At 66.2% G+C, this 57,671-nt stretch carries 44 protein-coding genes and 3 tRNA genes (2 of these 47 only partly in view); 21 read left to right on the forward strand and 26 right to left on the reverse strand.

The genetic code is table 11. From position 1 onward, the window contains the following. Positions 1–1,709: the beginning of a phosphoribosylformylglycinamidine synthase gene (gene purL / locus BMY06_RS16385; RefSeq protein ID WP_074984174.1), read on the reverse strand. It extends 2,377 nt beyond the left edge of the window; the window shows 1,709 of its 4,086 coding nt (coding positions 1–1,709); the start codon lies at positions 1,707–1,709; its stop codon lies off the left edge, out of view. Positions 1,710–2,270: 561 nt separating this feature from the next. On the opposite strand from purL, the gene BMY06_RS16390 reads away from it, so the two are divergent. The 3 genes from BMY06_RS16390 (at position 2,271) to pgi (ending at position 7,423) form a co-directional block, all read left to right on the forward strand. Beyond that, positions 2,271–3,566 (forward strand): FAD-dependent oxidoreductase, encoded by a 1,296-nt coding sequence (locus BMY06_RS16390; protein ID WP_065065544.1) that lies wholly within the window; start codon positions 2,271–2,273, stop codon positions 3,564–3,566. 199 nt (positions 3,567–3,765) lie between these two features. Next, complete coding sequence (locus BMY06_RS16395; RefSeq protein ID WP_074984175.1) at positions 3,766–5,418, forward strand: bifunctional ADP-dependent NAD(P)H-hydrate dehydratase/NAD(P)H-hydrate epimerase; 1,653 nt, start codon at positions 3,766–3,768, stop codon at positions 5,416–5,418. Positions 5,419–5,803: 385 nt separating this feature from the next. Beyond that, the gene (pgi, locus tag BMY06_RS16400; RefSeq protein WP_074984177.1) at positions 5,804–7,423 is read left to right on the forward strand and encodes a glucose-6-phosphate isomerase; all 1,620 of its coding nucleotides are present in this window, start codon (positions 5,804–5,806) and stop codon (positions 7,421–7,423) included. 81 nt (positions 7,424–7,504) lie between these two features. Here the strand turns inward: pgi and BMY06_RS16405 are convergent, their stop codons facing one another. Continuing rightward, entirely contained in the window at positions 7,505–8,236 is a 732-nt protein-coding gene (locus BMY06_RS16405) for an ABC transporter ATP-binding protein (protein ID WP_065065546.1), read from the reverse strand. Between the two features lie 105 nt (positions 8,237–8,341). Between BMY06_RS16405 and BMY06_RS16410 the strand changes: the two genes are divergently transcribed. Together BMY06_RS16410 and BMY06_RS16415 are read left to right on the forward strand one after the other, a co-directional pair. After that, positions 8,342–9,010 (forward strand): arylesterase, encoded by a 669-nt coding sequence (locus tag BMY06_RS16410; protein ID WP_110329039.1) that lies wholly within the window; start codon positions 8,342–8,344, stop codon positions 9,008–9,010. A gap of 115 nt (positions 9,011–9,125) precedes the next feature. Beyond that, complete coding sequence (locus BMY06_RS16415; RefSeq protein ID WP_065065547.1) at positions 9,126–9,473, forward strand: hypothetical protein; 348 nt, start codon at positions 9,126–9,128, stop codon at positions 9,471–9,473. Between the two features lie 120 nt (positions 9,474–9,593). On the opposite strand, the gene BMY06_RS16420 is transcribed toward BMY06_RS16415, so the two are convergent. From BMY06_RS16420 to tig, 8 genes are all read right to left on the reverse strand, one after another. After that, positions 9,594–11,543, reverse strand: a complete 1,950-nt coding sequence (locus BMY06_RS16420; protein ID WP_074984179.1) for a SurA N-terminal domain-containing protein — start codon at positions 11,541–11,543, stop codon at positions 9,594–9,596. Positions 11,544–11,645: 102 nt separating this feature from the next. Further along, positions 11,646–11,722 (reverse strand) — tRNA-Asp (locus tag BMY06_RS16425). Between the two features lie 117 nt (positions 11,723–11,839). After that, positions 11,840–11,915, reverse strand: a tRNA-Val gene (locus tag BMY06_RS16430). An 89-nt stretch (positions 11,916–12,004) separates the two neighbouring features. Continuing rightward, on the reverse strand, positions 12,005–12,277 hold the full coding sequence (locus BMY06_RS16435) for an HU family DNA-binding protein (protein ID WP_065065549.1): 273 nt from the start codon (positions 12,275–12,277) through the stop codon (positions 12,005–12,007). Positions 12,278–12,660: 383 nt separating this feature from the next. Next, positions 12,661–15,084, reverse strand: coding sequence for an endopeptidase La (gene lon / locus BMY06_RS16440; protein ID WP_065065550.1), 2,424 nt, complete (start codon positions 15,082–15,084; stop codon positions 12,661–12,663). Positions 15,085–15,275: 191 nt separating this feature from the next. Continuing rightward, complete coding sequence (gene clpX, locus BMY06_RS16445) at positions 15,276–16,547, reverse strand: ATP-dependent Clp protease ATP-binding subunit ClpX (protein WP_065065551.1); 1,272 nt, start codon at positions 16,545–16,547, stop codon at positions 15,276–15,278. A gap of 253 nt (positions 16,548–16,800) precedes the next feature. After that, complete coding sequence (gene clpP, locus BMY06_RS16450) at positions 16,801–17,454, reverse strand: ATP-dependent Clp endopeptidase proteolytic subunit ClpP (RefSeq protein ID WP_065065552.1); 654 nt, start codon at positions 17,452–17,454, stop codon at positions 16,801–16,803. Between the two features lie 154 nt (positions 17,455–17,608). Beyond that, positions 17,609–18,955, reverse strand: coding sequence for a trigger factor (tig, locus tag BMY06_RS16455; RefSeq protein ID WP_065065553.1), 1,347 nt, complete (start codon positions 18,953–18,955; stop codon positions 17,609–17,611). A 689-nt stretch (positions 18,956–19,644) separates the two neighbouring features. Here tig and BMY06_RS16460 point away from each other — a divergent pair. Further along, positions 19,645–20,799 (forward strand): glycerate kinase, encoded by a 1,155-nt coding sequence (locus BMY06_RS16460; protein ID WP_074984181.1) that lies wholly within the window; start codon positions 19,645–19,647, stop codon positions 20,797–20,799. A 282-nt stretch (positions 20,800–21,081) separates the two neighbouring features. Beyond that, positions 21,082–21,528, forward strand: coding sequence for a MarR family winged helix-turn-helix transcriptional regulator (locus BMY06_RS16465; protein ID WP_065065555.1), 447 nt, complete (start codon positions 21,082–21,084; stop codon positions 21,526–21,528). A gap of 128 nt (positions 21,529–21,656) precedes the next feature. On the opposite strand, the gene BMY06_RS16470 is transcribed toward BMY06_RS16465, so the two are convergent. Next, positions 21,657–21,743 (reverse strand) — tRNA-Leu (locus BMY06_RS16470). Positions 21,744–22,106: 363 nt separating this feature from the next. Here BMY06_RS16470 and BMY06_RS16475 point away from each other — a divergent pair. Next, positions 22,107–22,949 carry a squalene/phytoene synthase family protein gene (locus BMY06_RS16475; protein ID WP_065065556.1) on the forward strand — a complete coding sequence of 281 codons (843 nt, stop codon included), beginning with the start codon at positions 22,107–22,109 and terminating at the stop codon, positions 22,947–22,949. Between the two features lie 49 nt (positions 22,950–22,998). Here the strand turns inward: BMY06_RS16475 and BMY06_RS16480 are convergent, their stop codons facing one another. The 3 genes from BMY06_RS16480 to BMY06_RS16490 all read right to left on the reverse strand — a co-directional run bounded on the left by BMY06_RS16480 (position 22,999) and on the right by BMY06_RS16490 (position 26,698). Then, positions 22,999–24,228: a DUF1501 domain-containing protein gene (locus BMY06_RS16480; protein WP_074984182.1), complete on the reverse strand. Its 1,230-nt coding sequence runs from the start codon at positions 24,226–24,228 to the stop codon at positions 22,999–23,001. A gap of 111 nt (positions 24,229–24,339) precedes the next feature. Beyond that, positions 24,340–25,758: a DUF1800 domain-containing protein gene (locus tag BMY06_RS16485; protein WP_074984330.1), complete on the reverse strand. Its 1,419-nt coding sequence runs from the start codon at positions 25,756–25,758 to the stop codon at positions 24,340–24,342. A 652-nt stretch (positions 25,759–26,410) separates the two neighbouring features. After that, on the reverse strand, positions 26,411–26,698 hold the full coding sequence (locus BMY06_RS16490; RefSeq protein WP_231957791.1) for a hypothetical protein: 288 nt from the start codon (positions 26,696–26,698) through the stop codon (positions 26,411–26,413). Positions 26,699–26,961: 263 nt separating this feature from the next. Between BMY06_RS16490 and ompR the strand changes: the two genes are divergently transcribed. From ompR to BMY06_RS16505, 3 genes are all read left to right on the forward strand, one after another. Further along, a complete protein-coding gene (ompR, locus tag BMY06_RS16495) occupies positions 26,962–27,696 on the forward strand; it encodes an osmolarity response regulator transcription factor OmpR (protein ID WP_027814652.1) in 735 nt (244 codons plus the stop codon). A 55-nt stretch (positions 27,697–27,751) separates the two neighbouring features. Beyond that, positions 27,752–29,101: an ATP-binding protein gene (locus BMY06_RS16500; protein WP_065065559.1), complete on the forward strand. Its 1,350-nt coding sequence runs from the start codon at positions 27,752–27,754 to the stop codon at positions 29,099–29,101. Between the two features lie 194 nt (positions 29,102–29,295). After that, positions 29,296–29,844 (forward strand): peroxiredoxin, encoded by a 549-nt coding sequence (locus tag BMY06_RS16505; RefSeq protein ID WP_065065560.1) that lies wholly within the window; start codon positions 29,296–29,298, stop codon positions 29,842–29,844. A gap of 41 nt (positions 29,845–29,885) precedes the next feature. Here BMY06_RS16505 and BMY06_RS16510 read toward each other — a convergent pair whose 3' ends face one another. The 3 genes from BMY06_RS16510 to ispD all read right to left on the reverse strand — a co-directional run bounded on the left by BMY06_RS16510 (position 29,886) and on the right by ispD (position 32,509). Next, on the reverse strand, positions 29,886–31,025 hold the full coding sequence (locus tag BMY06_RS16510; RefSeq protein WP_074984184.1) for an acyltransferase family protein: 1,140 nt from the start codon (positions 31,023–31,025) through the stop codon (positions 29,886–29,888). 230 nt (positions 31,026–31,255) lie between these two features. Beyond that, on the reverse strand, positions 31,256–31,744 hold the full coding sequence (gene ispF, locus BMY06_RS16515) for a 2-C-methyl-D-erythritol 2,4-cyclodiphosphate synthase (protein ID WP_065065562.1): 489 nt from the start codon (positions 31,742–31,744) through the stop codon (positions 31,256–31,258). A gap of 33 nt (positions 31,745–31,777) precedes the next feature. Next, positions 31,778–32,509 (reverse strand): 2-C-methyl-D-erythritol 4-phosphate cytidylyltransferase, encoded by a 732-nt coding sequence (gene ispD, locus BMY06_RS16520; RefSeq protein WP_074984185.1) that lies wholly within the window; start codon positions 32,507–32,509, stop codon positions 31,778–31,780. Between the two features lie 319 nt (positions 32,510–32,828). On the opposite strand from ispD, the gene mfd reads away from it, so the two are divergent. From mfd to mscL, 4 genes are all read left to right on the forward strand, one after another. Continuing rightward, on the forward strand, positions 32,829–36,299 hold the full coding sequence (gene mfd, locus BMY06_RS16525) for a transcription-repair coupling factor (RefSeq protein WP_065065564.1): 3,471 nt from the start codon (positions 32,829–32,831) through the stop codon (positions 36,297–36,299). 216 nt (positions 36,300–36,515) lie between these two features. After that, on the forward strand, positions 36,516–37,760 hold the full coding sequence (gene argE / locus BMY06_RS16530; protein ID WP_065065565.1) for an acetylornithine deacetylase: 1,245 nt from the start codon (positions 36,516–36,518) through the stop codon (positions 37,758–37,760). A gap of 70 nt (positions 37,761–37,830) precedes the next feature. Further along, on the forward strand, positions 37,831–38,841 hold the full coding sequence (locus BMY06_RS16535; RefSeq protein ID WP_074984187.1) for a threonine/serine dehydratase family protein: 1,011 nt from the start codon (positions 37,831–37,833) through the stop codon (positions 38,839–38,841). Positions 38,842–39,026: 185 nt separating this feature from the next. After that, the gene (mscL, locus tag BMY06_RS16540) at positions 39,027–39,473 is read left to right on the forward strand and encodes a large conductance mechanosensitive channel protein MscL (RefSeq protein ID WP_065065567.1); all 447 of its coding nucleotides are present in this window, start codon (positions 39,027–39,029) and stop codon (positions 39,471–39,473) included. A 60-nt stretch (positions 39,474–39,533) separates the two neighbouring features. On the opposite strand, the gene BMY06_RS16545 is transcribed toward mscL, so the two are convergent. The 3 genes from BMY06_RS16545 to BMY06_RS16555 all read right to left on the reverse strand — a co-directional run bounded on the left by BMY06_RS16545 (position 39,534) and on the right by BMY06_RS16555 (position 44,087). Then, positions 39,534–41,525 carry a hybrid sensor histidine kinase/response regulator gene (locus tag BMY06_RS16545; protein WP_065065568.1) on the reverse strand — a complete coding sequence of 664 codons (1,992 nt, stop codon included), beginning with the start codon at positions 41,523–41,525 and terminating at the stop codon, positions 39,534–39,536. A 51-nt stretch (positions 41,526–41,576) separates the two neighbouring features. Then, positions 41,577–42,047, reverse strand: coding sequence for a response regulator (locus tag BMY06_RS16550; protein WP_173816768.1), 471 nt, complete (start codon positions 42,045–42,047; stop codon positions 41,577–41,579). Positions 42,048–42,404: 357 nt separating this feature from the next. Continuing rightward, positions 42,405–44,087, reverse strand: a complete 1,683-nt coding sequence (locus BMY06_RS16555; RefSeq protein ID WP_074984188.1) for a sensor histidine kinase — start codon at positions 44,085–44,087, stop codon at positions 42,405–42,407. A gap of 329 nt (positions 44,088–44,416) precedes the next feature. Between BMY06_RS16555 and BMY06_RS16560 the strand changes: the two genes are divergently transcribed. Beyond that, positions 44,417–44,917 (forward strand): hypothetical protein, encoded by a 501-nt coding sequence (locus BMY06_RS16560; protein ID WP_065065570.1) that lies wholly within the window; start codon positions 44,417–44,419, stop codon positions 44,915–44,917. An 85-nt stretch (positions 44,918–45,002) separates the two neighbouring features. On the opposite strand, the gene BMY06_RS16565 is transcribed toward BMY06_RS16560, so the two are convergent. Beyond that, a complete protein-coding gene (locus BMY06_RS16565; RefSeq protein WP_074984190.1) occupies positions 45,003–47,510 on the reverse strand; it encodes an AsmA family protein in 2,508 nt (835 codons plus the stop codon). Positions 47,511–47,687: 177 nt separating this feature from the next. On the opposite strand from BMY06_RS16565, the gene BMY06_RS16570 reads away from it, so the two are divergent. After that, complete coding sequence (locus BMY06_RS16570) at positions 47,688–48,449, forward strand: ABC transporter ATP-binding protein (RefSeq protein ID WP_231957793.1); 762 nt, start codon at positions 47,688–47,690, stop codon at positions 48,447–48,449. Beyond that, positions 48,446–49,279: an ABC transporter permease gene (locus tag BMY06_RS16575; protein WP_074984192.1), complete on the forward strand. Its 834-nt coding sequence runs from the start codon at positions 48,446–48,448 to the stop codon at positions 49,277–49,279. Before BMY06_RS16570 ends, BMY06_RS16575 begins: the two co-directional genes overlap by 4 nt. Before the next feature lie 70 nt (positions 49,280–49,349). Here BMY06_RS16575 and BMY06_RS16580 read toward each other — a convergent pair whose 3' ends face one another. Further along, positions 49,350–49,904, reverse strand: coding sequence for a DUF6013 family protein (locus BMY06_RS16580; protein WP_065065574.1), 555 nt, complete (start codon positions 49,902–49,904; stop codon positions 49,350–49,352). A gap of 246 nt (positions 49,905–50,150) precedes the next feature. Further along, a complete protein-coding gene (locus BMY06_RS16585; protein ID WP_065065575.1) occupies positions 50,151–51,167 on the reverse strand; it encodes a zinc-binding alcohol dehydrogenase family protein in 1,017 nt (338 codons plus the stop codon). Positions 51,168–51,328: 161 nt separating this feature from the next. Here BMY06_RS16585 and BMY06_RS16590 point away from each other — a divergent pair, with 161 nt between their 5' ends. Next, positions 51,329–52,312 carry a LysR family transcriptional regulator gene (locus BMY06_RS16590; RefSeq protein ID WP_074984193.1) on the forward strand — a complete coding sequence of 328 codons (984 nt, stop codon included), beginning with the start codon at positions 51,329–51,331 and terminating at the stop codon, positions 52,310–52,312. A 65-nt stretch (positions 52,313–52,377) separates the two neighbouring features. Here the strand turns inward: BMY06_RS16590 and ligD are convergent, their stop codons facing one another. Continuing rightward, positions 52,378–53,463, reverse strand: a complete 1,086-nt coding sequence (ligD, locus tag BMY06_RS16595; RefSeq protein ID WP_074984195.1) for a non-homologous end-joining DNA ligase — start codon at positions 53,461–53,463, stop codon at positions 52,378–52,380. Positions 53,464–53,828: 365 nt separating this feature from the next. Between ligD and serB the strand changes: the two genes are divergently transcribed. Then, positions 53,829–54,668, forward strand: coding sequence for a phosphoserine phosphatase SerB (serB, locus tag BMY06_RS16600; RefSeq protein ID WP_065065593.1), 840 nt, complete (start codon positions 53,829–53,831; stop codon positions 54,666–54,668). Positions 54,669–54,806: 138 nt separating this feature from the next. Here the strand turns inward: serB and BMY06_RS16605 are convergent, their stop codons facing one another. Both BMY06_RS16605 and BMY06_RS16610 read right to left on the reverse strand, forming a co-directional pair. Continuing rightward, positions 54,807–55,991, reverse strand: a complete 1,185-nt coding sequence (locus tag BMY06_RS16605) for a cystathionine beta-lyase (RefSeq protein WP_065065578.1) — start codon at positions 55,989–55,991, stop codon at positions 54,807–54,809. A 125-nt stretch (positions 55,992–56,116) separates the two neighbouring features. Further along, positions 56,117–57,301: a tyrosine-type recombinase/integrase gene (locus tag BMY06_RS16610; protein ID WP_080180162.1), complete on the reverse strand. Its 1,185-nt coding sequence runs from the start codon at positions 57,299–57,301 to the stop codon at positions 56,117–56,119. Positions 57,302–57,465: 164 nt separating this feature from the next. On the opposite strand from BMY06_RS16610, the gene BMY06_RS16615 reads away from it, so the two are divergent. Further along, positions 57,466–57,671, forward strand: the 5' end (the start) of a protein-coding gene (locus BMY06_RS16615; RefSeq protein WP_074984196.1) for a DNA-binding protein. It continues 835 nt past the right edge of the window; only the first 206 of its 1,041 coding nucleotides appear in the window; its start codon is at positions 57,466–57,468; its stop codon lies beyond the right edge, outside the window.

The following is a 57,671-nucleotide window of genomic DNA, read 5'->3' on the forward strand; positions in this document are numbered from 1 at the left end:
GATTCTTCGAGCTGAACCTTGCGCAGTTCGAAGCGCGCGCCTTTATCCGCGCCGTCGACGAGTTCCGGGAACGCGTTCGACAGACCGCCCGCGCCCACGTCGTGAATGCTCAGGATCGGATTGTGTTCGCCGAGCTGCCAGCAGGAGTTGATGACTTCCTGCGCGCGACGCTCGATTTCCGGGTTGCCGCGCTGGACCGAGTCGAAGTCGAGTTCGGCGGTGTTCGTGCCGGTCGCCATCGAGCTGGCCGCGCCGCCGCCCATGCCGATGCGCATGCCGGGGCCGCCGATCTGGATCAGCAGCGAGCCCGCGGGCAGATCGTGCTTGTGCGTGTGCTGGTCGCTGATGTTGCCGATGCCGCCCGCGATCATGATCGGCTTGTGATAGCCGCGCACGGTGCCCGCGACGTTCTGCTCGTAGACGCGGAAGTAGCCGCCGAGGTTCGGACGGCCGAATTCGTTGTTGAACGCGGCGCCGCCGAGCGGGCCGTCGATCATGATCTGCAGCGGCGAGGCGATGCGGTCCGGGCGGCCGTAAACCCCATCGGCGCCCTGCGCGTCGGCCGGATTGCGGTGCGTGAGCGGCGTGGCGGCGTCGCGGGCGTTTTCCCACGTTTCGCGCGCCTCGGGCAGATCGAGGTTCGAGACCGTGAAGCCCGTGAGGCCGGCCTTCGGACGCGCGCCGCGGCCCGTTGCGCCTTCATCGCGGATTTCGCCGCCTGAGCCCGTGGCCGCGCCGGCGAACGGCGAGATCGCGGTCGGGTGGTTGTGCGTCTCCACCTTCATCAGCGTGTGCGTGAGTTCGGTGTGGCGACCGTACTGCTCGCCCGGCGCGCCGTCCGCGCCGGTCTTGCGCGGGAACCAGCGCTCGGCCACCGCGCCTTCCATGATCGACGAGTTGTCCGAGTACGCGACGATCGTGCCTTGCGGGCTGATCTTCTCGGTGTTGCGGATCATCGCGAACAGCGACAGATCCTGCTCCTGGCCGTCGATCGTCCAGCTTGCGTTGAAGATCTTGTGGCGGCAGTGCTCGCTGTTGGCCTGCGCGAACATCATCAGTTCGACGTCGGTCGGGTTGCGGCCCAGCTTCGTGAAGTTCTCGACGAGGTAGTCGATTTCGTCGTCGGCGAGCGCGAGGCCCAGTTCGCCGTTCGCCGTTTCCAGCGCCTTGCGGCCGTGGCCGAGCACGTCGACGGTCTGCATCGGGCGCGCCGGCAGTTCGTCGAACAGATGCAGCGCCTGGTCGCGCGAGGCCGCGACATTCTCGGTCATGCGGTCGTGCAGCGCCGCAGCGACGGCCGCGTGCGCTTCGTCCGACAGCGTTTTCTTACCGCCGAGCAGGCCGCTCTTGAGGATCACCGTGTACTCGACGGCGCGCTCGATGCGGCGCACGTGTTCGAGGCCGCAGTGATGCGCGATGTCGGTGGCCTTGCTCGCCCACGGCGACACCGTGCCGAAACGCGGCACCACGAGGAACGTCACCGTGCTGCCGCGCTCCTGCGGGGCCGCGAACGGCTCGCCGTAGTGCATCAGCGCTTCGATCTTCGCGCTGTCGTCAGCGGAAAGCGGCGTGGCCGAGTTGACGAAATGCAGGAACTGGCCGCGCACGCCGACGATGTTGGCATCGATACGCTGAAGCGTCTCGAGCAGGCGGGTCTGACGGAAGTCGGAGAGGGCCGAAGCACCGGGGAAACACGAGAAGTGGGCCATGGACTGGGGCGTTGCGTCGAGGTTACGTCGCGCCTGGCCTCGCACGGGTGCGTCGCGGGGGGGCGATGCGTCGCGCGCAGGCGACGACGTCGGGCCGACGTCGGGCGATGAAAGGAGACCGCGATTATAACCCGGAAGACCCCGTCCGATCGCCCCCGAGGCCGATCCGCACGCATCCCGAGGCGCACGCCCGTGCGCGTTTTCGCGATGTCGCCGCGGCAGACGGTGACGCGGCGTCCGGCACAGCCGCTTTTTTCGCGATACGGGACGGCGCAGCGGCAGCCGGCGGCCCGGCACGAACGGCGGGTGAATGGCAATAAAACGGGGCCGCCTGAGCAGTCGCCCTGCCCGTGCCCACGCGCGTTGCGGCCCGCAATCGATGCGCGCGCCACCTTGCGCCGGGCGGGTCAAGCGACGCACGCGCATGGCGAGACGGGCGATTTCGCTGCTATGATTGCGCGTTTCACCGATCGGCGCGCAGCTTGCGCGCCGCATGCCACACCCTCTTCGGCACGGCGCCCTCGTTCGACGGCACGCCGCCTGCCAGCAGATCGAATCGTCATGGATGTCATCGTCATTGGCGGCGGAATCGCCGGCGTCGCCACCGCCTACCAGCTGCGCGCGGCGGGCCATCGCGTCTGCGTGGTCGAGCGCCACGCCACCGTTGCGCAAGGCGCGACCTACGGTCATAGCGGCATCGTGCTGCCGACCCCGCTCGACGTCTGGTTCGGCCCCACCTTCCTGCGCAACGGCCGGCAGTCCTCGGGCGGCGTGATCTGCAAGACCGGTTTCACCGGTCAGGCGCGCGCCTTCGTCAAACGCCTCGCCACGCTGCACGGCTCCGAAGCCTTCGAGACGCGCTACGCGCTCCTGCGTCCGCTGATCGAATCGGCGCAAAGCGTGCTGGAAGACGCCGAAGGCCGCTTCCAGCTCGAGTACGAACAGCGCGAAGGCCTGCTCTATCTCGTGCGCGGCAGCGATGAATGGTCGCTCACGCAGCCCGCGCTCGAACTGCTGCGCCGTTTCGAGACGCCGCATCACGTGCTCACGCCGCACGAGTGCGTGGCCGCCGAACACACCATTCCCGCCGATCCGCCGTTCGCGGGCGCCGTGCGCTTCGACCAGGGCCGGGTGGCGAACTGCCCGCTCTTCGTCAAGCAGCTCAAACAGGTGCTCGATACGCTCGGCGGCGTGCAGTTCCAGACCGGCCGCGAAGTGAGCGCGGTGCGCATCGAGAGCCAGCGCGCGGCCGTCGAGCTCGCGCCGCGTCCCGACGACGCCTCGCGCACGCGCGAAGTCGAAGTGATTTCCGCCGATGCCGTGGTCGTCGCAGCCGGCGCGCAGACCGTGAATCTGCTCGCGCCGCTGGGCATCAAGCTGCCGGTTTATCCGCTGCGCATGCACACGCTGAATTCGCCGGTCGCGCACGAGGAATGCGTGCCGCATTCGACGCTGATCGACGCCGCGCGGCGCATCGCCATCACACGCATGAACCATCGCCTGCGCATTTCGGGCGGCGCGGTGCTCCAGCACGCCAAGCAGCTCGACGAGCCGCTGCCCGAATCGCTCACCGAGGAAGCGCTCGCGCTGCTCGGCGAAGCTTCGCGCGACTGGGCGCCGGGCGCCGCGCGCATTTCCGCCGCGCTCGCGTGGGAAGGCATGAAGCTGCTGTCGGCCGACGGCCTGCCGCTGGTGGGCAGCGTGGGCAACCCGCGCCTTTACGTCAACGCGGCGCATGGCCCGGCGGGCTGGGCGCTCGCGCTCGGCTCCGCGCGCCTGATCGCTCAGCAGATCTCCAACACGCGCCCCGACCTGCCCGCCGAGACGATCGAGGCGCTCTGGCCTGGGCGTAGCTAGGCGTCAGCTGGTCAGCATGATCGACGCTTTGTCGACATTCCGGGCGCGTCCGACTCAGGGCGCGTCTGACTTCCCTCCTGCTTGATCTTCCACGCGACGAACGCCAGCGCGCACGCCAAGGTCTGACGGCTCGGGTATCGTTGCGGTATCGATGCCTTCACCGCACGCGCCGCCGGCCCCTCCGGCGACGCTCGCCACCATGACCGACGCCACGCCCGCCGCTTCTTCAGCCGCTCCTTCAGCCGCTTCCACCGCCACGCTCCTCAATCCGCACGACCGCGCCGTGCCGCTCCTGACCGTCGCGCAACTGCGCGTGAGCGAGACCGCCGCGCAGTCCGCCGTGCCCGCACACACGCTGATGGCACGCGCGGGCGCCGCGGCGGCCCACTTCCTGCTCGAACAGATCGCCCACGCGCCCGCGCCGCTCGGTGCGCAGCCCGTGTGGATCGTCGCGGGACCCGGCAACAACGGCGGCGATGCGCTCGTCGTCGCGGCGCAGCTCAAGCGCGCGGGTATCACGGTCGAAGTCTGCATGCCCGTGGAAGTGAAGCCCGACGACGCACGCTGGGCGCTGGGCGTCGCGCGCGACGCCGGCGTGAAGATCGTCGATGCGCCGCCCGCGTCGTTCGACGCCTGGGGCTGGCTCGTCGACGGCATGTTCGGCATTGGGCTCGCGCGCGCGCTCGACGGCGTCTTCGCCGATCTCGCCGCACGGCTCACGGCGCGCGCCCGGCAACGCGGGCACGTGCTCGCGCTCGACGTGCCGAGCGGTCTCGACAGCGACACCGGCAACGTAGTCGGCGGCGGCCCAGCCGTGCGCGCGACCCACACCGTGACGTTCATCGCCGCGAAGCCCGGGCTCTATACCGGCGCGGGGCGCGACTACGCGGGCGCGGTCAGCGTGGCGCCGATCGGGCTGGCCGACGGTATCGACTTCAGCAACGACACGGCGCCCCAAGCGCCTACGCCCGCCGACGCGCCGGCGCGCCTCAACGCCCCCGCGCTATTCGCCGATGCCCTGCCCGCGCGCGACAACGCCACGCACAAAGGCACCTTCGGCACGCTCGCGGTGATCGGCGGCGACACCGGCATGTGCGGCGCGCCGATCCTCGCCGCGCGCGCGGCCCTGCTCACGGGCGCGGGCAAGGTCCACGCGGGCTTTCTCGGTAACGACGCCCCGCCCTACGACGCACCGCATCCCGAGCTGATGCTGCACGCGGCGGCCAAGCTCTCGCTCGACGCGATGGACGCCGTCGCGGCCGGTTGCGGCATGGGCGGCAGCGCATCGGCGCGGCAGCTCGTCGATCAGATCCTGCGTCTGAACGTGCCGGTGCTGCTCGACGCCGACGCACTCAATCTCGTCGCCCGCGACGAAGCGCTCGCGGCGCGCGTCACCGAACGCGCGCAGGTCGGCGATGCGCCTTGCGTGCTCACCCCGCATCCGCTCGAAGCGGCGCGTCTGCTCGCCGTCGACACGGCCACGGTGCAGCGTGACCGCCTCGCTGCGGCGCGCGCGCTCGCGCAGCGTTTCGCGGCCGTGGCGGTGCTCAAGGGCAGCGGCACGGTGATCGCCGCGCCCGACGGCCGCGTGGCCGTCAACCCGACCGGCAACGCGGGCCTCGCGAGCGGCGGCACCGGCGACGTGCTCGGCGGCCTGATCGGCGCGCTGCTCGCGCAACGTCTGCCACCGTTCGAAGCGGCGCTCGCGGGCGTCTATCTGCACGGTCTCGCCGCCGACACGCTGGTCGAGCAAGGCGACGGTCCCGCCGGGCTCACGGCAGGCGAACTCGCGCCGATGGTGCGCAAGCTGTTGAACCGCCGCTTCTATTCGCGCAATCTCGCATCGGCTTGAACGGCGATGGGTTCTATCGGGCGCCTGGGTCGCGCCTCGGTCGAGCCTCGGTCACTGTCGGGCGCTTCGATCCAAACGCCGTTTTCTCCGCCAGACACGCAACGAAAATCGCCAACCGCCCGTTCAACCACGCGTCGAAAGATGGCTGCAAGCTTCGCGCACGCGTTCACGGCGCGCGTAGCCGTCCCAAGCGGCACGCCGTTTGCTAACCTCAGCCGTCGATCGCCATAGCGCCACGCAGCTTTGCTCGGCCCGCTATACTGATCCTCCGCGCGTTCCGCTTCCACAGAAGCCGCGCGCCTCCCCGCAGTGCGTGATGCGCGCGTCGGCCCGACCGGTCGATGCCGCCCGCCGCCTTCCATTCGTTTTTCCTCGCTCGACGAACATGACGAATCCGCTCCCCGCCTGGTCCGCGCTACAGACGCACTACGAACAGATCCGCAACGACAAGCTGCGCGACTGGTTCGCGCCCGCCAACGATCCCGCGCCGACCCGCGCCGAACGCTTCACGTATTCGGGCGGCGGTCTCGCCGCCGACTTCTCGAAGAACCGCATCACCGACGCCACGTTGAAGCTGCTCGTGCAGCTCGCGCACGAAGCCGGCGTCGAGCAGCGCCGCGACGCGATGTTCGCGGGCGAGATCGTCAACCCGACCGAAGGCCGCGCCGCCCTGCACACCGCGCTGCGCGCCACCGAGCCGAACGCGCCGTTCCACGCGCAGATCGTCGCCGAGAAAGCGAAGATGGCGAAGTTCGCCGACGCCGTGCGCAGCGGCGCCTGGACCGGCTACACCGGCAAGCGCATCCGCCATATCGTGAACATCGGCATCGGCGGCTCGGATCTCGGGCCGAAGATGGTCGTGCATGCGCTCCAGCATCTCGAATCGCCGGAGATCAGCTCGCACTTCGTCTCGAACGTCGACGGCGCCGATCTGTGGCGCACGATCGAACACATCGATCCGGAAGAGACGCTCGCGATCATCGTCTCGAAGACCTTCACGACGCTCGAAACCATGACCAACGCGCGCTCGATGCGCGACTGGTTCGTCAAGCACGGCTGCCCGGAAAGCGCGCTCGCGAAGCATTTCGTCGGCGTCTCCGCGAATCCGGCCGAAGTCGTGAAGTTCGGCATCGCCGAGGAAAACGTCTTCGAAATGTGGGACTGGGTTGGCGGCCGCTACTCGCTGTGGTCGGCGGTCGGGCTCTCGATCATGATCGCGATCGGGCCGCAACAGTTCGACGAACTGCTCGCCGGCGCGCACGATATGGACGAGCATTTCCGCACCGCGCCGCTCGACAAGAACCTGCCCGTGCTGCTCGGCATGATCGGCGTCTGGTATCGCAACTTCTTTGGTTCGCAGAGCTATCTCGTCGCTCCGTACTCCGAAGCATTGCACTACCTGCCGTCGTATCTGCAGCAGCTCGAAATGGAGAGCAACGGCAAGCAGGCGCGTCTGGACGGCCAGTTCGTCGATTACGCGACCTCGGCCATCACGTGGGGCGAGCCGGGAACGAACGGCCAGCACGCGTTCTTCCAGATGCTGCATCAGGGCACGACGATCGTGCCGATCGACTTTATCGCCGTGCTCACGCCCGAGCATCCGCTCGCCGATCATCATCCGAAACTGCTAGCGAACTGCTTCGCGCAGAGCGAGGCGCTGATGCTCGGCCGCACCGAGGAAGAAGCGCGCAAGATCGCCGGTCCGGACAAGCCCGAACTCGTGCCGCACATCATGTTCCCCGGCAATCGCCCGACCACGACGCTGCTCGTCGACGCGCTCACGGCGCGCTCGCTCGGCGCGCTGATCGCGCTCTACGAGCACAAGGTGCTGGTGCAGGCCTCGGTGTGGGACATCAATCCGTTCGACCAGTGGGGCGTGGAACTCGGCAAGATTCTCGGCAAGGTGGTCGAGGCCGACCTCACCGCATCGACCGGCGACGTGAAGGCGCACGATTCGTCGACGTCGGCGCTGATCGCGAAGGCGCGTGCCGCGCTGAAGCGCTAACAGGCGTTAGCGCTGGCTGCACAGGTTGAGTTGATGTCAGGAAAAAGGCGTGCACGGTGCAAACCGGCACGCCTTTTCGTTTCAGCGCCCGGCTTCGACGCGGCTCGCTGCGTGCGCGGCCTGCGCGCCGTCGATCACGCGATGCCCGGCCTCGATCGTGACGATCGCATCGCAGCGCTTCGCCAGCTCGATGTCGTGCGTGACGAGCACGAGCGTCGCGCCATTCGCACGGTTCAGTTCGAACATCAGGTCGATGACGGCGTGGCCCGTGGCGGCGTCGAGGCTGCCGGTGGGTTCGTCGGCGAACAGCACGGCCGGATGCGTGACGAACGCGCGCGCCAGCGCCACGCGCTGCTGCTCGCCGCCCGACAGCAGCTTCGGATAATGCGAGGTGCGCTGACCGAGGCCCACGCGTTCGAGCAAGGTCCGCGCACGCGCGAAGGCTTCGCGCGTGCTCAGACCGCCCTGCAGCTCAAGCGGCAGCGCGACGTTTTCGAGCGCGGTGAGATGCGGCATCAATTGAAACGACTGAAACACGAAACCGACCGAGCCGTTGCGCAGCGCCGCGCGCTGATCTTCCGCCATGCCGGTAAGCTCATGTCCTAGCAGACGAACCGAGCCCGCGCTCGCGCTGTCCAACCCGGCCAGCAAGCCGAGCAAGGTGGACTTGCCCGAACCCGAGGCGCCGACGATCGCCACGCTGCCGCCCGCGTGCACCGTGAGGTCGATGCCGTCGAGGATCGTGAGTTCGCCGGTTGCGTCGGTGACGCGTTTGCACAGGCCCCGTACTTCGATGACTGGATCGCTATTCATTCGCACATGATGAAGCCAAGATTAGCTGTCAAAACAAAGCGCGGCGCGCCGCGCGCCGCCCGCACCCTGCTTCCCGCGCCCGGCGCCTGCGCCGTGGCGCTGGCTGTGTCGTTCGGCGTTGCGCTGGGCACGGTCGCGCTGCCTGGCGGCGTGCGCGACGCCCATGCGGCCACCGTGCCTGCCGCACCTGCGACCCAACCCACGACGGCCAAACCCGTGATCGCCGTGCTCGGCGACAGCCTGTCCGCCGAATACGGGTTACCGCGCGACACCGGCTGGGTCGCGCTGCTGCGTCAACGCATCGCGACCGAGCGAATCGATTATAGCGTCGCGAATGCCAGCATCAGCGGCGACACGACCAGCGGCGGCCTCGCCCGTCTGCCGCTCGTGCTCCAACGCATGAAGCCGGCGATCGTGGTGATCGAACTCGGCGCCAACGACGCGCTGCGCGGTGTGCCGCTCGCCACCACCGAGAGCAATCTGCGCGCCATCATTGCCGCAGTGCGCAAGGCCAACGCGAAGCCCGTGCTGGTGGGCATGTTCGTGCCACCGAATTACGGTCCCGACTACACTCAGAAATTCCATGGTCTCTATGGCCAGCTTTCGAAGGAGCTGAAGGTGCCGCTGGTGCCGTTTCTGCTCGCCGGACTCGCCGACAAACCCGAGCTGTTCCAGTCCGACCAGCTGCATCCGACCCAGCAGGCACAGCCTTTGCTCCTCGACAACGTGTGGCCGACGCTCAAGCCGCTGCTCGGCGGCGGCGCGCAGCGCTGACGTGCGCTGCGCGCCGCGTCTTTGCGGCATGCGCGTCGCGTACCGGGTCACATCTTTGCGCCAGACGAGCGACGCTCGTCTACATTCCGAATGACCCTGACTGGAGGGATAAAACGTGAAATATTTACCTCTTATTGTCGTAACGGCAGCCCTTGCTGCCTGCGCCAATCAGCCGGTGCCGAGCGGCTCGCAATCGGTTGGCACCAGCCAGCAACCGCCTCAGGCCGTCGCGCAGTGCATCGCGCAAAAGTGGGCCAACAAATCGCAGCAGCAGGTCGTCTCGCAGAGCGTGCTCGCGAACGACCAGGCGATCGACGTCTACGTGCCGGGCCAGCAGCCGCCTAACGGTGCCGCGGCGACGGTGCGTCCGGCGTGGAACGCCAACGCCAAGACCTGGGTGGGATTCCGTGCCGGCGGCGGTGCGGGCGGCGACGCCACGGGCGATATCAGCGCCTGCCTCTAACGGGCAGCGCACGCGGCGCGGCGCTTCACGCCTCGCGCCACGTAAGCAGCAAAGAAAAAGCCCCGCGAATTTCGCGGGGCTTTTTTTGTGTCTCGGCGCCTGGAAACGGCGCTGGCGAACTTACTGGCCGTCGCCGTCGCCGTCGCTCTGCTGGCTCGACGAACCGAGCGTGCCGTAGAGCTTGACCTTCGAACGGTCGCGCAGCGCGTCGAGGTAAGCCTGAGTCTGCGACTGGCCGGCCACCTGCGCCAGTTGCTGCTGCGCTGCGGCAAGACGGTTGCCGTCGGCGGCCGCGCCGTTCGTCACGCTGTTCACGCGATAGATCGCGTAGCCCTGGTCGCCGAGATCGACGCCCACGTAGGCGGGCAGTTTCTGCGCATCGGCCTTGAACACCGCCGACAGCGCGGCGGGCGGCAGCCCTTGTGCGTCGTTGCGCGACACCTTGAGCGCCGACGAGAAACCATCGGTCGACTTCGACTTCTGCAGGTCCGCGAGCTTCGCCTCGCCTTGCTTGCGCGCCATGTCGGCGGCCAGTTGCGCAACCACCTTCTGGCGCACGGCGTCTTTGACCGCGGCGAATGCCGGGACGGCAGCCGCCTTGAAGTCGGTCACGCGCGCCGAGATCAGCGTGTTGTTGCCCACGTCGACCGCCTGCGTGTTGTTGTGCTGGCTGACCGAGTCGGTCGCGAACACCGCGTCGAGGAACTTCTTGTTGTTCAGCGGGCTGTCCGGCGGCAGCGTGGCGTTCGGCTGCGGCGTAACCGTGGCGGCCTGGATCGTCAGCTTGTACTTGTCAGCGGCCGGCTGGAGGCTCTTCGACTTTTCGTACACCATCGACGTAAAGCCGTCGCTCGCATCGGCCAGCAGCTTGGCGGCCTGTTGCGCCTTCACTTCGGTCGCGATCTGCGCCTTCACGTCGTCGAACGGCTTCGTAACCGACGGCTTGATGTCCGTGACCTTGACGATGTGATAGCCGAAGTCCGACTGGATCACGTCGCTGATTTCGTCTTTCTTGAGCTTGAAGACCGCGTCGTCGAACGCCTGGCCGCCCGCGATCATGCCCGGGCCGAAGTAGCCGAGGTCGCCGCCCTTCGAGGCCGAACCCGGATCCTGGGAATCCTTCTGCGCGAGCTGCGCGAACTGGTCCGGATGCGCCTTCACTTCGGCGAGGATCTGGTCGGCCTTCTGCTTCGCCGCGGCGCGGTCAGCCGCGCTCGCGTCCTTCGCCACCGTGATCAGGATGTGGCTCGCGCGCACTTCTTCCTGAGTCTTGTAGCGGGCGATGTTGTCGTCGTAATACTTCTTGAGGTCGGCGTCGCTCGGGTTGACCGAAGCCGCGACCGTAGCCGCCGACAGCACCAGATACTGGATCTGCGCCGTCGCCGGCGTGGCGAAGTCGTTCTTGTGCGCGTCGTAATACGCCTGCAGTTGCGCGTCGGTCGGCTGGACCTTCGCGGCGAAATCGCCGGCGCGGAACGCGAGACCTTGCACGTCGCGCTGCTGCTCCGACAGTTCGGTCAGTTGTTGCGCGAGCGACTTCGGCGTGAACGCGCTGTTGATCAGCGAAGCGGGAATCTGCTGCAGCGCCATGCTGTAGCGCACGCGCTCGTCGTACTGCTCGGGCGTCATGCCCTGCATGGCGAGCAGTTGCTTGTACTTGTCGAGATCGATCGAGCCGTCGGGGTTCTTCAGCGACGAGATGATCGGGTCGGCGAGCAGCGTGCGGCGCACGGCGTCGTCGGAAGCGGTGAGATGCAGACGCTGGACTTCGTCCTGCAGCACGCGTTGCTGGATCAGGCCGTCGAGAATGTCTTTGCGATGCTGCGGCGTATCGAAAGCGCTCGCGTCGAATTGCGCACCCATGACCTGGCGCGCCTGGTCGAGTTGCTGACGCGACGCGTTGTCGAATTCGACGCGCGTGATCTTGTGACCGTTGACGCTCGCGACATTCGCGCTTTCGTCAAAAAAGCCGCGGAAACCTTGAATACCGACGAAGCCGAGCCCTGGCAGGATCACCAGGAGCAGCATGAACATCATCAGCCGTTTGTGATTGCGGAAAAAGTCGAGCATGCGTGACCAAGCGTTGGAGAGCGCCAAAAAACAGAACGCCCGATATTACAACAGCGGCCAACAAAAAAGGCGAACCGGAGTTCGCCTTCTTGCTGAGATGTCTGGCGGAGCGGACGGGACTCGAACCCGCGACCCCCGGCGTGACAGGCCGGTATTCTAACCAACTGAACTACCGCTCCATGCGGTTTGCTGCGTGCGCTGCGTCGCTAGCGATGTTTTCGCGCATTCAGTCTGCTTTAGCCTGCGTTCAGGCTGATGCACGACTGCGCGGCTCGACCGAGGTTCATCTGAAGCTGTGGTGGGTGCTGAGAGGCTCGAACTCCCGACCTACGCCTTGTAAGGGCGCCGCTCTACCAACTGAGCTAAGCACCCAGCTTCATGCTGATGACCGCCGAAAACCTGCTGAAAACTGCTGCGGCACTGCGACTTCTGCTGCGCTGCCTCATCAAGCAGCGAGCCCGCTAGTTTAGCGCATCTTTGAGCGCTTTGCCAGGCCTGAATTTCGGGACTTTGGCTGCCTTGATCTTGATAGCGTCGCCGGTGCGCGGATTGCGACCCGTGCGCGCCGTGCGCTTGCTGACCGCGAACGTGCCAAAGCCGACCAGCGTGACCGACCCGCCCTTCTTCAGCGTTCCCTTGACGCCGCCGATCACGGCGTCGAGTGCGCGCCCTGCCGCCGCTTTCGAGATGTCCGCTTGCTGCGCGATATGGTCGATCAATTCCGTCTTGTTCATTCCAGCCCCCGAGAATGTGTTGGGCAATCGTGATGGCACGCGCCATGAGACACGCCGGCGCGGCGCCGGGAAGGACATCAACTTATTGGCAAAACGACTTCGGTCTGCGCCGAAGCCCGCTCATTTAACGAGGCCGAAAGACCCGTGTCAAGCTGGGTTCCGCCCGATTTCTCCCGCGTGCATTCGATCTCGCGCGGCCATGTGAAAGCAACTTCCAAACGCCTTTCGACCTTGAAGACGCCAAGTTGGCACGCCGCGCGCACAAGCGGTTGCAAGCCCAACGATCTTCGCGGCGCGCGCAATAAAAAACCCGCGGACGAGGCCGCGGGTTCTTCGAGGGTGCTACGAAATGACGCTAGTTGAACAGCGCCAAGTGTTTCAGCTTAGTGCTTCACCACTTCGCTTGCCGCGTCTTTCGACTCGGCCACGGGCGTCTTGGCCTCTTCGGTCTTGGCCTCTTCTTCCGGCAGTGCCTGCGGCACACGTTCGAGCGCCAGTTCGAGCACCTTGTCGATCCAGCGGACCGGCACGATTTCAATGGCGTTCTTCACGTTGTCCGGGATCTCCGAGAGATCCTTGACGTTCTCTTCCGGAATCAGCACGAGCTTGATGCCGCCGCGATGCGCCGCAAGCAGCTTCTCCTTCAGCCCGCCGATCGGCAGCACTTCGCCGCGCAGCGTGATCTCGCCCGTCATCGCAACGTCGGCGCGCACCGGAATGCCCGTGAGCACGGACACCAGCGCGGTCGTCATCGCGATACCGGCGGACGGACCGTCCTTCGGCGTCGCGCCTTCCGGCACGTGGATGTGGATGTCCTGCTTCTCGAACGCTTCGTCCTTGATGCCAAGACGACGCGAACGCGAGCGCACCACCGAGCGTGCCGCTTCGACCGATTCCTTCATGACGTCGCCGAGCGAACCCGTGCGGATCACGTTGCCCTTGCCGGGCATGACCGCCGCTTCGATCGTCAGCAGGTCGCCGCCCACTTCCGTCCATGCGAGGCCCGTGACCTGACCGATCTGGTTTTCCTTCGCGGCCAGACCGAAGTCGTACTTGCGCACGCCGAGGAAGGTGTCCAGATTCGCGCTGTCCACCGTGACGGCCTTGTCGGCCTTCTTCAGCAGCAGCATCTTCACGACCTTGCGGCAGATCTTCGACACTTCGCGCTCGAGCGAACGCACGCCCGCTTCACGCGTGTAGTAGCGAATGATGTCGCGGATCGCACCTTCGGTCACGTCGATCTCGCCCGGCTTCAGCCCGTTGTTCTTCTTCTGCTTCGGCAGGAGATAACGCTGGGCGATGCTGACCTTCTCGTCTTCCGTGTAACCCGAAAGGCGGATGACTTCCATCCGGTCGAGCAGCGGCGGCGGAATGTTGAGCGAGTTCGACGTTGCCACGAACATCACATCGGAGAGATCGAAATCGACTTCGATGTAGTGGTCGGCGAACGTGTGGTTCTGTTCCGGATCGAGCACTTCGAGCAGCGCCGACGACGGATCGCCGCGGAAATCCATACCCATCTTGTCGACTTCGTCGAGCAGGAAGAGCGGATTGCGCACGCCGACCTTGGTCAGGCTCTGCAGGATCTTGCCCGGCATCGAGCCGATGTACGTACGACGATGGCCGCGAATTTCGGCTTCGTCACGCACACCGCCGAGCGCCATGCGAACGAACTTGCGGTTCGTTGCACGCGCAATCGACTGCCCGAGCGAGGTCTTGCCGACGCCCGGAGGCCCGACGAGGCACAGGATCGGCGCCTTGACCTTGTCCACGCGCTGCTGGACCGCGAGATACTCGAGAATGCGTTCCTTCACCTTCTCGAGACCGTAATGGTCTTCGTCGAGCACCGATTCGGCGTTCGTCAGGTCGTTGTTGACCTTGCTCTTCTTGCGCCACGGCAGGCCGATCAGCGTGTCGATGTAATTGCGCACGACGGTGGCTTCCGCCGACATCGGCGACATCAGCTTGAGCTTCTTCAGCTCGGCGTCGGCCTTCTTCTTGGCTTCCTTCGGCATGCGCGCGGCGGTGATGCGCTTCTCGAGTTCCTCGAGATCCGCGCCTTCTTCGCCTTCGCCCAGTTCCTTCTGGATGGCCTTGACCTGCTCGTTCAGGTAGTACTCGCGCTGGCTCTTTTCCATCTGGCGCTTGACGCGGCCACGGATGCGCTTCTCGACCTGGAGGATGTCGATTTCGGCTTCGAGCTGGGCGAGCAGATGCTCGAGACGTTCCACGACCGGGAACATTTCGAGGATGTGCTGCTTCTGGTCGAGCTTGAGCGGCAGATGCGCGGCGATGGTGTCCGCAAGACGACCGGCCTCGTCGATACCCGACAGCGACGTCAGGATCTCAGGCGGGATCTTCTTGTTGAGCTTCACGTACTGATCGAACTGCGAGACGATCGCACGGCGCAGCGCTTCGGTTTCGGCGCCGTCCGCGTGGTCGGGCTCGAGCGGCATGACCTCGCACGAAAACTGCGTTTCCTGCTCTTCGATCGAGAGCGTTTTCGCGCGCTGCAGGCCTTCCACGAGCACCTTCACGGTGCCGTCGGGCAGCTTGAGCATTTGCAGGATGTTCGCGATACATCCCACTTCGTACATGTCCTTTTCGGTCGGCTCATCCTTGGCGGCAGTTTTCTGGGCGACGAGCATGATGTGCTTGCCGCCTTCCATTGCCGCCTCGAGGGCCTTGATCGACTTCGGCCGGCCCACGAAAAGGGGAATCACCATATGCGGGAAGACTACGACGTCTCGCAGCGGGAGCAGCGGGAGCGTGGTGCGTTCCGGCGGGAGGAGTTGGGTTCCTGACATTTCATTTCCCCATGAGTGGAATCAATTCGTTCGGTAAGTGAGGCCTGAAAAGTCGATTACAAGCCTCTCGCGTGTGGGAAAAGTTCAGTGACTCCAAAAAAGTGCGCCATCGACCACAAGTGAAACGAAAAAGCCGTTCATCCCATTGTATGAACGGCTTTTTCCAGGAACTCTTTAGCCGATCACCACCATCAGTTCGACCCTGAAACCTTCGGAGCGTCTTCGTAGATCAAAAGCGGCTTGCCGTCGCCATCGATCACGTTGTCGTCGATGATCACCTTGCTCACGCCCTTCATGGTCGGCAGCTCGTACATGACGTCGAGCAATGCCTGTTCCAGGATCGAGCGCAAGCCCCGCGCCCCGGTCTTGCGGCGGATCGCCTTGCGGGCGACGGCCTGCAGCGCAGCCGGGCGAATCTCCAGTTCCACGCGCTCCATGTTGAAGAGCTTGTGATACTGCTTGACGAGCGCGTTCTTCGGCTCGACGAGGATCTTCATGAGCGCCGCTTCGTCGAGCTTGCCGAGCGTGGCGACCACCGGCAGACGGCCGATCAGTTCGGGAATCAGGCCGAACTTGATCAGATCTTCCGGTTCCGTCTCGCGCAGCACTTCGCCCGCGTCGCGTTCCTGCTTGCTCTTCACGCTCGCGCCGAAACCGATGCCGGTTTTCTCGGTGCGGTCCGTGATGACTTTTTCCAGACCGTCGAACGCGCCGCCGCAGATGAACAGGATGTTGGTCGTGTCGACCTGGATGAAGTCCTGATTCGGGTGCTTGCGGCCGCCCTGCGGGGGCACCGACGCCATCGTGCCTTCGATGAGCTTGAGCAGCGCCTGCTGCACCCCCTCGCCCGACACGTCGCGCGTGATCGACGGGTTGTCCGACTTGCGGCTGATCTTGTCGATTTCGTCGATGTAGACGATGCCGCGCTGGGCCTTGTCGACCTCGTAATTGCAGTTCTGCAGCAGCTTCTGGATGATGTTCTCGACGTCTTCGCCCACGTAACCGGCTTCGGTCAGCGTGGTGGCGTCGGCGATCACGAACGGCACGTTCAGAAGGCGCGCGAGCGTCTGCGCGAGCAGCGTCTTGCCCGAGCCCGTGGGGCCGATCAGCAGAATGTTGCTCTTCGAGAGTTCGACTTCGTCTTTCTTGTCGAGATGTTTGAGACGCTTGTAGTGGTTGTACACCGCCACCGCAAGGATCTTCTTCGCGCGTTCCTGCCCGATCACGTACTGGTCGAGGATGTCGCGGATTTCCTGCGGGCTCGGCAGGTCCGAGCGCGACAGCGCCGCGTCGACGCCCGCACCGGCGGCCTCGTCGCGAATGATCTCGTTGCACAGGTCGATACATTCATCGCAGATGAACACCGACGGGCCAGCGATCAGTTTCTTGACCTCGTGCTGGCTTTTGCCGCAAAACGAGCAATACAACAGCTTTTCGCTGTTAGAACCTTTTTTGTCCGCCATGGATAGATGAGCCTCCGGACACTCTGTTACATGATACGCCGTTTCCCCCGGCGCGCCGGGGGACGCGTGAACCGCTTGCTGTGACGGCGTTGGGGCCGCAGGCCGCGAAGCGCGTTTGCCGATTATTTCACAGGCTCCGGGCGGCTGTGCCTATCCCCTTTTTCACGGGGGTGGCACGCCGCCCGGGCGCCCGATTTGCACCATTCAGGCGCCTGAACCGGCGCCCGCGAGGGGCGCCGAAACGCGTTCCGGATCAGGGACGCTTGTGCAGGACCTGATCGACCAGACCATAGGCTTGCGCGTCGTCGCCGGACATGAAGTTGTCGCGGTCGGTGTCGCGCGCGATGCGCTCGACCGGCTGACCCGTATGGTGCGCGAGCAACTGGTTCAGGCGCTCCTTCAGGTACAGGATTTCCCGCGCCTGGATTTCGATGTCCGATGCCTGGCCGCGCGCGCCGCCGAGCGGCTGGTGAATCATCACGCGCGAGTTCGGCAGCGCGAAGCGCTTGCCCTTCTCGCCGGCTGCCAGCAGGAACGCGCCCATGCTGGCCGCGAGGCCCATGCAAAGGGTCGAAACGTTCGGCTTGATGAACTGCATCGTGTCGTAGATCGCCATGCCGGCCGACACCGAACCGCCCGGGCTGTTGATGTACAGGCTGATGTCCTTGTCCGGATTTTCGCTTTCGAGAAACAGCAGCTGGGCGACCACGAGATTGGCCGTCTGGTCGTTCACTTCACCGACCAGGAACACCACGCGCTCCTTCAGCAGACGCGAGTAGATGTCGTACGAACGCTCGCCGCGGCCGCTCGTCTCCACGACGATCGGCACGAGCCCGAGCGCCTGCGGATCGAAATCCCGCGAAGCCTGGGAGGTCAGCGTGTCCAGCGATTGAGCGCGAAAAGTCATGCGGTGCATCCTTGTCTGGAAGAGAGTTATTCTGGTATGGCGACGGACCCCGCATAAATCAACCACACGGACAGCATGGCTAAATTCAGCGGATACAAAAACGGCGTGCTGGCCGTCGGTCGCTCCGACAGCCGGCACGCCGTGGCGGGCAGACTTAAGCCTGCGCCGTCGCGCTTGCCAGTTCTTCGAAGCTGACTTGCTTGTCCGTTACCTTGGCCTTGCCGAGCACGAAGTCCACGACGTTCGATTCAACGACGTAGGCTTCCATTTCGGCCAGACGCTGCTGGTTCGAATAATACCAGCGCACGACTTCCTTCGGGTCTTCGTAGCTTTTCGCGAATTCGTCGACTTCAGCGCGGATCTGTTCCGGCTTTGCTTCGAGACCGTTGGCCTTCACCAGCTCGGCCAGCACGAGGCCCAGCTTGACGCGACGCTCGGCTTGTTCCTTGAACATTTCGGCCGGGATCGGTGCGTCCTTGGCGTTCGGCACGCCGCGTTGCGCGAGGTCGGCACGCGCCATTTCGACGAGGCGTTCCTGGTCCTGTTCGATCAGTGCGTTCGGCACGTCGAGTTCGGCGATCTTCAGCAGCGCGTCCATCACCTGGTTCTTGACGATCGACTGCGTGCGACGCTTCGCTTCACGCTCGAGGTTGTCCTTGATTTCAGCGCGCATCTTCACGAGGTCGCCGTCGGCGATGCCGAGCGACTTGGCGAATTCGCCGTCGATTTCCGGCAGGTGCGGCCACTCGATCTGCTGCATCGTGATCGTGAACTTCGCGGTCTTGCCGGCGACTTCCTTGCCGTGATAGTCCTCGGGGAACGCGAGGTCGAATTCACGCGACTCGCCGTTCTTCAGGCCGATGGCGGCCTTTTCGAATTCCGGCAGCATGCGGCCTTCGCCGAGCACGAACGCGAAACCTTCCGCGCTGCCGCCCGGGAATGCGACGTCGTCGATCTTGCCGACGAAGTCGACCGTCACGCGATCGCCTTCCTTGGCTGCGGTGTCGGCGCCGCCGTCACCGTGCTCGCCGGCTTCGCCGCGTGCGTGGAAGTGCACGCGCTGCTTGCGCAGGATGTCGAGCGTGCGGTCGATTTCCGCGTCGCTGATGGTCGTGGTCGTGCGCTCGATTTCGGCCGTGCCGACGTCGCCGAGCTTGACTTCCGGGTAGACCTCGAAGGTCGCGTCGAATGCGTAGTCGCCTTCAGCGGCGTCCGCCTTCGGGGCGAAGCTCGGCTGGCCGGCGACGCGCAGGTTTTCCGCGCGGCTGATGTCGAAGAATTCCTTGCCGACCTTGTCGCTCAGAACTTCGGCTTCCACCTGGCCCGAGTACTGCTGCGTGACCATCTTCAGCGGCACCTTGCCCGGGCGGAAACCCGGCATGCGCACGTTCTTTGCCAGTTGGCGGATGCGCGAATCGACTTCTTTCTGCACGGCGTCCTTCGGCAGGGAAATCGTCACGCGGCGTTCGAGCTTGCCGAGGTTTTCAACAGCGTTAGCCATGGCTTCAATCGTCCTAAAATTGTTCGAGCGTATCAGTAATCTTTGCTGCCGCAGTTCGATGGGAAAGCCCGCATCGCCTGCGTCTCGCTAGTGCCTCGTCGGCGCCGCCTGCCGGCTTCGATCGCGACCATTCGGTCGCGCCCAAGGCCGGCGGGCGCATCCCATGGCGCCTCTCGCCGCAGACCGCCGCGCTGGCCGCGCACCACGCAACGGCGTGGAACGGGCGCTTCGCGGACGCTGCCGGCTGGGCGGCGCCCTTTCCGGAAGCCGCGAGACCCGGCCCGGCCGACATCGGCCGGTGAAGGCCGAAACGGACGGCTTGCCGTGCGGTTCCGTCAAAAGAGCCAAGTATTTTAGCAAACTATTTCCCCACTCAAATGGAATTGCCGTTCGGGACGCCAAAACGGCGCCTTTCCATGTGAATTTGGTGGGTTTTCAGGCCCGAATCGCCCTTCGGCCTTCGCTCGGGTGCCGACTTCGTCGCGTCCGCATCGACTCGTTGATGCGACGCCGGAGCGCCACGCTCCGCGGCGCTTTCGTACTGTAAGCACGTTAGCGGCACGGCCTTGCGCGATGCACGCTATCGCAGCGCGCTTATCCAGCGCCCGGCCCCGCGCTGTTAAGCTAGTGCTCGCGCCGGACGCCCCGCCGGATGCAGCCGCCATCCCAACTCTTTCCGTCGAGGCACCATGTCCAACCCGTCGTTCGAGGCACCCGTCGTCGTCATTGCTCCCGATTCATTCAAAGGCTCGCTGAGCGCGGACGGGGTCGCCGCCGCCATCGCCGAAGGCATTCGCCGCGCGCGCGCCGACGCCGAAATCCGCATCTGCCCGATGGCCGACGGCGGCGAAGGCACGCTCGATGCCATGCTCAGCGTGGGCGGCGAACGCCGCATCCTCAATGTGGAAGGCGCCGCGCTCGCGCGCCGCGACGCCACGGTCGGCCTGCTGCACGACGGCAGCGCGATCGTCGAAACCGCCGAGATCGTCGGCATCACCGACCCCGTCGGCATGGGTGTGCCGGTCGCCGCGCGCAGCACGCGCGGCATGGGCGAAGCGATCCGCGCGCTACTCGACGAAGGCGTGCGGCGCTTCTACGTGGCGCTCGGCGGCAGCAGCACCAACGACGGCGGCGCGGGTCTGCTCGCGGGCCTCGGCCTGCAACTCTTCGATGCGGCGGACAATGCGCTCGCGCCCACGCCCGAAGCGCTCACGCGCGTCGCGCGCGTGGACATATCGGGGCTCGATGCGCGTCTTTCCGAGGCGAGCTTCGTGGCGATGTCCGATGTCGACAATCCGCTGACCGGCGATCACGGCGCGACGGCCGTGTTCGGTCCGCAAAAAGGTGTGACGCCCGGCGAAGTCGCGCCGATCGACGCCGCGCTCGGCCGTTTCGCCGATCTGCTCGAAGCCGCACTCGGACGCACCGCGCGCGACGAAGCGGGCGCCGGCGCGGCGGGCGGCCTCGGTTTCGCGCTGCGCATGCTGGGCGCGAGCTTCGAGCCGGGGGCGGAAGTCGTCGCGCGCACCATCGGCCTCGATCAGGCGCTCGCGGGCGCGCAATGGCTCATCACCGGCGAGGGACGCTCGGACGCGCAGACCCTGCACGGCAAGGCGCCTTTCATCGCCTGTCGCCACGCGCAGGCCGCGGGCGTGCCGGCGACGCTGCTCTCGGGCGCCGTCGACTCCGCCGCGCTGCCGCGGCTGGCCGAGCACTTCAGCGGCTGCTTCTCGCCCGCGCCCGGCCCGATCACGCTCGAAACCGCCATTCGCGACGCCGCCGCGCTGCTCGCGAACGAAGCGGAACAGCTCACGCGTCTCAAGTACGGTGCCGCGCGCCCTTGAGCGCCGCCCGGAGCACAGGACATTTCGCGCGCAACGAATCGCATTTGCTGCTGGCGCTCGTTGCGCACGAAGCGTTAAACCGCTCCTTGAATCGTGCGAATAGTCAGACGTTTTGGTCCGCGAACGCGCTTGCGTTCGCAGTAAGCGATTAATAGATTCGTACGCTCATTGAAGATGCGCTTACGAGGGTTCATGCGCGTTGACCCCGGCGCTCGTTGAGGCAACAATCATGATCATCGCGACACGATCGCGCATACCTCACGCGACCAGACCAGGACGACCATGAAGGCAAGCAAAGCCGGACTCGAACAATTTTTGACCTATCGGCTCCATGTCCTGAACAAGCTCTCCGAACGCGGCGCAAGCGAGCGCTACCAGGCGAAGCTCGGCGTTACCCTGCCCGAAGCACGTCTCATCGCCGCGGTCGGCGCATTCGGCCCGTTTTCAGTGATGGAGCTCGCGCGCCACGCGAATCTCGACAAGAGCCAGGCCAGCCGCGCCGCGGAAGCGCTGATGCGCCGCGGCCTCATGCAACGCGACGCCAGCGAGGAAGACGGCCGGCTCGTGCTCGTCTCGCTCACGGCCGAAGGCCGCGCGCTTTATCGCAAGGTCATGCCCATCGCCCGCAAGTGGAATGTGGACCTGTTCGCCTGCCTCGAAGAGAAGGAGCGCGAGCTGCTGAACCGCGCGCTGGAGAAAGTCATCGCGGCAGCCCAGGAAGATCTGTAACCGCGCCTTCGCGATAAACGAAACAGATGGTTAATACGGGCTGATCGGCGGGCCGATTCACCGCGCGCCCGGCGTAATCGGCACAAGAAAAAAGGCCACGTACCGTTGAGGTACGTGGCCTTTGTCTTTGGTGCGTGAGGCCGGACTCGAACCGGCACACCCTTGCGGGCGTCAGGACCTAAACCTGGTGCGTCTACCAATTTCGCCACTCACGCGAATGCTGCTGGCGAGACCGCTGCGAGTGGAAACGACTGAGAACCATCGCGTGCATCGAATGCAATACGGACCTGCCTGGGCGCGCTGCTCGGTCGGAATCACAGAGGGATAAGCCGCCGCGAACGCGCAAGCGCGAGATTCTAACCGATTGAATTGCGCTTGTCTGCAACTTGCAGCGCGGCGTGGATTGCGCCCTTTCCTCGCTCGACGGGCGGCGGACGGGCGGCGACCGGTGCGCCCGCGGCCCGAAAAACAGGCCGGTGCTAGAATCGCCGCTCCGCGGCTCTATGCCCCACCGCCGACCTCGCTGAACGATTCAGCCGGGCAGCGACAGCGCCGCGCCTCCCCACGCCCCGAACGCCGTGAATTTCGACGATTACTGCCTGCAAAAGGCGGCCCCACCCGGATCGAGCACGTACTACGCGCTGCGCCAGGCGAGCGCCGCGCGCCAGCCGCTCCTTGCCGCCCTGTTCGCCCTGCGCCGCGAACTCGAGGAAACCGCCAAGGAAACGAGCGACCCGACCGTGGGCCGCACGAAGCTCGCCTGGTGGCAGAAGGAACTCGCCGCGCTGGCCGCCGGCAATCCCTCGCATCCGGTCACGAAAGCGCTCGCCGCGCATCTCGACGATCCCGCAAATCTCTATCCCCTGTTACAGCAATTGCTCGCGGGCTTCGAGATGGATTTCGAGCAGGCCCGCTATCTCGACATGCCGAATCTGCGCCGTTATATCGACGGCGTGGGCGGCACGTTCGCCACGCTCGTCGCGCAGGCCTGCGTGCGCACGCCGCAGGAACACGAGTCGGCCGCACGCTGGGCCGCCCCGCTCGGCAATGCGCTGACGCTCGCTCAGTTCGTGCCGGAGATCGGCAACGACGCGCGTCATGGCCGCATCTACCTGCCGATCGACGAATTGCAGCGCTACAACGTCACCGCCGCCGATCTGATCAACCGCCGCTACAGCGCCGAATTCACCGAGCTGATGCAGTTCCAGACGGCGCGTGCGCGCGAAGCGCTGACTGCCGCGCTCGACGCGATTCCCGCCGCCGAGCGCAAACCGCAGCGAGCGCTGCGCGCGCTCGCCGCGCTCGAACTCGCGCTGCTGGACGAAGTGGAACGCGAAAGCTTTCAGGTGCTGCATCAGCACATCGCGCTCACGCCAATCCGCAAGCTCTGGATCGCGTGGCGCGCGGCACGACGTAACTGAGACCGGCGCAAAGCGCGCCGCTTTCAATATCGCGCGACGTCGAGCAACTTCAAGCGCGCAACAACGGCAACGGCTCGAAGCGCTGCTGCAAGACCGAGGCGGCGTCGAGTCCCCACCATCCGTTCAACACTGTCGCGTAGATCTGCCGGAAATCGATGGCCACGGGCAGATTGCCGTTGCCATCCAGACGCGCAAGCGCCGGCGCCTCGCCATACAGACCGCCCGCCACGCGCCCGCCCGCCACGAAATGCGCCGATGCCGTGCCGTGATCGGTGCCGCGACTCTGGTTCTCGCGCACGCGCCGTCCGAACTCGGCATACGTGGCGATCAGCGTGCGATCCCAACGCCCCATTTCGACCAGCGCCGAACGCATCGCGACCATGCCCGCCGCGAACTGGCGCAACAGCTCCGCGTGACGTTCGGGCTGGTTCTCGTGCGTATCGAAGCCATTGAGCGTGAGGCGGATGACCGCGACGCCGTCGCCCTGCACCGGCGCGCCTTGCGCCGTATCGCCGGACGCCAGCGCCTGCATCGCCGTCTTCACCGACGCGCCGAACGCGCCCGCCGGAAACGCCGTCTTCAACGCATATTCACCGGGCCGCGGCCGCAACTGATCGGCCGCATGCACGATGTCGTTCTCCACATCGAGCAGGTGCGCGAGCGCCGGATTGCGCTCCTGAAGCGCGACCGGCGTCACGAGCCGCGAAGCGCGCGCAAACTGCGCCGGATTGACGAGCGCGATGGCGCGCGCGCCGTTCGCGAGCGGCCCCATCTCGGCGCTGCCGAGCACCAGACCATCGGCGGCAAAACCCTTCGGCACGGGCGTGGTCGCGAACGCACGCGTGAGCCAGCCTTCGCGCAGATATTGATCGGAGCGCGACGCCGTATCCCAGATCTCGATCGAGCGAAAATGCGAGAGGTTCGGCTGCGCGTAGCTCACGCCCTGCACGATCGCGAGTTCGTGCGCGCGCCACATCGGCAGCAGAGGCGCGAGCGCCGGATGCAGCGCGGTGCGTTCGTCGAGCTGGATCGCGTCGCCGCGACGCACGCCAATGGTGCTGCGATAACGCGCATAGAGCGGATCGGCGTACGGCACGACGGTGTTCAAGCCGTCATTGCCGCCCTTCAACTCGACGAGGATCAGCAGATTCTCGTAGCCGCTCGCTCGCGCTTGCGCAGTCGCGGCGAGCGTTTGCGCGTGGACGCTCTGAGGCAGCCACGACGCCGCGCCTGCCGCCGTCGCCGCGGCCGCCGCAGCCAGAAAATCGCGTCGCTTCATGCCATGCCTCGCTCGTCGATGCGCCGCTGCGCGGCGGTGTTGTTGCTGTGCGTGCTGCGGTGAATGGCTTCGTTCGTGGATATCATCGTCCGTCTTCGTTTCGAGGCGCGCTCAAGTGAGCTGATACACGGGATCCATCAGGAGTGCCTGGAGATACGCCTGCGCACTGCTGCCCGCCGCAATGGCGTCGACGGGCGCGAGCGGCAGCACGGCATGCTGCATCTGCAACTGCTGCGAGAGATCGGGCTTGTCGCTCGCGCTCAGGCCGTAACGCGCAAGCCAGCCATCGAGATCGAAACGCATGCCGCCTTGCGTGCGCGGCGGCGCTTTTGCGGTCGTCTTCGTCATCGCTGCGCCCATACGCGGACGCCCCGCCTCGGTCGCGCGAAACAGCTGCTCGACGAACTGCTTGCGTGCGAGCAGCGTCGAACTGTTGATCCACGCCACGCCGCCCGGCCAGCCTTTCACATTGGGCGGATAAAACAGATTCTCGCCGAGCGCCGCCGAGGTCCGCGCGAACGGCGCGGTGTCGCCATACGTCACGCCGAAGCGCCGAATCGTACCGACGATGAACGTCACCGGCGAACTGACCAGCACGCCGCGATTGCGCTCGTCCCAAAACGCAGGCGTAAGCAGCAAGGCGCGCAACGCAGCGGAAATATCGTAACGACTCGCGCGAAAATGCGCGGCGACGTGGTCGAGCTGCGCGGTATCGGGCGTGTCGGACACGAACTCGCGCCACATTTTCGCCGCCACGAAATGCGCCGTCTGTGGCTCGCCGAGCAGAATGTCGAGCATCGCGTCGCCATCGAACGGGCCGCTGTGGCCGAGCACGGTCTTCACGCCGTCGTCGTGCTGCGCCGGCCGCGAGACGAATTGCCCGGTATCGGGGTCGACGGCCCAGCCCGTGTAGGCGCGCGCCGCCTCGGCAACGTCCTGCTGCGTGTACTGCCCTTCGCCGAGCGTGAACAGCTCCATGACCTCGCGCGCGAAGTTCTCGTTCGGCTTGCCCTTGCGATTGCTCGCGCCGTCGAGATAGAGCAGCATCGCCGGATCTTTCGCCACCTCGTGCAGCATTGTCGCGAAATTGCCGAGCGCGTGGCGCCTCAGGAGCGAATTTTGCTGGGCCATCATCTTGGGCTCCGGCACCTTGTCCTGACCCGACGTGAAATGGTTATGCCAGAACAACGTCATGCGCTCCGTGACCGGCGACGGCGTGACCAGCATCTCGCCCATCCACCACGCGCGCAATTCGTCGTAATGCCTGCCGCGCGTACGTTGCGCGTCGCGGCGCTGATCGGGCGTCCAGGCGTTGCGCTCGGCGCGCGTCGGCAGCGGCTCGGCGCACCAGGCGGGCAGCGGCGTGACGGCCTCGGTGCGGGCGGTGGCCAGCACGCGGTCGACGGCTTCGGCGCGCGTGAGGCCGACGTAAGGCGCGAGGTCGGCGCCGGCCGGTGCGAAGCCCGTGCGGATCAGCAGATGCCTCGCGTCGTCAGCGTCGAGCAGCTCGGTTTCGACGGACGAAGGCATCGCCGCTGACGCCGCAGATGCCGCCGGCGCATGGCGATGCACGTGAGAAAGATGCGACGCGCGGCGCGGCGGTTCGGGCTTCGTCTCGCTACTCGCATCTGCGGTGGATTGCGCGCAAGCGCGTCGGGACCACGCGCCGAGCGCCGACGCTAACGGCAGCGTGGACAGCGTGAAGAACGCGGCGCGCGTGACGGCTGGCTGATCCAGTGATGCTCGCACGGATGCGCCGGCGTCGGCTGCATCGCTCGCGTCGCTCACATGGCTGGCCGCGCGGCGCGGCGGGAACACCGGCAAGAAGCTTTTCATGGCGCCTGGGTTTCAAGGAGCGCGCAACGACCGGCCAGACGACCGCTGCCGTTCACGCGCGAACCTGGTGAATGTACCGGCATAACGAGTGGAGCGGGCGCGCTGTTGACTCCGCGGGCCACTCGGGCGCAAAGGATTTTGAAACTGATTTTTTCAGCGACGGGCGCCGCGCGAAGCGGTCCGAACGGACAAGAGCAGGGACACAGCGAGAAACGCCTGGAAACAACGCGTAACAGCAGAAAGGCAGCGAATGACGAAAGATGCGATCAGCGCGACGGCGAAAGATGACCTGGCAGGCAATACAACGCAACACGCGACGCAACACACGCGACGTGGCGAGATGCGTCTAGCGCTTGTAGAGTTCGCGCACGGCGTCTTCGATGTGCTGGCGCAGCAGGCGCCGCTCGTCGGGCGTCATGTGGCCGTCGCGGCGGCGTTGGTCGAGATCGGGAGGAACGGCGTTGCGCTGATTGATGTCCGAAGCGGGACGAGGCGGCATGTCGTTGCGCACCCGACGAATGGGCGGCCTGCCGCCGTAGCGGGCCGCACCGGGCCCGTCACCGAAGGGCTGGGCGTGTGCCGGCGCCGCATCCAATGCAGCCACGACGCCGCTGGCCAACGCCAGAGCAATCATGGTGTGGCGCATTGTCGGCCTGACCCCTCCCATCGTTTTGTTCCCTTCTTGACGCGGCAAACGGCTACCTCGATTGCATTGTTCGGACCCAGTTCAACACGGGCACTGGTTCAAAATCGAATGAAGTATCTACCGAATGGCCGCTCAACGTAAAGAAGTCTATCTGTCAGTGCTTGATGCCGTAGCACAGCACGGGTAAATTTTGTAACTGACTGTAACCCGTTAATCGGTGCAATCTCGCACTGCAACCCAATCGCGCTAAGATGCCAGGCATGGAAACCAAGAACCCGTCCAAAATTCTCGTGGTCGACGACGACCCCCGACTGCGTGACCTGCTGCGCCGCTACCTCGGCGAGCAGGGTTTCAACGTATATGTTGCGGAAAACGCCCCTGCCATGAACAAGCTGTGGGTGCGTGAACGCTTCGACTTGCTCGTGCTCGACCTGATGCTGCCAGGCGAAGACGGTCTCTCGATCTGCCGCCGCCTGCGTGGCAGCAACGACCGCACGCCCATCATCATGCTCACGGCCAAGGGCGAAGACGTCGACCGCATCGTCGGTCTCGAAATGGGCGCGGACGACTATCTGCCGAAGCCCTTCAATCCGCGCGAGCTGGTCGCCCGCATTCACGCCGTGCTGCGCCGTCAAGCGCCGTCCGAACTGCCGGGCGCGCCGTCGGAAACCACTGAAGTATTCGAGTTCGGCGAATTCGCGCTGAACCTCGCCACCCGCACGCTCACCAAGGCCGGCCAGGAAATTCCGCTCACCACGGGCGAATTCTCCGTGCTCAAGGTGTTCGCGCGTCATCCGCGCCAGCCGCTCTCGCGCGAAAAGCTCATGGAGCTCGCACGCGGCCGCGAATACGAAGTGTTCGACCGCAGCCTCGACGTGCAGATCTCGCGTCTGCGCAAGCTGATCGAGCCCGATCCGGGCAGCCCGCGCTTCATCCAGACGGTCTGGGGCCTCGGCTACGTGTTCATCCCCGACGGCGCTGCCTGATACAGGATGGATGGCGTCTCATTGCCTGCACGACCTCTGTTGACGGGAAGGGTTCATGCGGATTGACCGGCGTCTGCTGACGCTTGCGTTCGGCGACCTGTTCTGGCGCACCTTCCTGCTGATCGCGCTGCTCATTGCGGTCAGTCTTGCGGCATGGTTCCAGAGCTTTCGCGTGATCGAGCGGGAGCCACGCGCCCAGCGCGTGGCGCTTCAGCTCGTCGCCGTGGTCAAGCTCACGCGCACCGCGCTCCTCTACTCCGATCCCGATCTGCGCCGCGCGCTGCTGCAGGATCTGGAGAGTAACGAGGGCGTGCGCGTGTATCCGCGCGAGACCACGGACAAATACAAGCTGCAGCCAGACGAATCGCTCAATCGCCTGATCGAGCACGACATCCGCGGCCGTCTCGGCGACGACACGGTAATTGCCCAGTCGGTCAACGACATCCCGGGCGTGTGGATCAGCTTCAAGATCGACGACGACGACTACTGGGTGGCGCTCGACCGCGATCAGCTCGACAACGTCACCGGCCTGCAGTGGGTCGGCTGGGGCATTTCCGCGCTTGCGCTGTCGCTGTTCGGCGCGGCGTTCATCACGAGTCTCGTGAACCGCCCGTTCGCGCGGCTCGCAATGTCCGCCCGCATGGTCGGCTCCGGCCAGTCGCCCTCGCCGTTGCCCGAAAGCGGCATGGGCGTGGCGGCGGAAACCAATCGCTCGTTCAACCAGATGGTGCGCGACCTCGAACAGCTCGAGGCCGATCGGGCGCTGATGCTCGCGGGCATCTCGCACGATCTGCGCACGCCGCTCGCGCGATTACGGCTGGAAACGGAGATGAGCCCGTCCGATCAGGCGACCAAGGACGCGATGATCGACGACATCGAGCAGATGGACATGATCATCGGGCGCTTCCTCGACTATGCGCGGCCGGTGCAGCGCATGACCGAGCGCGTCGATCTGTCCGTGATCGCGAGCGAGATGGCGGCGCGCCTGGCGACCGAGGACGGCGTGCGCCTGATCACGCGTCTCGCGCCCACGGCCATGGTCGAAGCCGACGACACCGATATGCGCCGCATTGTCGGCAACCTGATCGAGAATGCGCGCAAATATGGTGCAAGCGATTCCGACGGCATTCCTCACATCATGCTGGAAACGCGCGTTTCGCACTCGCGCGTGGAGCTTTCGGTGGTCGACGAAGGCCCCGGCATTCCCGAGGATCAGCTCGCGCTTGTCACGCGGCCGTTCTATCGCGTCGACAGTGCCCGCACGCAGGCCAACGGCACCGGCCTCGGCATGGCGATCGTCCAGCGCCTCGTGAGCCGTTATCGCGGCGCGCTGCGTCTGCGCAACCGCGCGCCCGGCCCGGGCCTCGAAGTCACGATCGAGTTTCCGCTCGCCAAGGGCGCCTGAGGCGCTTTCTCCACTTTTCTTCCGGTCGATTCACGCTCGTTGATTCGCGCCTGCACGGGCGCGGATCAACGCACGCGCGCGTCGAGGCGCACCGTCGCGGCACGCGCCGGCTTCCCCTGCCACAATCTGACGATGGGCCGCGCGCGTCATGCGCGCAGGCGTTCTTGCCCGTCTCGATCCAGGGGTGCAGCGACATGAAAACCATCGGCGACAAACTCGAAGCCTTCACCGTCACGGCCGCCAAACCCGGCTTTAATTTTCCGGAAGAAAACGGCGAATCGGCGTTTCAGGAAATCACCGAGCAAAGTTTTTCGGACAAGTGGAAGGTCATCTATTTCTATCCGAAGGATTTCACCGTGATCTGCCCGACCGAGATCGTCGCGTTCGCGCGGCTTCAAAAGGAATTCGAGGATCGCGAAACCGTGCTGCTCGGCGGCAGTTGCGACAACGAATACGTGAAGCTCGCGTGGCGGCGGGAGAACAAGGATCTCGACCGCCTGAACCACTACGCGTTCGGCGACGTGAAAGGCGAGCTGATCGATCAGCTCGGCATCCGCGACAAGGAAGCGGGCGTGGCGCTGCGTGCGACGTTCATCGTCGATCCGGACAACACGATCCAGTACGTGAGCGTCAACACGCTCAGCGTCGGGCGCAGCGCCGCCGAAGTGCTGCGCGTGCTCGACGCGCTGCAAACCGGCGAGCTGTGCCCGAGCGGTCGCGAGGTGGGCGGCGCGACGCTCTGAGCGGCGTCGTCGGTTAGCCCGGGGTGGTCTCCTGCACTGAATCAGGTCGGGCCGGCGGCCGCGCGCGCCGGCAGGCGTTCGCGGATCGCTCCGGCCAGCGGCTCCTTCCATTCGAGCACGCGCTTTTCCAGCAGACGCCACGACAGATGCGCGAGCAGCACGGATAGCGCGAACTGCACGCCGAGCGCCAGCGCGTCCTGCGCGAGCGGCGGCAGGCCGAGCCGCGTATAGAACACGGGCGCGTCGCCCAGACGCGAGGGCACGAGGTTGTGAAACAGGTAGAAGCCGTAGCTGATCGTGCCGAGATACGCGAGCGGCTTCGTTTCGAGCGCGGCCACCAGCACGCTGTCCTGCGCGCGCACGATCCACAGGAACACCGCGCCGAGCGACATCGCCAGCCCGATATCGAACAAGCCCGGCAGCACCGCGCGCTGCGTCGCTTCGCAGGTCTCGCAGTCGGCGCGCGCGAATGCGAACACCGCGAGGCTCGCGAATGCCAGCGCGAACCATGCCGCGCGCGGCACCGGTCCGTCGATCTGCACACGCTCGCCGCCGATCGCGAGCGCGCCGCCCAGCGCGAGCAGCGCGAAATTCCACGGCGAAAACGCGTAAACCAGCGGCTCGATCGCACCCGTCGCGTAAAGCGCCAGATGCGCGAGCGCCGCCGCCCCGATCATGCCGATGCAGACTCCCAGATGCCGCGACGCGCGCGTGAACAGCAGCACGAACGGCGCGATCAGATAGAACTGCTGCTCGACCGCAAGACTCCAGAAATGCGACACCGTGCCTGGCCAGCCGTCGCGCACCACGCCGATCCAGAAATTAGACAGGAATACGAAATGCCACGCGAGGCCGAGTTCGACATCGCGCTGATAAAACCATGCGTGCGCGATCGTCAACGCGATCAGCAGCAGGTAATACACCGGAAAAATTCGCAGCGCGCGCTTCACGAAAAAGACATACAGCACGGCGTCGCGGCGCGCGCCCTGCCCTTCGACGCGCAGCCGGTTGCGATGCAACTCACCGATGATGAGATAGCCGCTGATCAGAAAGAAAAGCCACACACCGATCTTGCCCGCGTCGATCGCATCGAGATGCGCCTTGTGAGAGAGGAACACCAGCATCACGGCCAGCGCCCGGAGACCGTCGAGGCCTTTCACGCGTCTTTCGAGTACCGTCATTGCCCTTTCCGTTTCCGGTTACGCCATCAGCATAAGGCGACAAAAACGAAAAGTAATCGGCAAGAAAAGCACGGGGCGATGATTGCAGATGCAACCATCGCCCCGAATGTCGAACAGGCACGCGACCTGCTCATGCTGTTGAACGCTTTTGCGGCACGACGCTTGCGCAGCGTGACTCCAGCGTGTGCGCCGTTCAGAAAAGCCCTTGTTTCAAGGGCTCAAACAGCGACTCACCCGATTGAAGCGCGCGTGAGCAACACCGCCGCTTGCGCTTCAATGCCTTCGCTGCGACCGAGATAGCCAAGCTTCTCGTTGGTTTTCGCCTTCACGTTCACGCGATCGAGCGGCAGATTGAGATCTTCCGCGATGCACGCGCGCATGGCGTCGATATGCGGCGAAAGCTTGGGCGCCTGGGCGATCACCGTGCTGTCGACGTTCACGAGCTTGAAACCCGCTTCTTCCACGCGGCGCAGGCATTCGCGCAGCAGCACGCGGCTGTTCGCACCGTAGAACTGCTTGTCGGTGTCGGGGAAATGACGGCCGATGTCGCCGAGCGCGGCGGCGCCGAACAGCGCATCGGTGATGGCGTGCAGCAGCACGTCGGCGTCCGAGTGGCCGAGCAGGCCGCGGTCGTACGGCACGGTCACGCCGCCGATCACGAGCGGGCGTCCCGGGACCAGTGCGTGCACGTCGTAGCCTTGTCCGATTCTGATATCCATGTGTGTTTCCGTGTGGTGAGGCGCGGCGCGCGGTCAGGCGCCGGCAGGCCGGTTGCTGCTGTGACTGAGGATGGCTTCGGCAAGCGCGAAGTCTTCGGGGTACGTCACCTTGAAGTTGCGCAGGCTGCCCTGCACGAGGCGCGGTGAATGGCCGAGCCATTCGATCGCACTGGCTTCGTCGGTGAGATCGTGGCCGTCCTGCTGCGCGCGCTCGATGGCGGTACGCAGCATGCCGATGCGGAACATCTGCGGCGTTTGCGCCTGCCAGAGCCCGTCGCGCGATTCGGTGCGCTCGATGCGCGGGCCGCCCGGCACGTGATGGGGCGCGACGCGTTTGAGCGTGTCGGCGACCGGCAGCGCCATGATGCCGCCGACCGGATCGTCCTTGAGCGCCTCGACAAGCGAGCGGATCAGCGCGGGCGTGATGCCGGGGCGCGCGGCGTCGTGCACGAGCACCCAGTCGTCGTCGGTGGCGCCGAACTCTTCGAGCGCGGCGAGTCCGTTGAACACCGACGCCTGGCGCGACGCCCCGCCGTTACGGCGCACGGCGAAGCGCAGGCCGGTGAAGCGGCGAGCGTCGAAATGAGTATCGTCAGGGGAAATCACCACCAGCGTCTGGGTGAACTCGGAGCAGGCATCGAAGGCGGCCAGCGTATAGTGCAGGAGTTCGCGTCCGGCGACCATTCGATATTGTTTGGGCATGGCCGATCCCGAACGGCTGCCGGTTCCGGCGCAGGGGATCAAGGCAAAAAGGCGTGAGGTCACGGTGTCGCGAGCCGCATGAGTCAAAGTAAAGGACGGATTTTATAATAGGTCCTTTGCCCGCACGGCCATCGCCCGCAATCTGCACGCGGGCGGCGGCCTGGCGGGCACGACGGCAGCCCGTCGCAGACGACGTTCGGGCCGCGCCGGCGCCCGCTGGGAAGCCGCTCGCACGCGGCCCGCAGCGGGTTTTGGCGCGCGCGCAAACCTTACGCTAACGTTACGATTAACTGTCAACCCCGGATCGCATGCTCTCCGCCTCGCGCGCGCCCGCGACTTTTTTGGAGTCCGGCCCGCATCGCGAAGCCAACCTGTTGCCTCTATGTCCGATATCGCCGCATCCTCGCAGTCACCGTCCACGTCTTCGTCACCGGTTGCCGTCGTCAAGCCCGGGCAGCGCTTCTCGTTCGACGGCACGCACGGTTCGTCCGACGCGCTGCTGATCGCCCGCTACCGCGAAGCCTCGCGCGCCGGCGCGCCGCTCCTCGCCGTGATCTGCGCGAGCGCCGTCGACGCACAGCGCCTCGCGCAGGAAATCCCGTTCTTCGCGCCCGAGGCGCGCGTGCGCCTGCTGCCCGACTGGGAAACGCTGCCGTACGACACCTTCTCGCCGCACCAGGATCTCGTCTCCGAGCGCCTCGCGACGCTGCACGATCTCGGCGAAGGCCGTTGCGACATCCTGCTCGTGCCGGCCACGACGGCGCTCTACCGCATGCCGCCCGCCTCGTTCCTCGCGGCCTACACGTTTTCGTTCACCCAGGGCGAGCGGCTCGACGAAGCGAAGCTCAAGTCGCAACTGACGCTGGCGGGCTACGAGCACGTGAGCCAGGTCGTGCGGCCCGGCGAATACTGCGTGCGCGGCTCGCTGATCGACCTGTTCCCGATGGGCTCGCCGCTGCCCTACCGCATTGACTTGTTCGACGATCAGGTGGATTCGATCCGCGCGTTCGACCCGGACAGCCAGCGCAGCCTCTATCCGGTCAAGGACGTGCGCCTGCTGCCCGGCCGCGAGTTTCCGTTCGACGAAGCCTCGCGCACGGCGTTTCGCAGCCGCTGGCGCGAAGTGTTCGAAGGCGATCCGAGCCGCGCGACGATCTACAAGGACATCGGCAACGGCGTGCCTTCGGCGGGCATCGAATACTATCTGCCGCTCTTTTTCGAAGAGACGGCCACGCTGTTCCACTATCTGCCGTCGAACGCGCAACTGGTCTTTTCCGGCGATCTGGAAGCCTCGATCCGCCGCTTCACCGCCGACACGAAGCAGCGCCACAACTTCCTGTCGCACGATCGCGAGCGGCCGATTCTCGAACCGCAGCGCCTGTTTCTGAGCGACGAGGACTTCTTCACGCTCGCCAAGCCGTTCAGCCGCCTCGTGCTGCCCGCCGCAAGCGCGGGCGGCTGGGCCGTGCCGCTGCCGACGCTGGCGATCGACCGTCACGCCGACGACCCGCTCGCGACGCTGCGCAGCTATCTCGACACCACGAAGAACCGCGTGCTGTTCGCGGTGGAATCGGCAGGCCGCCGCGAAACCATCGCGCAACTGCTCGCCGACAACCACCTGCGCCCCACCTCGGCGGACAGCTACGCGAGCTGGCTCGAAAGCGACGAACGCTTCGTGCTCGGCGTCGCGCCGCTGTCGACCGGCTTCGCGCTGCCCGGCGAGCAACTCGCCGTCATCACCGAAACGGAGCTGTACGGCCCGCTCGCGCGCCGCGCCGGACGCCGCCGCCAGGAACAGGCGAGCAACGTCGATTCGATGGTGCGCGACCTCTCCGAGCTGAAAGTGGGCGATCCGGTCGTGCACGCGCAGCACGGCATCGGCCGCTATCACGGCCTCGTGACGATGGACCTCGGCGAAGGCGACACCGAATTCCTGCACCTTGAATACGCGAACGCGAGCAAGCTCTACGTGCCGGTGTCGCAACTGCACGTGATCTCGCGTTACAGCGGCGCCGATCCGGACAGCGCGCCGCTGCACGCGCTCGGCTCGGGTCAGTGGGAGAAGGCGCGCCGCAAGGCCGCGCAGCAGATCCGCGACACCGCCGCCGAACTGCTCAACCTCTACGCGCGCCGCGCCGCGCGCGAGGGCCACGCATTCGCGCTCGAACCGCGCGACTACGTGAAGTTCGCGGAAAGCTTCGGCTTCGAGGAAACGCCCGACCAGGCCGCCGCCATCGCCGCCGTGATCGGCGACATGACGAGCGGCAAGCCGATGGACCGCCTCGTCTGCGGCGACGTCGGTTTCGGCAAGACCGAAGTCGCACTGCGCGCCGCCTTCATCGCCGTGATGGGCGGCAAGCAGGTGGCGATCCTCTCGCCCACCACGCTGCTCGCGGAACAGCACACGCAAACCTTCACCGACCGCTTTTCCGAATGGCCCGTGCGCATCGCCGAACTCTCGCGTTTCAAGAGCGCGAAGGAAGTGTCGAGCGCGATCCAGCAGATCAACGACGGCAGCGTCGACATCGTGATCGGCACGCACAAGCTGCTCTCGTCGGACGTGCAATTCAAGCGGCTCGGGCTCGTCATCATCGACGAGGAACACCGTTTCGGCGTGCGCCAGAAGGAAGCGCTCAAGGCGCTGCGCGCCGAAGTCGACGTGCTCACGCTAACCGCCACGCCGATTCCGCGTACGCTCGGCATGGCGCTCGAAGGCCTGCGCGACTTCTCCGTGATCGCGACGGCGCCGCAAAAACGTCTGGCGATCAAGACCTTCGTGCGCCGCGAGGAAGACAGCGTGATTCGCGAGGCGATGCTGCGCGAACTCAAGCGCGGCGGCCAGGTGTACTTCCTGCACAACGAAGTCGAGACCATCGAAAACCGCCGCGCGATGCTCGAAGCGCTGGTGCCCGAAGCGCGCATCGCCGTGGCGCACGGTCAGATGCACGAGCGCGAACTCGAAACCGTGATGCGCGATTTCGTGGCGCAGCGCGCGAACGTGCTGCTTTGCACGACCATCATCGAGACCGGCATCGACGTGCCGAGCGCGAACACGATCCTGATCCACCGCTCCGACAAATTCGGCCTCGCGCAGCTTCACCAGTTGCGCGGCCGCGTCGGGCGCTCGCATCACCAGGCGTATGCGTATCTGCTCGTGCACGATCCGCAGGGCCTCACGAAGCAGGCGCAGCGCCGTCTCGAAGCGATCCAGCAGATGGAAGAACTCGGCTCGGGCTTCTATCTGGCGATGCACGATCTGGAGATTCGCGGCACCGGCGAAGTGCTCGGCGACAAGCAGTCGGGCGAGATTCAGGAGATCGGTTTCCAGCTTTACACCGACATGCTCAACGACGCCGTGAAGGCGCTCAAGGACGGCCGCGAGCCCGATCTCAACGCGCCGCTCGCGGCGACCACCGAGATCAATCTGCACGCGCCCGCGATCCTGCCCGCCGATTATTGCGGCGACGTGCAGGAGCGTCTGTCGCTCTACAAGCGCCTCGCGAACTGCGAGCACGACGATTCGATCGACGGCATTCAGGAAGAGCTGATCGACCGTTTCGGCAAGATGCCGCCGCAGGCGCACGCGCTGATCGAGACGCATCGACTGCGACTCGCTGCCAAGCCGCTCGGCATTACGAAGATCGACGCGGGCGAGGCCGTGATCGGCCTGCAATTCGTGCCGAATCCGCCGGTGGACGCGATGCGAATCATCGAGATGGTGCAGAAGCACAAGCACGTGAAGCTCGCGGGTCAGGACAAGCTGCGCATCGAAACGCGCAGCCCCGACCTCGCGGTGCGCGTGGCGACGGTGAAGGAAACACTGCGCGCGCTCGGCGCGCCGTCGCGGGCCTGAGCGGCGCGGCGCGCGCAAACGCGCCTGGACGCGTGATGTTTTTTTGGCGGCGCCCGCGCTCACGACGAGCGCGGGCGCGCCATGCTGCGCTGCGCCATCCGTTCTCTTGATCGGCCCGGCAGCGCGCTGCCCGTGCGCCGTCGGGCCTCGCCGTGCTCTTTAGCTTGCGGGATTCTTTTTGGGTAAGATGGAATCCACAGCAAGCCGGAGCCCACCATGACCATCGCCGCTGAATCAGCGCAGTCTTCCTCATCGTCTGCAACGTCCGCGGCAACGTCCGCCGATCTTCCCGCCTCGCTTCCCTGGGTCACCCGCCTCGTGTCGATGGACACGGTCAGCCGCCATCCGAATCTCGGCCTGATCGAGACCGTGCGCGACGATCTGCGCGCGCGCGGCATCGAATCGACGCTCACCTACGGCCGCGACGGCAAATGGGCGAATCTGTTCGCCACGCTGCCCGCGCACGACGGCTCGACGAACGGCGGCATCGTGCTGTCCGGCCACACCGACGTGGTGCCCGTCGACGGCCAGAAGTGGGACAGCGATCCGTTCAAGCCCGAGATTCGCGACGGCCTGCTTTACGGACGCGGCACCTGCGACATGAAAGGCTTTATCGGCGCGGCGCTCGCGCTCGTGCCCGAGATCCAGCAGACGAAGCTCGCCAAACCGCTGCACCTCGCGCTCTCGTTCGACGAGGAAGTGGGCTGCGTGGGCGCGCCGCTGATGATCGAGGAACTCGTGAAGCGCGGCGTGAAGCCCGAAGGCTGCATCGTCGGCGAACCCACCAGCATGCGGCCGATCGTGGCGCACAAGGGCATCAACGCGTATCAGTGCTGCGTGCGCGGTCACGCGGCGCATTCGTCGCTGACGCCGCGCGGTCTCAATGCGATCGAGTATGCGGCGCGCCTGATCTGCTACATCCGCGACATGGCCGACGCGTTCCGCGCCAACGGTCCGTTCGACGAGCTCTACGACGTGCCCTTCACGACCGCGCAGACCAGCACGATCGAAGGCGGCAACGCGATCAACACGGTGCCCGCCGAATGCCGCTTCGCGTTCGAGTTCCGCAATCTGCCGACGCTCGACCCCGACGCGATTTTCGCGCGCATCGAGCAATACGCGCGCGAAACCCTGGTGCCGAAGATGCAGCGCGAAAACCCGGCGGGCGCGATCGAGTTCATGAAGATCGCCGCTGCGCCCGGTCTCGACGACACCGAGCAGGCCGCCGTCACGCAACTCGTGCGCGCCCTCACCGCCGACCAGTCGCGCCGCAAGGTGGCCTACGGCACCGAGGCGGGCCTGTTCGCGCGCGCGGGCATTCCGAGCGTGGTGTGCGGTCCCGGCGACATCGAGCAGGCGCACAAGCCGAACGAGTACGTCTCGCTCGCGCAACTGGCGGCGTGCGAAGGTTTCCTGCGCAAGCTGGTGCGCGGCCTCTCCGTCGACGCGCACGTGCAATAACGGGCGCGCCCGCCGCTTACGCGAGAGAGCCGAGACGAGAGACGAGAGACGAGAGACGAGAAGCGCGCCCATGTCCACCGCCACGCCGCTGCCGACCGACCGCACCATCGACGGTGAAGCCATTCCCTCGCTCGACGAGATCGCCTCGCAGCACTTCGCGCTCACACCATGGGTGCTGCGCACGCCCGTGTTCGATCGCCACGATCTACCGTCGCTCGACGGCACTTTCGTCAACTTCAAGTTCGAACTACTGCAGGAAAGCGGCAGTTTCAAGGTGCGCGGCGCGTTCACGCATCTGCTCGCGCTCGACACCGCGCAACGCAGCGTGGGCGTGACCTGCGTGTCGGGCGGCAATCATGCGATCGCCGTCGCGTACGCGGCGAAGCGTCTGGGCATCAGTGCGAAGGTCGTGCTGTTTCGCACCGCGAGCGAGGCGCGCGTGGCGCAGTGCCGGGACCTCGGCGCGGAAATCGTGCGCGCGAACGACAGCAACGAGGCGTTCGACATCGTGCGCCGCGTGGAAGCCGAGGAAGGCCGCTATTTCGTGCATCCGTTCAACGGTTTTCGCACGGTGCTCGGCACCGCGACGCTCGGCTACGAATGGGCGACGCAGGCGCCGGACCTCGACGCCGTGATCGTGCCGATCGGCGGCGGCGGACTCGCGGCGGGCGTGGCCACGGCGCTGCGGCTCGCGAATCCGCGCGTGCGCGTGTACGGCGTGGAGCCGGAAGGCGCCGACGTGATGAGCCGCAGCTTCGCCGCCAATCACACGGTGCGCATGAGCCAGATGCATTCGATCGCCGATTCGCTGATGTCGCCGCATACGGAGGACTACAGCTACACGCTGTGCCGGCGTCACCTCGAACGCATCGTCACGGTCTCCGACGACGCCTTGCGCGCCGCCATGCGCCGTCTCTTCGACGAATTGAAGCTCGCGGTCGAACCGGCCGGCGCGACGGCGCTCGCGGGCCTCTACGGCCCGTTGCGCGAGACGCTGCAAGGCAGGCGCGTGGGCGTTCTGCTGTGCGGCACCAACACCGATCCGCAGCGTTTTCACGAGCAGATCGCCCTCGCACGCTGAGTCCGCCGGGCGAAAACGGTCCGGGCACGCTGCGTGCATTACCGCAATCCGCGTGACACCCGCAAGCGGACGAATGTCAGGAACTGTCAAATTGCTACCGCACAGCGGGACCGTTCGCTATCATTGCGCCAACGCGTCGTTATATCGCCAGGCCTGTGCCGCCCCGTCCAGAGGAGAGCCCGCTCATGAGCATGATTAAGGAATTCAAGGAATTTGCCGTCAAAGGCAACGTGATGGATCTCGCCGTCGGCGTGATCATCGGCGGTGCGTTTTCGAGCATCGTCAATTCGGTCGTGAAAGACCTCATCATGCCGGTGATCGGCGTCGTCACCGGCGGCCTCGATTTCTCGAACATGTTCGTACGTCTCGGGCATATTCCCGCGACCTACAAGGGCAATCCCGATTCGTACAAAGATCTGCAAACCGCGGGCGTCGCCGTGTTCGGTTACGGCTCCTTCATCACGGTGCTGATCAACTTCATCATTCTGGCTTTCATCATCTTTCTGATGGTGAAGTTCATCAACAAGCTGCGCCAGCCGGAAGCGGCCGCGCCGGCCGAACCGCCGCCCACGCCGGAAGACGTGCTGCTGCTGCGCGAGATCCGCGATTCGCTGAAGAATACGCCGCGCTGAACGCCCGCCGCTCCACGCTCACACAACCCGCGTCGCCGTCATGGCACGCGGGTTGTGTCTTTATTGGCCGATATTTGTGTTGTTCGCGCCGGTCGAGCGTTGCGCGACGGCCTCCTCGATCAGCCGTTCGAGCTGTTCGAAGTTGACCGGTTTCGTGAGATGCGCGGTAAAGCCCGCGTCGAGACTGCGGCGCACGTCGTCGTCGGTGCCGAAGCCGGTCAGCGCAATCGCGGGCGCCGCCGACTCCTTGCGGAACGCGCGGATGAAGTCGATGCCCGAGCCGTCCGGCAAGCCGATATCGCTGACCACCAGATCGAAGCGCCGCGTGGCCGTGAGCGCGAGCGCGCCCGCCACGCTGACCGCCACCGCCACTTCGTGACCGAGCGCACGGATCAATTGCGACATGACCTCCGCCGTGTCCTCGTGATCCTCGATCAGCAGGATGTCGAGCGCGCCCGCATGATGCGCGTCGCCGCGCTCCGCCTGACGCGCCGCGCCCTCGCCCGGCGCCGCCGTGGGCAGCACGATCGTGAAGGTCGCGCCGCAATGCGTGCCCGGACTCTTCGCGCAGACCGTGCCGCCATGCGCCTCGGTCAGCGCCTTCGTGACGGCCAGCCCGAGACCGAGCCCGCCGAACTGCCGCGTCATGTTGTGGCTGCCTTGCTCGAACGCGTGAAAGAGCTTGCCGATCTGCTCGGGCGCGATGCCGATGCCGGTGTCCTCCACCTCGATCACCACATGCATGCGCTCGTCGCGCGTGCGCACGAAAATGTGGCCGCCGTCGGGCGTGAACTTCGCCGCGTTGCGCACGAGATTCCAGAGCATCTGCTGCATGCGCGCGCGGTCGCCGCTCACGTAATGATGCTGCGCGCGCAATTCCACGTGCACGTCCTGCTGCTTGATCTGGATTTCGCTGTGGAACAGATCGAGCACGGCGTCGATCACGTCATGCACATCGACGACATCGAGCGCGAGGCTCAGCTTGCCGTTCGCCACGCGCGTGAGATCGAGCAGATCGTCGATCAGACGCGCCTCGAGTTCGATGTTGCGGCGGATCATCAGCACGCCCGTGCGCGCGGCGTCGGGCAAGCCCGGAATCTGTTCGAGCAGACGCGTGCCGGCCAGCACCGGCGTGAGCGGCGTGCGCAATTCGTGCGACAGCATCGCCAGAAAACGATCCTTCGCGCGATTGGCCTCTTCGGCCGCCTGACGCGCCGCCTGCTCCGAAGCCAGCAACTGGTCGCGCTCCTCGTTGTATTCGCGCTGCGCGTGAATGTCCGTGCAACTGCCGAACCATTTGTTGATGCCGCCGCGCGGATCGCGCATCGCGACGATGCGCACATCGAACCAGCGATACGCGCCGTCGTGGCGGCGAATGCGCAGTTCGTGCCGATATTCGCCGTTGTCGCTGCGGATCGCCTTGAGCCAGGCGTTGCCGATCGCTTCGCGGTCGTCGGGATGCACGGCGTCGAGCCAGCCGAGCGCATGCGTGGCGCTCGCGTCGAGGCCCGTGTAATCGCACCACTGCTTCGAGAGGAAATCGCAATCGCCGTTGGCATCGCAGGTGAAGACGAGGTGCGGCAATGCTTCGGAGAGCGTACGGTAATGCGCTTCGCGGTCGCGCAGCAGCAGCGCCTGATCGGAGTCGCGCTGCAGCGCGACCTGCGAAAGCACGCGCGCGACGGCTTCGGGCAGATAGTCGAGATAGTCGCCGGATTTCGGCACCACGTCGGAGACGCCCGCGCGCAAAGCCGCGATCACGCGCGATTCGTCGGTGAAACCGGTCACGAGGATGGCGGGCACGCGCACGTCGTCGGCGCGCAGACGGCGGAAGAAGTCGAGCCCGGTTTCCGCGCCGTCGAGCTGATAGTCGAGCACCAGCACATCGGGCGTGCGCGCCGCGAGCACGTCGCGCGCGTCGCCGACGCTCGTGCAGGTATCGACGCGCGCGCCGGCGCGCACCAGCGATTTGCGCGCGAGGCGCAGTATGCCTTCGTCATCGTCGACGACGAGCACGTGCGCACCCGTCAATATGGTTGCTTCGTCATTCATGCGCGTCGCGGTCCTTGGAACAGTCTCCAGCTCGTCATCTCCCAACCCCCATCAGGCGCGCGCAAACCGATGCCCCGGCGGCAGCTTCACGACCTGCAGGAAAAACCCGAGCCGGCGCACCGCCTCGATAAAGGCGTCGTACTCGACGGGCTTCGTGATGTAGACGTTGCAGCCCAGCTCGTAGCAGCGCTCGATCTCGCGCGGATCGTCGGTGGTCGTGAGCACGATCACGGGCACCGACGCCGTGGACGGATCGGCCTTCAGCCGCCGCAGCACCTCGAAGCCGTCGACGCGCGGCATCCGCAGATCGAGCAGCACGACGAAATTCGCCAGCGCCTCGCGCGACGGATAGCCCGCCGCTTCGCCCTCGGGCGTGCCGAAGAAATAATCGATCGCTTCCTGGCCGTCGCGAAACCGCAGAAAGTCGTTCGACACGCCCGAGCGACGCAGGTTGCGCTCGACGAGCGTGGCGTGGCCGTCGTCGTCCTCGACCAGCACGATGCTCACGCGCTCGCCCGGCAAGGTCACGCGCGGTTGCGCGCGCGACGGCCGCGGCTCGGTTTGTGCGCCCTGCGCGGCGGATGACGCGGCCGCATCCGAAGCCGGCGCGGCGACCGGATTGTCCGCCGACGATGTTGCCGATGTTGCCGTCGATGCCGATGGTGTCGCTGCCGTCGACGATGCCGCCGACGCTCCCGCCCCCGTCTGATCCCCGCGTGCCATCCCGCTCTCCAACGTGTTCTGATGCGTTTTCGATTGAAACGTCTGTTGAAACATCGATTTTTTGCAGTTTTTTTCCTGTGCGGCGGCGGGACCTCGTATCGCCCGAGGCCTGGCGCTCAAACCTGCACAAACCTCTACATGCCCGCACCAAGCGGCTCATGCCTGCCGCATTGGCGCGTCGGGCAGCGCGATGAAGAAGGTCGAACCCGCGCCTTCTTTCGACTCGACCCACAAGCGCCCGCCATGCCGTTCGGCGATGCGGCGCGCGAGCGCGAGCCCGGTCCCCTGACCCGCCGATTCGCCACCGTGCAGACGCTGAAAGGCGCGAAAAAGCTTCGGCAGATACGCGACCGGAATGCCGATGCCATTGTCGCGCACATAGTAGGTTCGCGTGTGCGCGCCCGGCATGCGCGACGCATCGCGCGCGCTGTCCACGCTGGCTTCGGCCCATTTTTCCGCGTTATTTTCGAACATCGGCGCGAGCGCGCCGTCGCCCCCATCCACCGCGTCGACCGCGCCGATTTCCACCTGACCGGGCCGCGCCGGATCGAGATGCCGCAGCGCGTTATCGATCAGGTTGCCGAAGATTTCTTCGAGCGCCGCCGGATCGCCCCACGCAGGCGGCAGATCGAGCACGTCGATTTGCGCGCGCTGCGCGAGCCCCGCGCCCAGCCCGGCGAGCGCCCGCTCGACGATGCGCCGCACGTTCACGCGCTGCCAGCGATATTCGAGGCGCCCGGCGCGGGACATGCGCAGCAGCGCGTCGATGATCGCCGCCGCGCGCCCCACCGCCTGGCGCAGGAATTGCAGCGATTCGTCCACGTCGCCGTCGAGCACTTCGACCATGCTCGCGTGTTCGTCGGCGGGCAGCCCCGCTGCGTCGATGCGCGTGCGCAGTTCCTCGCACGACACCTGCAATTCCTTCGAAAAACCCTGCAGATTGACGAGCGGCGAGCGCAGGTCGTGCGAGACGCTGTAGATGAACATCTCGTTGTCCTGACTCTCCTGGCGCAGATTGTCGTTCGCGGTCGCGAGGTCGGCGGCGCGCGCCTGCAACTGCAGCTTGAGCGCCGCCTGCTCGCGCTCGGCGGCGCGCAAACGTCGGCTCGTCTGATTGAGCACCGTGTCGAGCGCGGCGATTTCGTCGTCGCCCGCGAGCGGCTGCGCGAGCGGCGCGCCCGCGCCGAGCCGCTCCACGTTTGCGCCGAGCGCCGCGAGCCGCTGGCCGACGTTGCGCGCGAACAGCCACGCCGTCGCGCCCCAGATCAGCATCGAGCCGACCACCGCGACGATCAGCGCATCCTGCTGGCGCTCGCGCGTCTCGCGCAGCGACGCGCTACGCGCTTCGTCGAGGCGGGTTTCGTCGGCGATAAAGGCGGCCAGTTCGTTGCGCACCGCGTCGATTTCGGGCGGCATGCCGTCGCCGGCCGCGCGCACCAACGACGTGGCGCGGCCCTCGCGCAAGGCATCGGCGACCTGGACACACCGCGCGCGCCACGCCCGCCCGTACGCGTGGATGCGCTCGACGCGCGCGTGCTGCTCGGGGTTGTCGTTCACCATGTGCGCGAGCAGCGATACGCGATCGGAGAATTCGGTCCAGACGGCGCGGCGGTCGATGAACGAGGGATCTTCGAGCACGATTGCGGTGCGCACGCGCGCGGCTTCGCGCAGGAGCGGATCGACGAGACTGGTCGCCTGCCAGAGAATCTGCTTGCTGTTGTCGGCGCTGCGCGCGGCCTGCGCGGTCTTGCCTTGCGTGTCGAACACGACGCCGAGCAGCGCCAGTTCGATGGCGCTGGGAATCGCGATCAGCAGGAGCCCCTTGGTGAAGAGTTTCATGACGGTCTGGTCCGGTGGCGGTCTGGGCGACATGCCTTTTGATTAACCGCGGGCGCCAGAGCCAAAACATTATCTGCGCGAATTTAAGAGATGACAACGTGTGTGGCGGCTCGCACCAGGCGATGCGAAAAGCCCGATTTTTCCCGAGAAATCGCCACACCGCACGCGCATGCAGGTCTATTATTGAGACCGGAGACGAACAAAAGTAAGCGAAGGAGCGCCGGGATACCTACATGAGCGCGACGTGCGGTCCGGCATGGCGATTGCCTGTGACAGGTCGGCATGCTACGAAGGATCGACGTGCGGCGCACCAAGCCGGGAGTGGTCGCATGGGAACGCTGCGTGTTTTGCAATCCACCTTTTTCAGGCGAATTTTTATGTCCTTCCCGAAAAAGCGGAAACGCGTCAAGTCGGATGGCGACGAGTCGTTTCTCGCCGTGCTGAATCACTTCAAACCGTTCGGTCAACTCGACACCAAGATCGCGCGTGCGCGCGCCCAGGACGAGCCGGTGCTCTACGCACACGTGCTGCCCGGGCTCGACGTGCTGCTGTGCTGCGTGCGCGGCGCGCAGCCGCCCTATCCGGCGACGAGCGAATTGCGCAGACGCTGCATCGAATCCATCGCGCATGCGCTCGAGCAGCCGATCGAAGGACTCGAAAACGGCGGCTACTGGTACGAGGCGGACGGCTTCGGCTTCCTGATTTTCGCGAGCCGCGCGCGCGCTCGCATCCTGCCCGAGTTCGGCGCGGCGAAACCCGGCGCGGCCTCGCGCAGCGTGACCCGCCGGCAGGACCCGGCCGGCGACCCGATCCCGCGTCAGTTGCGCTGAGTTTCATCAGAAAAAAACGCCTGGCTTTCTCGCCGGGCGTTTTCGCATGGGCGCTCGTCTGTGCGAGCGCCCGAGTGCTTTCCGTTCAGCTCCCCTTGTAGAGCGACTGCATGCCGGGTTGCGTGGTGGGTTGTGAAGATTCCTCGCGCTTCGACGGCGCCGCCGCACCGCCCTTCGCGCCATTCGAACCCGAACCGGAGCTGGACCCGCTCGCCCCCTTCGCGGCCGCCGGCGCGCGCATCTTCTGCCCCGGCGGCGGCGCAACCGGATGCTGGCGAATCTGCGAAAACAACTGCGCGCACGGCAAGGGCTTGTTGTTGCTCGGCGCGATCAGCGGAATCAGCGCCGCGAACGGGTTGAGCAGACCGAGGCCGACCATCGCGCCGCCGCGCAGCGCAAGCGCCGCCGCATCCACGCCCACATGCGGATTCTTGAACGTGCCCTTCACGTAAAGCGGCGAGCGCAGCGAGAAGATCCGGAAACCCTTCGTGTGCGGATGCACCTTCATATCCATCGATTCGTCGCGCAGATCGATCGGACCGTCGATGTCGATCACGGCGTCGTCGGTGTCGAGCGCGAACACGCGCGGATTCACCACGCCGTTGGTCGCCACGAAATCGGCGGCCGCGCAGTTGATGTTGACGTCGCGATTGCCGAACAGCTTTTCGTAGACCACGTTCGCCACGTTCAGCCCGGCCGCTTCCATCAGCAGACGGCTGACCGTGCCTTGCGTGACGAGCGCCTTGACCTCGCCGTTCGACGTCGCGGCGAGCGCCGCCGGCGAGTTGCCGGTCGCGGAGAGCGACGCGTCGCCGTTGACTTCGCCGAGCGCCTGCTGCATCGACTTCACGCCCGGGAACAGCTGCTTGAGCTTCAGATGGCGCGCTTCCACGGTGCCGCGCGCCTTGAGCGGCGCGCCGCTGCCGTCGAGCGACAGACGCGTCGCGAAGGTGCCGCCCGCGACGCCGAACTGCAGCGGCTCGAAGTCGAGCACGCCGTTGGTCATTGTCACGTGCGTGTAGAGGTCCTGAATCGGCAGGCTGCCTTGCTTGATGATGCGGCGGCCCGTGAACTTCACGTCGGCGTCGATGGCTTTCCAGCGGTCGGTCTTGAAAGGCTCGACCGGAATCACGCGGTCGGCGGGCTGCTGCACCGTGTCGCCGCGCTTGGCCTTGCTCGCCTTGCTGTCGGCACCGATGATCGGCGCCAGATCGGAGAATTGCAGCAGGTTCGACACGAGTTCGCCGGAGAGTAGCGGGCGCGGATCGCGCTGCGTGTAGACGAGCGTGCCGTTCAGGTCGCTGCCGCCCACGCGGCCCGTGAAATTCTCGTAGCGGAACACGCTCGCGCCTTTGCGGAACTGGCCGACGAAACGGCCTTCGGTTGCGTACGGCGGCGTTTCCGGCAGCGTCACGCCGGTCAGGTTGTAAAGATGCGCCATGCTTTGGCCCTGGAGCCACAGGCGCAGGTCGACGGCGGCCAGATGCGCCGGGTCCGTCACGGTGCCGACCAGCGCGATATGCATGTCGCCGACACGCACATCGGCCTGTACCGGGAACGGACGCCTGGCGTTTTGCAGCGCGAGCACGCCGCCGAGCTTGCCCTCGCCCGACAGCGCGGTCTTGTTGTAGGTGCCCTTGATGGTCCAGCCGATCGCGTAGAACGGCTCGCTGGTCTGACCGCCCGCCGCCGCGTTCGCGTTGCTCGCGGCGCTCGCGCCGACCGCGGCCAGCTTCGAGCCGATGCCTTGCGAAGCGGCCCCGCCGTCCGACGCCGCCGATGACGCCGACGCGCTCAAAGCCGCGCCCGATGCCGGTCCGGCCGCGCTCGCTGCGCTGGCCTCGCTCGCCGCCGCCGCGCTCGCGGCCGCCGCTTCCGACGCCTGCTGCTTCTCGGCCTGCTGGGCGAGCCGGTTCGCGCCCGCCTTGCCGATCACCTGCGCCGAGCCCTGGCGCGAAGCCGCTTCCTGCTGCTCCATCACCTTGCCGATCGGAATGCCCTGGCCGAGCAGGCTCACGACCATCTTCACGTCGGTTTTCGTCTGCTTGTCGTCGACCGCGATGTTGCCGCTGCCGAACGTGATGTCATGCAGATTGAGTTTCCACGTCGACGGCCCGCTCGACGCGGGCAGCTTGAAGGTCCAGTTGTTGCGGCCATCGGCGAGCCGTTCGATGTCGACGGACGGATTCACGAGATTGATGGCCGGAATCACGATGTCGTGCGCGAGCAGCGGCAGCACGGCCACTTCGAAGTCGATCTCGTCGAGCGTCGCGAAATGCGGCGACTTCGCCCAGTCGGGATTGGCCACCTCGATCTGCGCCGCGGAAAAACGCGGCCAGGGCACCCAGGCGCGCCAGCCCGTTTCGCCGGGCGGACGACGCCAGCCGACCTTCAGATCGCCGACGATGGCGAACGGACGCCCGATCGCTTCGGTCACTTTCTCGTTGACGTAAGGCTTGGCGCGGTTCCAGTCGAAGGTGTAGATAAAGACGGCGAGCGCGGCGATCAGCACGACTACAATCGCGACGAGCCATGCGAAGATCCTGGCGAGTGTGCGGCCGGGGCCGCGGGGCTTGGGTTGCGGTGACGTCATGCGCACTCCGGTTTTTGCATTGTTGTTTCGCCAGCGATACGACAGCAGAAGACGTGCCTGGTTTCTTGCCCGAATGTGCGAATGTGCGAATGTGCGAATCTGCAATCTGCGCTCGCCCGTCTTGTTTGCCATCTTTCAATGAACCATCAAAACGATTCGAAACGTCCCCCCGTTGACGTGAGCGCGCCGCTCGTCGAAGCGCTTGGCCTCGCGCGACGCGACGCACAGCGCGATCAGGTGCTGCTGCAACCCGCCGATTTCGCGCTGCACGGCGGCGAACGCGTCGTGCTCACGGGTCCGTCAGGCTCGGGCAAGAGCGTGTTTCTGCGCGCGCTCGCGCTGCTCGATCCGCTCGACGGCGGCACGGTGCGCTGGCACGGCGAAGCGGTTGCGCGCGCGCAGATCCCGTCGTATCGGCGTCATATTGCGTACCTGCGTCAGCGGCCCGCGCTGATCGACGGCAGCGTCGAAGACAACCTGCGCTATCCCTATTCGCTCGCGGTCTATCGCGACACCCGCTTCGACGCCGCGCGCGTGCACGCGCTCTTCGACGCCACCGGACGCGGCGCCGATTTCCTCACGCGCGCGGCGTCCGAACTCTCGGGCGGCGAAGCGCAGATCGTCGCGCTGGTACGCGTGCTGCAACTCGATCCCGAGGCGCTGCTGCTCGACGAACCGACGGCCTCGCTCGATCCCGAGTCGGCGCGCGAAGTCGAAGCGCTCGTCGAGCAATGGTTCGAGCTTCGGCGCGAGACGCGCGCCACGGTGTGGATTTCGCACGATCCGGCACAGGCCGCGCGCGTCGGCACCCGGCACATCACGATGCGCGCGGGTGTGCTCGATGCATCGCCGGCGCCATCCGCTGAAAAACCTTCCGCTGCTCAACCTTCCGTCGCGCCAGCCGCCACCCGGCAAGCGGCTTCCGGAGAGGCGCAATGAATCCTGGCGTGCTGCAAGACCTCAGTCTCGTCGATGTCGGCATCGCGGCCCTGCTCGTGTTCGTGAACGGCGCGGTCTCGGTGCTGCTCAAGCTCGATCTCGAACGCAAGCTCGCGTGGGCCGCGGTGCGCACCGTCGTGCAACTGCTCGCGATCGGCTACGTGCTCGGCTGGGTGTTCGCGTTCAACCGCTGGTACGCGGTGCTGCCGCTCATGGCGCTGATGACGCTGATCGCCGGCATTGCCGGTTCGCAGCGCGGTGCGCGCACTTACGGCGGCCAGCGTGCGGACAGCATCGTGTCGATCTGGGTCAGCGCGTGGCTCGTGGCCGCCGTGGGTCTGTTCGCGGTGATCCGCATTCGCCCGTGGTACGAGCCGCAATATGCGATTCCGATTCTCGGCATGATTCTCGGCAATACGCTGACGGGCGTGTCGCTCGGCGTCGAGCGGATGATGCAGGAACTCACGGCGCGGCGCGACCGCGTGGAAAGCGCGCTTGCGCTCGGCGCGACGCGTTGGGAAGCGGCTCAGACGAGCGCGCGCGAGGCGGTGCGCGCGGGCATGATCCCGACGCTCAACCAGATGGCGGTCGTGGGCGTGGTGAGCCTGCCCGGCATGATGACGGGCCAGGTGCTCGCAGGCCAGTCGCCGTTGCAGGCGGTGCGCTATCAGATCGTGATCATGTTCCTGATCGCGGCGTCTTCGGCGCTCGGCACCGTCGGCTCGGTGCTGCTCGCGTACCGGCGGCTGTTCTCGCCCGAGCATCGTTTTCTCGCGGCGAAGCTCATTGCGCGCGATGCGCGTGCCAAAGGTGCGAAGGCACGCGTCTAGCGCCGCGCTCGCCGCGTACCGCCCGCACGCTGCACCGCTCGCTGCACGCCTTGCCGCGCGCACGCGCGATTCAGCGCTGCGCCGAAATCGCCAGTTGCGTGCCGTCGCTGAGCGTGACCGTTTTCACGGTGCCGTTGGTCGGCATCGAGAAATGCAGCACTTCGCTATGCGCCACGACTTCCGGACACGACCCGCCGCTCGCGGGCTTGCCGCGCGGCGCCTGCGCGCGGAAGCTCACCTGCACGTTCGCGGTCCCGTCGGCGGCGACGATCGGCGCGAGCCGCACCTGGGTCTGGCGCACCATCGCGCCATTCGCGTCGAGCGGCAGCGAACCGTAATCGGGACAACTCTGCGCGACCGGCACCGCGCCGCCGGGCGGCTGGGTGCGCCAGGTGAAGTCATCGGTGTCGCCGGAACGCAGCGTGCGCGTTTCCTGCGAGTTGCCGTAGAGTTTGGACGTGACCTTCACCGTGTAGCGGATCGGGCCATCGGGCGCGGCCTTCGAGGTCACCTTGATCGGCGTGGTGGCGAACGCCGGCAGCGCGATCGCGCAGGACAACACCACGGCGGCACGGACGAGCACCGCGCGAGCGCGGCGGGAGTGGCTGGAGCTGCTGCAAGACATGCGTCACCTCCTGGCTGGCGCTGCCGTCGCCGCGAAAAACGCGGCCACGGCAGCGTGTGGCGAACTTTCTTTCTTCTGTCAGTCTAGCTTGCCGCGCGTCCGCGTGCGCCCGGCAATGCCATTGCGCGGCCCAGGTTTTATCCCGCTTGCTTTCTCCCACTCGCCAGGCGCGGGATCGGTCGGCGCGCCAGGGCAACCATGCGCCGCGCATGGCTGCCCCGGCGTCGCCGCGTGCGGATCGCCCGATCAGAATCCGCTCAGCACGAGCTTGCCGATCGCACGCCCTTCTTCGAGCATCTTGTGCGCGCGCCGCACGTTCGCCGCGTTGATCGGCCCGAGCACTTCGCCGACCGTCGTGCGCAGCGTGCCCGCATCGACGAGCCGCGCCACTTCGGTCAGCAGCTTGTGCTGCTCGATCATGTCGGGCGTGCCGAACATCGAGCGCGTGAACATGAATTCCCAGTGCAGCGCGGCGCTTTTCGCCTTGAGCAGCTCGACCGGAATCGGCTTGTCGTTTTCAACGATGGTCGCGATACCACCCTGCGGCGCGACGATCTCGGCGGCGGCGGGGAAATTCGCATCGGTGTCGTTGAAGATCAGCACGTAATCGACGTTCTGGAAACCGAGCGCGCGGATCTGCGCAGGCATGTCGCCGTGATGATCGACGATGTGGTCCGCGCCGAGCGAGCGCGCCCATTCGGCCGATTCGGGCCGCGACGCCGTGGCGATCACGGTGAGTTTCGCGAGCTGTTTCGCCAGTTGAATGCCGATCGAGCCGACCCCGCCCGCGCCGCCGATGATCAGCACGCGCTTGCCCGCGTCGGCGCCTTGCGGCGAGACGCGCAGGCGCTCGAACAGCGCTTCCCACGCGGTGATCGCGGTCAGCGGCAATGCCGCGGCGTGCGCGAAATCGAGCGACGCGGGCTTGTGGCCGACGATGCGTTCATCGACGAGCTGGAACTCGCTGTTCGAACCGCTGCGCGTGATGTCGCCGGCGTAGAACACCGGGTCGCCGACCTTGAACAGCGTGACCTCGGGGCCGACGGCCGCGACCGTGCCCGCGGCGTCGTAGCCGAGCACCTTCGCGTCGGTCTCGACCTTGTCCTTCGGTGCGCGCACCTTGTAGTCGACGGGATTCACGGACACCGCTTCCACCTTCACGAGCACGTCGCGGCCGCTGGGCGCGGGCGTCGGCAGATCGAGATCGAGCAAGGCTTCGGGGGCGTCGATCGGGAGATAGCGGTAGAGGCCAACAGCTTTCATTTCGGGCTCCTTGGGAGGGCGAATCATCAATTCGACGGGATGTCGCTTCGGGCGCCGCGCAATCTTGCGAGTGTCGCGCGCCGTTGACTGACATCCTAGGCGCCGCCTCGATGGCCGAAAAGCCTCATAATCACTGAAACATTCTTCGGCTATTTTTGATAATGAGCGAAAAAGCGAGCGCGATACCACTCGACCTGCCCCTCGCCGCCGACCCGCGTGAGCGCCTCGATCTGCTCGACGTCGCGCTGTTCGTGCGCGCGGCGCAACTCGCGAACGTCTCCGCCGCGGGCCGCGAATTCGGGCTTTCCGCCGCCGTGGCGAGCGCGCGGCTCGCGAATCTCGAACGCACGCTCGGCACGCGCCTGCTGCATCGCACCACGCGGCGCGTGAGCCCGACCGAGGACGGCGAGGTGTTCATGGCGCGCGCGCTCGCGCTGCTCGACGCCGCCGAGGCCGCGCGCGCCGCCGTCGGACGCGCGCACGCCGCGCCGCAAGGCCGGCTGCGCGTGTCGATGCCCTCGTCGTTCGGGCGTCAGCATGTCTCGCCCGTGATCGCCGCGTTCTTGCGCCGCTATCCGGGCGTCAGCGTCGATCTGCGTCTGACCGATCAGATCGTCGATCTCGTCGACGCGGGCATCGACGTCGCGGTCCGCATCGGCGCGCTCAAGGATTCGACACTGGTGGCCCGGCGGCTCGCGGTGAACCGGCGCGTGATCTGCGCGTCGCCCGCCTATCTCGCGGAGCGCGGCACGCCGCATCATCCGTCCGATCTGGCGCGCCACGAGTGCGTGATACTCGGCGATCAGCGCGACTGGGCGTTCGTCACGCCTGCCGGGCCGCTCACGGTGCGCGTGGACGGGCGATTCGTCACCGACAACGGCGAAACGATCCGCGACGCGCTGCTGGCGGGCTTCGGCATTGCGCTCAAATCGACGTGGGATGTCGCACCGCATTTGCGCAGCGGCGCACTCGTGAGCGTGCTCGACAGCTACCCGCTCGCCGACACCACGGCGATCTGGGCCGTCTATCCGAGCCGCGCGTTCGTGCCGCCGAAAACCCGCGCGTTCGTGGAGTTTCTCGGCGAGCATTTCGGCGATCCGCCGTATTGGGATGCCGGCGCGGAAGTGGAAAAAAGCGTGCGGTAGCGTAAGCACGTGAACAGCGCGCCCGGCCGCGTTCGACAGCACACGGCCGGGCGCGCGGGCGCACGCTACGCGCCGCCTTCTTCGAGCCGCAGCGTCAGTTCGCTCGTCACCGCCTGGCGCACGCCGGCGTAAGCGGCCCACGGGTCCGCGCGCCGGACCTGCGCCATTCGCGCACGCAGCGCGTCGAGATCGGCGAGCGACCAGTGCGCGCCGCCCGTCGTCTGCGTCAGCTCATCCCAGCCGATCGGCACCGACACGCCCATGCCGGGCCGCGCGCGCACGCCCCACGCGACCGCCGTGCTGGCGCCGCGCGCATTGCGCAGATAGTCGACATAGACTTTTTTCTTGCGATGCGCCGGGCCCATCGTCGCGGTGAACTGCGTCGGCCAGCCGGACGCAAGACGCTGGGAGACGGCGCGCGCGAACGCCTTCGACTCGTCCCAGCTCGTGCCCGGGACGACAGGCACGATCACGTGCAGCCCTTTACCGCCGCTCGTCTTGCAGAACGATTCGAGCCCGAGATCGGCCAGCACGCCGCGCGTGAGCTGCGCGGCCTCGATCACGCGGTCCCAGCCGAGCGCCGGATCGGGATCGAGATCGAACACCACGCGGTCGGGGTGCTCGACGTCGCTCGCCAGCGCGTTCCAGGTATGCAGTTCGATCGTGTCCATCTGCGCAACCTGCACGAGCGCCTCGAGCGTATCGATACTGAGAATCGCCGGCTGACCGGGATCGAGACCGTCGTGCTGGGTAACGCCGTCGATCGGCGCGCGTGCGCTGTGGCGCTGGAAAAACGTCTCGCCGGCGAGGCCTTGCGGCGCGCGCACGAGCGAAACGGGACGGTCGCGCAGATGCGGCAGCAACAAGGGCGCGACGCGCGCGTAATAGCGTACGAGGTCGAGCTTGCGGATGCCGCTTTGCACGTCGATCACGCGACGTGCGCTGGTGACGCGGATGCCGGCGACTTCGCCGGTGGTGGAAGCTCGCCCGGAGCGCGTGCGCGGCGCGGTGGCACGCGGGGCGCGGGGCGTGGACGCGGGATGCGAGGCCAGTGCACTGGCGTCCGGAGCCTGGGCCCGGACGCCGATCGGCGTTCGGGTGGGTGTCGACGATGTCGACGAAGCCGATTCGGCCTTGAGAGCGTCCTGCATACCGGGTCCCCTTGCGCGGTGGCGCATGCGACGCATCGCGCGACGCGAGTCGCGACACGTACGGTTGACGGCACGCGGCGGCCGCCCCCGTCGGACGCCGCACGTGCAGTCATTGTGCCTCGAAAGCTCGCTTTCGTCGCTGAAAGCTGTGCGCCAGGCCGCATTGCGCCGCCGCATCGGGCGTTCGGGCCTACCGTCGCGCCTCGACGCTTACACGCGAGGCGGCCGCTCGCACGCGCCGAAACGGTACAATCCGGCTTTCATTCGCCGCGCGCGGCAGCCGCCAGGCCCGCCTTCGCGCCCTTTTTCGATTTCCGCCGTCTTCGGGCATCCGGCGCCCTTGCATGGTCCGCGCCGCTCACGTCATGAACCTCGTCATCCAGAGTCCCGCCCCGCTGCAAGCCGAACACCACAAGCCGCTCCTCGCGCTCGCGCGCGGCAGCCGCCTTACGCCGATCGACGCCTGCGCGCTGCGCATCGACAACGCCGATCCCGCGCAGCGTCCCGATCTCGACGTCTACTGCGGCACGCACCAGCTCGACTACGCGTTCGTGGAAGCGGGCCGCACGCTGGCCGATTTCGGCCTCGTCGCGATGGACATGGATTCGACGCTCATCACGATCGAATGTATCGACGAAATCGCGGACTTCTGCGGTCTGAAAGCCGAAGTCGCGGCGATCACCGAAGCGTCGATGCGCGGCGAGATCAAGGATTTCAACGAGAGCCTCACGCGCCGCGTGGCGCTGCTCAAGGGCCTCGACGCGAGCGCGCTCGAACGCGTCTACGAAGAGCGTCTGCAACTCTCGCCGGGCGCGGAAACCATGCTCGCGGGCGCGCGTGCGGCGGGCCTGAAAACGCTGCTCGTCTCGGGCGGCTTCACGTTCTTCACCGAGCGCCTCAAGGCGCGTCTGGGTCTCGATTTCACGCGCGCGAATACGCTGGAAATCGTCGATGGAAAGCTCACGGGCCGCGTGGTCGGCGAGATCGTCAATGCCGACGTGAAGGCGCGCACGCTGGTCGAAACCTGCGCGCAACTGGGTATCGAGCCGCGCCGCGCGATCGCGATGGGCGACGGGTCGAACGACCTCAAGATGATGGCCGAAGCCGGTTTGTCGGTGGCGTTCCGCGCCAAGCCGGTGGTGCGCGAAGCGGCGAGCGTCGCGTTCAACTTCGTCGGGCTCGACGGGTTGTTGAAGCTGCACTGAGTCGCACGAACGCTGCGCTGAGTTTCACCGGCACGGCTCAAACTGAAACGGCCGCTCGCGTCCCACGGGACGGCGAGCGGCCGTTTTGCTTTTGGCGCGAGTCTTGTGCCGGGCGCGTGCCCGGTACTCACGCGCCCGTCAAGCCAGCGTCGCGAGCGCGCGTTCGAGATCGGCGCGTAGATCCGCTTCGTCTTCGAGGCCGATATAGAAGCGCACCAGCGTGCCGCGATGCGGCCACTGCGCCGCGCTGCGCATCGACGCGATGTCGTATGGCATCACGAGGCTGTTCGCCCCGCCCCAGCTCCAGCCCAGTGCGAACAGGTCGAGCGCTTCGCAGAACGTGTCGATCTGCGAAGCGCTATAGCGTTCGTCAAACACCACCGAGAACAGGCCGCCCGCGCCCGTGAAATCGCGACGGAAGAACGCATGGCCGGGACAGTCCTCGAAGGCCGGATGCAGCATTGCCGCGATTTCGCCGCGCGACTTGAGCCACGTCGCGAGCGCGAACGCGCTGCGGTCATGCGCTTCGAAACGCGCCTTCATGCTCGGCAAGCCGCGCAGCACGAGCGAACAATCATCCGACGACACGCCGATGCCCAGGCGCATGCGCGCCGATTTGAGCTTCAGATACAGATCGCGGTCGCGCGTGATGGTCGCGCCCATCAGCACGTCGCTGCCGCCCGACTGGTACTTCGTGAGCGCCTGCACCGAAATGTCGATGCCGTGATCGAAGGGCTTGAAAGCGAGACCCGCCGACCACGTATTGTCGATCGCCGTGATGACGTTGCGCGCGCGCGCCGCCGCCGTAATGGCTTGCACGTCGGGCACTTCCATCGTCACCGAACCGGGCGCTTCGATCCAGATGAGCTTCGTGTTCGGCTGGATCAGGTCGGCCATGCCCGCGCCGATCATCGGGTCGTAATAACGCGCGGTGATGCCGAAGTCGCGCGCGAGCCAGTCGCCGTGATCGCGGTTCGGCGAATAGACGTTGTCGGGAATCAGCACGTCGTCGCCACTCTTCAGGAGGCCGAAATAGACGTTCGAGATCGCCGAGAGACCGGAAGGCTGCAGCAGCGTGTGCTCGCCGCCTTCGATCACGGCCAGCCGGTGCTGGAGCATCGTGGACGTGGGCGTGGCGTGCAGCCCGTAGCGCCATTGCGCGTCGTTGCGCCAGTCGAGCGCGCGCACGGACGCGAGGTCCGGAAAGACCACGGTCGAGGCGCGCGTGACGGGCGCCGCGAACGATTCGAAGCCGGGAGTGAGATCGTCTTGCGGATGCAGGATCTGCGTCTGCACCGTGCGGCTGGAGTCGGATTTCGTCATATCGGGAGCAATGCGTTGGTGCGTCGTTGGTGCGTCGTTGTTGCGTCAAAAAGCGAGACGCGCGGCCGGACCTGCTGGCGGCGCGCGCGACGTATCCCGAAGATTAACACCGGCGTGCGGCGGTCTCATCGGGCGATGTCGCCTGGCTGCATATTCGGGGCGGCGGTGGTGCGCTCGTGGCGCGCGTCGTCGTCGGCGTGCAGATAGAGGCCGGTGGTTTCGATCGACGCGTGACGCAGGTTCTTCTGGATGTAGCGCAGATCGGTGCCGGCGTCGGCCTGATGGGTCGCCGCGGTGTGGCGCAGCCAGTGCGTGGAGGCGCGGCGCAGCGTGTCGGCGCCGGCCGGATCGTCGGCTTCGAGGCGGTCCGCGACGCGGCGGAACACCGTCTTCACGATCAGATAGACCGCCGTGGACGTCAACGGCCGCTCGTCCTTGCCCGCGACCCCCAGCACCACGGGACGCGTTTCGCCCGGCGCGGGCGTGCCCGGCAAACCGTGAAAGGCGCGGTAGCGCGCGAAATCGGCCATCAGTTCGTCGCTCGCGGGCACGTCGCCCTCGACGCCGCCCTTGCCCACCACGCGCAGCCACCAGCGTCCGCGCCGACGCTCGAAGTCGCCCGCGCGCGCCTGCGCCGCTTCGCTCGCGCGCAGCGCCGTGCGGTAGAGAAAGCGGATCAGCCAGCGGCAGCGCTCGTAATGCTGGCGCTCGCGCGGCGTGTCTTGCGGGAAGGCGTCGATGCCGTCGAGCACCTGCTGCCAGAGCGCCTGATCGAGATAGCGTTCGACGCGGCGGCTGCGCGCGGCCTGCGGCATGCGCGAGCGCCGCAGCGCGAGCGGATTGCCCGCGAGATAGCCTGCCGCAACGAGGTAATTGAACAGGCCGCCGAGGATGCCGAGCGCCTGGCGACGGCTGCGCGGCGCGAGCGGGCCGTCGAACAGGCGGCGCTCACGCCCTCTTCGCGGCCGCTCGGGATCGGCCCAGTCGGCGCTGGGCGCGGCGAGGAATTGCTCGTAGAGCACGAAATCCTCGCGCGTGAGGCTCGACAGCGGCTTGCCCAGCGTATTGGTGCTCCAGAGCATCAGGCGCACCGCTTCCTTGCGATAGCTGCGCAGCGTGTGCGGCGAAGCGACGTATTCCGCGAGCCAAAGGCGCACGGCTTCGATGTCGTTACGCGCGGACGTCTGCGCGATGCCGCCCCGCGCCCGGTTCGCGCCGTCGCGGCCATCGAGCGCGGGCGGCAAGGCGGGCAAAGGGAGAAAAGCGGCGGCAGTGGCGTGATCTGCGGGTTCTACGAGTTCTTCCTGCATCGACGGCGCAAGCGGATTCGGGTGATGTCGTGAGCGTACAGCATCGATACTTTCGATTATAGGAGTTATCGTAAATTTCTATGTTTGATCGTTATATGTATAATGTTATACGACGATATACATTAAAATTCAGACCTGTTCCCCGCTCTCCTGCCGAAAACACCATGTCCCGTATCAGCGATACCCGTTTGCGTACGCGTGAAACCGCGTCTCGCCTCGTCGCCGCCGGAAAACGGCCGCATGAGCTGACCGTCGACCTGATTTACGCGGAAATCCGTCAAGGCAGCCGCACAACGATCAACGACGAACTCAAGCAATGGAAGGACGAGAAAACGCGCGGCGACGCCCTCGCCTCGCAACTGCCGCCCGC

The sequence above is a fragment of the Paraburkholderia tropica genome, from assembly GCF_900109265.1.
GTDB classification, from domain to species: Bacteria; Pseudomonadota; Gammaproteobacteria; order Burkholderiales; family Burkholderiaceae; genus Paraburkholderia; species Paraburkholderia tropica.

Excerpts from the sequence above, each read along its gene's own strand:
- BMY06_RS16535 (WP_074984187.1), top strand. The coding sequence starts at position 37,831 with ATGTCCACCGCCACGCCGCTGCCGACCGACCGCACCATCGACGGTGAA.
- BMY06_RS16565 (WP_074984190.1), bottom strand. The coding sequence starts at position 47,510 with ATGACGTCACCGCAACCCAAGCCCCGCGGCCCCGGCCGCACACTCGCC.
- BMY06_RS16580 (WP_065065574.1), bottom strand. The coding sequence starts at position 49,904 with ATGTCTTGCAGCAGCTCCAGCCACTCCCGCCGCGCTCGCGCGGTGCTC.
- BMY06_RS16485 (WP_074984330.1), bottom strand. The coding sequence starts at position 25,758 with ATGCCTTCGTCCGTCGAAACCGAGCTGCTCGACGCTGACGACGCGAGG.
- BMY06_RS16465 (WP_065065555.1), top strand. The coding sequence starts at position 21,082 with ATGAAGGCAAGCAAAGCCGGACTCGAACAATTTTTGACCTATCGGCTC.
- mscL (WP_065065567.1), top strand. The coding sequence starts at position 39,027 with ATGAGCATGATTAAGGAATTCAAGGAATTTGCCGTCAAAGGCAACGTG.
- ligD (WP_074984195.1), bottom strand. The coding sequence starts at position 53,463 with ATGCAGGACGCTCTCAAGGCCGAATCGGCTTCGTCGACATCGTCGACA.
- serB (WP_065065593.1), top strand. The coding sequence starts at position 53,829 with ATGAACCTCGTCATCCAGAGTCCCGCCCCGCTGCAAGCCGAACACCAC.
- BMY06_RS16395 (WP_074984175.1), top strand. The coding sequence starts at position 3,766 with ATGACCGACGCCACGCCCGCCGCTTCTTCAGCCGCTCCTTCAGCCGCT.
- BMY06_RS16405 (WP_065065546.1), bottom strand. The coding sequence starts at position 8,236 with ATGAATAGCGATCCAGTCATCGAAGTACGGGGCCTGTGCAAACGCGTC.
- lon (WP_065065550.1), bottom strand. The coding sequence starts at position 15,084 with ATGTCAGGAACCCAACTCCTCCCGCCGGAACGCACCACGCTCCCGCTG.
- BMY06_RS16555 (WP_074984188.1), bottom strand. The coding sequence starts at position 44,087 with ATGAAACTCTTCACCAAGGGGCTCCTGCTGATCGCGATTCCCAGCGCC.
- BMY06_RS16460 (WP_074984181.1), top strand. The coding sequence starts at position 19,645 with ATGTCCAACCCGTCGTTCGAGGCACCCGTCGTCGTCATTGCTCCCGAT.
- pgi (WP_074984177.1), top strand. The coding sequence starts at position 5,804 with ATGACGAATCCGCTCCCCGCCTGGTCCGCGCTACAGACGCACTACGAA.
- argE (WP_065065565.1), top strand. The coding sequence starts at position 36,516 with ATGACCATCGCCGCTGAATCAGCGCAGTCTTCCTCATCGTCTGCAACG.
- BMY06_RS16590 (WP_074984193.1), top strand. The coding sequence starts at position 51,329 with ATGAGCGAAAAAGCGAGCGCGATACCACTCGACCTGCCCCTCGCCGCC.
- BMY06_RS16490 (WP_231957791.1), bottom strand. The coding sequence starts at position 26,698 with ATGATTGCTCTGGCGTTGGCCAGCGGCGTCGTGGCTGCATTGGATGCG.
- clpX (WP_065065551.1), bottom strand. The coding sequence starts at position 16,547 with ATGGCGGACAAAAAAGGTTCTAACAGCGAAAAGCTGTTGTATTGCTCG.
- BMY06_RS16435 (WP_065065549.1), bottom strand. The coding sequence starts at position 12,277 with ATGAACAAGACGGAATTGATCGACCATATCGCGCAGCAAGCGGACATC.
- BMY06_RS16610 (WP_080180162.1), bottom strand. The coding sequence starts at position 57,301 with ATGCAGGAAGAACTCGTAGAACCCGCAGATCACGCCACTGCCGCCGCT.
- BMY06_RS16505 (WP_065065560.1), top strand. The coding sequence starts at position 29,296 with ATGAAAACCATCGGCGACAAACTCGAAGCCTTCACCGTCACGGCCGCC.
- BMY06_RS16500 (WP_065065559.1), top strand. The coding sequence starts at position 27,752 with ATGCGGATTGACCGGCGTCTGCTGACGCTTGCGTTCGGCGACCTGTTC.
- BMY06_RS16545 (WP_065065568.1), bottom strand. The coding sequence starts at position 41,525 with ATGAATGACGAAGCAACCATATTGACGGGTGCGCACGTGCTCGTCGTC.
- BMY06_RS16585 (WP_065065575.1), bottom strand. The coding sequence starts at position 51,167 with ATGAAAGCTGTTGGCCTCTACCGCTATCTCCCGATCGACGCCCCCGAA.
- tig (WP_065065553.1), bottom strand. The coding sequence starts at position 18,955 with ATGGCTAACGCTGTTGAAAACCTCGGCAAGCTCGAACGCCGCGTGACG.
- BMY06_RS16605 (WP_065065578.1), bottom strand. The coding sequence starts at position 55,991 with ATGACGAAATCCGACTCCAGCCGCACGGTGCAGACGCAGATCCTGCAT.
- BMY06_RS16420 (WP_074984179.1), bottom strand. The coding sequence starts at position 11,543 with ATGCTCGACTTTTTCCGCAATCACAAACGGCTGATGATGTTCATGCTG.
- mfd (WP_065065564.1), top strand. The coding sequence starts at position 32,829 with ATGTCCGATATCGCCGCATCCTCGCAGTCACCGTCCACGTCTTCGTCA.
- BMY06_RS16510 (WP_074984184.1), bottom strand. The coding sequence starts at position 31,025 with ATGACGGTACTCGAAAGACGCGTGAAAGGCCTCGACGGTCTCCGGGCG.
- BMY06_RS16575 (WP_074984192.1), top strand. The coding sequence starts at position 48,446 with ATGAATCCTGGCGTGCTGCAAGACCTCAGTCTCGTCGATGTCGGCATC.
- ispF (WP_065065562.1), bottom strand. The coding sequence starts at position 31,744 with ATGGATATCAGAATCGGACAAGGCTACGACGTGCACGCACTGGTCCCG.
- BMY06_RS16480 (WP_074984182.1), bottom strand. The coding sequence starts at position 24,228 with ATGAAGCGACGCGATTTTCTGGCTGCGGCGGCCGCGGCGACGGCGGCA.
- BMY06_RS16390 (WP_065065544.1), top strand. The coding sequence starts at position 2,271 with ATGGATGTCATCGTCATTGGCGGCGGAATCGCCGGCGTCGCCACCGCC.
- ompR (WP_027814652.1), top strand. The coding sequence starts at position 26,962 with ATGCCAGGCATGGAAACCAAGAACCCGTCCAAAATTCTCGTGGTCGAC.
- clpP (WP_065065552.1), bottom strand. The coding sequence starts at position 17,454 with ATGACTTTTCGCGCTCAATCGCTGGACACGCTGACCTCCCAGGCTTCG.
- BMY06_RS16560 (WP_065065570.1), top strand. The coding sequence starts at position 44,417 with ATGGGAACGCTGCGTGTTTTGCAATCCACCTTTTTCAGGCGAATTTTT.